General features: G+C 70.8%; 34 protein-coding genes, 1 tRNA gene, 3 rRNA genes and 2 pseudogenes (2 of these 40 only partly in view). 12 read left to right on the top strand and 28 right to left on the bottom strand.

Features of this window, described 5'->3' with window-relative positions; all coding sequences use genetic code 11:
- The 3 genes from SXIM_RS22475 to SXIM_RS22465 all read right to left on the bottom strand — a co-directional run.
- Nucleotides 1–1,148, bottom strand: partial view of an ABC transporter substrate-binding protein gene (locus tag SXIM_RS22475; protein ID WP_234306820.1) — the 5' portion only. 112 nt of this gene lie to the left of the window's left edge; only the first 1,148 of its 1,260 coding nucleotides appear in the window; the start codon lies at nt 1,146–1,148; its stop codon lies off the left edge, out of view.
- Between the two features lie 102 nt (nt 1,149–1,250).
- Nucleotides 1,251–2,855 (bottom strand): FAD-dependent oxidoreductase, encoded by a 1,605-nt coding sequence (locus tag SXIM_RS22470; protein WP_030730155.1) that lies wholly within the window; start codon nt 2,853–2,855, stop codon nt 1,251–1,253.
- Between the two features lie 78 nt (nt 2,856–2,933).
- Nucleotides 2,934–3,965 (bottom strand): LacI family DNA-binding transcriptional regulator, encoded by a 1,032-nt coding sequence (locus SXIM_RS22465; protein WP_078847005.1) that lies wholly within the window; start codon nt 3,963–3,965, stop codon nt 2,934–2,936.
- Between the two features lie 452 nt (nt 3,966–4,417).
- Between SXIM_RS22465 and SXIM_RS22460 the strand changes: the two genes are divergently transcribed.
- Complete coding sequence (locus SXIM_RS22460; protein WP_246156917.1) at nt 4,418–5,260, top strand: glycoside hydrolase family protein; 843 nt, start codon at nt 4,418–4,420, stop codon at nt 5,258–5,260.
- A 55-nt stretch (nt 5,261–5,315) separates the two neighbouring features.
- Here SXIM_RS22460 and hflX read toward each other — a convergent pair whose 3' ends face one another.
- The 5 genes from hflX to miaA form a co-directional block, all read right to left on the bottom strand.
- Complete coding sequence (gene hflX, locus SXIM_RS22455) at nt 5,316–6,791, bottom strand: GTPase HflX (protein WP_030730146.1); 1,476 nt, start codon at nt 6,789–6,791, stop codon at nt 5,316–5,318.
- 150 nt (nt 6,792–6,941) lie between these two features.
- Complete coding sequence (locus tag SXIM_RS22450) at nt 6,942–9,098, bottom strand: RelA/SpoT family protein (protein WP_046724986.1); 2,157 nt, start codon at nt 9,096–9,098, stop codon at nt 6,942–6,944.
- Nucleotides 9,099–9,420: 322 nt separating this feature from the next.
- The gene (gene dapF, locus SXIM_RS22445; RefSeq protein ID WP_046724985.1) at nt 9,421–10,293 is read right to left on the bottom strand and encodes a diaminopimelate epimerase; all 873 of its coding nucleotides are present in this window, start codon (nt 10,291–10,293) and stop codon (nt 9,421–9,423) included.
- A 55-nt stretch (nt 10,294–10,348) separates the two neighbouring features.
- The gene (locus SXIM_RS22440; protein WP_046724984.1) at nt 10,349–10,828 is read right to left on the bottom strand and encodes a hypothetical protein; all 480 of its coding nucleotides are present in this window, start codon (nt 10,826–10,828) and stop codon (nt 10,349–10,351) included.
- Nucleotides 10,829–10,938: 110 nt separating this feature from the next.
- Nucleotides 10,939–11,889 carry a tRNA (adenosine(37)-N6)-dimethylallyltransferase MiaA gene (gene miaA / locus SXIM_RS22435; protein ID WP_030730134.1) on the bottom strand — a complete coding sequence of 317 codons (951 nt, stop codon included), beginning with the start codon at nt 11,887–11,889 and terminating at the stop codon, nt 10,939–10,941.
- 119 nt (nt 11,890–12,008) lie between these two features.
- Here miaA and SXIM_RS28620 point away from each other — a divergent pair, with 119 nt between their 5' ends.
- Together SXIM_RS28620 and SXIM_RS22425 are read left to right on the top strand one after the other, a co-directional pair.
- A complete protein-coding gene (locus tag SXIM_RS28620) occupies nt 12,009–12,287 on the top strand; it encodes a hypothetical protein (RefSeq protein ID WP_046724983.1) in 279 nt (92 codons plus the stop codon).
- 38 nt (nt 12,288–12,325) lie between these two features.
- On the top strand, nt 12,326–12,550 hold the full coding sequence (locus tag SXIM_RS22425; RefSeq protein ID WP_324604814.1) for an antitoxin: 225 nt from the start codon (nt 12,326–12,328) through the stop codon (nt 12,548–12,550).
- A 68-nt stretch (nt 12,551–12,618) separates the two neighbouring features.
- Here SXIM_RS22425 and SXIM_RS22420 read toward each other — a convergent pair whose 3' ends face one another.
- Together SXIM_RS22420 and miaB are read right to left on the bottom strand one after the other, a co-directional pair.
- Entirely contained in the window at nt 12,619–13,338 is a 720-nt protein-coding gene (locus SXIM_RS22420; protein WP_046724982.1) for a class III extradiol dioxygenase subunit B-like domain-containing protein, read from the bottom strand.
- Between the two features lie 327 nt (nt 13,339–13,665).
- A complete protein-coding gene (gene miaB / locus SXIM_RS22415; protein WP_046724981.1) occupies nt 13,666–15,168 on the bottom strand; it encodes a tRNA (N6-isopentenyl adenosine(37)-C2)-methylthiotransferase MiaB in 1,503 nt (500 codons plus the stop codon).
- 117 nt (nt 15,169–15,285) lie between these two features.
- On the opposite strand from miaB, the gene SXIM_RS22410 reads away from it, so the two are divergent.
- Nucleotides 15,286–16,296 (top strand): TAXI family TRAP transporter solute-binding subunit, encoded by a 1,011-nt coding sequence (locus tag SXIM_RS22410; RefSeq protein WP_030730118.1) that lies wholly within the window; start codon nt 15,286–15,288, stop codon nt 16,294–16,296.
- Between the two features lie 147 nt (nt 16,297–16,443).
- Nucleotides 16,444–19,515 carry an alpha-mannosidase gene (locus SXIM_RS22405; RefSeq protein ID WP_046724980.1) on the top strand — a complete coding sequence of 1,024 codons (3,072 nt, stop codon included), beginning with the start codon at nt 16,444–16,446 and terminating at the stop codon, nt 19,513–19,515.
- On the opposite strand, the gene SXIM_RS22400 is transcribed toward SXIM_RS22405, so the two are convergent.
- Both SXIM_RS22400 and SXIM_RS22395 read right to left on the bottom strand, forming a co-directional pair.
- Entirely contained in the window at nt 19,478–20,917 is a 1,440-nt protein-coding gene (locus tag SXIM_RS22400) for a sensor histidine kinase (protein ID WP_046724979.1), read from the bottom strand. The two genes, SXIM_RS22405 and SXIM_RS22400, sit on opposite strands and share 38 nt — an antisense overlap.
- 15 nt (nt 20,918–20,932) lie before the next feature.
- Nucleotides 20,933–21,619 (bottom strand): response regulator transcription factor, encoded by a 687-nt coding sequence (locus SXIM_RS22395; RefSeq protein WP_030730111.1) that lies wholly within the window; start codon nt 21,617–21,619, stop codon nt 20,933–20,935.
- A 268-nt stretch (nt 21,620–21,887) separates the two neighbouring features.
- Here SXIM_RS22395 and SXIM_RS22390 point away from each other — a divergent pair, with 268 nt between their 5' ends.
- The 5 genes from SXIM_RS22390 to SXIM_RS22370 all read left to right on the top strand — a co-directional run bounded on the left by SXIM_RS22390 (nt 21,888) and on the right by SXIM_RS22370 (nt 26,906).
- A complete protein-coding gene (locus SXIM_RS22390) occupies nt 21,888–22,673 on the top strand; it encodes an amino acid ABC transporter ATP-binding protein (protein WP_030730108.1) in 786 nt (261 codons plus the stop codon).
- 61 nt (nt 22,674–22,734) lie between these two features.
- Nucleotides 22,735–23,571: a glutamate ABC transporter substrate-binding protein gene (locus SXIM_RS22385; RefSeq protein WP_030730105.1), complete on the top strand. Its 837-nt coding sequence runs from the start codon at nt 22,735–22,737 to the stop codon at nt 23,569–23,571.
- A 98-nt stretch (nt 23,572–23,669) separates the two neighbouring features.
- Entirely contained in the window at nt 23,670–24,344 is a 675-nt protein-coding gene (locus SXIM_RS22380) for an amino acid ABC transporter permease (protein WP_030730102.1), read from the top strand.
- On the top strand, nt 24,341–25,267 hold the full coding sequence (locus SXIM_RS22375) for an amino acid ABC transporter permease (RefSeq protein ID WP_030730099.1): 927 nt from the start codon (nt 24,341–24,343) through the stop codon (nt 25,265–25,267). The genes SXIM_RS22380 and SXIM_RS22375 overlap by 4 nt, the downstream gene beginning before the upstream one ends.
- Nucleotides 25,268–25,349: 82 nt before the next feature.
- Nucleotides 25,350–26,906, top strand: a complete 1,557-nt coding sequence (locus SXIM_RS22370; protein WP_246156916.1) for an FAD-dependent monooxygenase — start codon at nt 25,350–25,352, stop codon at nt 26,904–26,906.
- 35 nt (nt 26,907–26,941) lie between these two features.
- Here SXIM_RS22370 and recX read toward each other — a convergent pair.
- The 3 genes and pseudogenes from recX to SXIM_RS22355 form a co-directional block, all read right to left on the bottom strand.
- Nucleotides 26,942–27,634: pseudogene (gene recX / locus SXIM_RS22365) on the bottom strand (recombination regulator RecX); the annotation flags it as partial.
- Nucleotides 27,553–28,698: a recombinase RecA gene (gene recA / locus SXIM_RS22360; RefSeq protein ID WP_030730088.1), complete on the bottom strand. Its 1,146-nt coding sequence runs from the start codon at nt 28,696–28,698 to the stop codon at nt 27,553–27,555. The gene recA and the pseudogene recX, both read right to left, overlap by 82 nt.
- A gap of 176 nt (nt 28,699–28,874) precedes the next feature.
- Nucleotides 28,875–29,069 (bottom strand): DUF3046 domain-containing protein, encoded by a 195-nt coding sequence (locus tag SXIM_RS22355; protein ID WP_030730086.1) that lies wholly within the window; start codon nt 29,067–29,069, stop codon nt 28,875–28,877.
- 113 nt (nt 29,070–29,182) lie between these two features.
- Between SXIM_RS22355 and SXIM_RS22350 the strand changes: the two are divergent.
- A pseudogene (locus SXIM_RS22350) lies at nt 29,183–33,849 on the top strand (ATP-dependent helicase).
- A gap of 79 nt (nt 33,850–33,928) precedes the next feature.
- On the opposite strand, the gene SXIM_RS22345 reads toward SXIM_RS22350, so the two are convergent.
- The 8 genes from SXIM_RS22345 to SXIM_RS22310 all read right to left on the bottom strand — a co-directional run bounded on the left by SXIM_RS22345 (nt 33,929) and on the right by SXIM_RS22310 (nt 47,782).
- Nucleotides 33,929–34,309 carry a helix-turn-helix domain-containing protein gene (locus SXIM_RS22345; protein ID WP_026047653.1) on the bottom strand — a complete coding sequence of 127 codons (381 nt, stop codon included), beginning with the start codon at nt 34,307–34,309 and terminating at the stop codon, nt 33,929–33,931.
- 95 nt (nt 34,310–34,404) lie between these two features.
- Nucleotides 34,405–34,959, bottom strand: coding sequence for a CinA family protein (locus tag SXIM_RS22340; protein WP_030730080.1), 555 nt, complete (start codon nt 34,957–34,959; stop codon nt 34,405–34,407).
- Complete coding sequence (pgsA, locus tag SXIM_RS22335) at nt 34,956–35,630, bottom strand: CDP-diacylglycerol--glycerol-3-phosphate 3-phosphatidyltransferase (protein WP_046724977.1); 675 nt, start codon at nt 35,628–35,630, stop codon at nt 34,956–34,958. The genes SXIM_RS22340 and pgsA overlap by 4 nt, the downstream gene beginning before the upstream one ends.
- Nucleotides 35,627–37,144 carry a 30S ribosomal protein S12 methylthiotransferase RimO gene (gene rimO / locus SXIM_RS22330; RefSeq protein ID WP_046724976.1) on the bottom strand — a complete coding sequence of 506 codons (1,518 nt, stop codon included), beginning with the start codon at nt 37,142–37,144 and terminating at the stop codon, nt 35,627–35,629. The genes pgsA and rimO overlap by 4 nt, the downstream gene beginning before the upstream one ends.
- Nucleotides 37,145–37,247: 103 nt before the next feature.
- Nucleotides 37,248–38,069 (bottom strand): helix-turn-helix domain-containing protein, encoded by an 822-nt coding sequence (locus SXIM_RS22325; protein WP_046724975.1) that lies wholly within the window; start codon nt 38,067–38,069, stop codon nt 37,248–37,250.
- 154 nt (nt 38,070–38,223) lie between these two features.
- On the bottom strand, nt 38,224–40,905 hold the full coding sequence (locus SXIM_RS22320; RefSeq protein WP_046724974.1) for a DNA translocase FtsK: 2,682 nt from the start codon (nt 40,903–40,905) through the stop codon (nt 38,224–38,226).
- 213 nt (nt 40,906–41,118) lie between these two features.
- Complete coding sequence (locus SXIM_RS22315; protein ID WP_030730065.1) at nt 41,119–41,793, bottom strand: response regulator; 675 nt, start codon at nt 41,791–41,793, stop codon at nt 41,119–41,121.
- Between the two features lie 388 nt (nt 41,794–42,181).
- Nucleotides 42,182–47,782: a HAMP domain-containing protein gene (locus SXIM_RS22310; protein ID WP_107073952.1), complete on the bottom strand. Its 5,601-nt coding sequence runs from the start codon at nt 47,780–47,782 to the stop codon at nt 42,182–42,184.
- 238 nt (nt 47,783–48,020) lie between these two features.
- On the opposite strand from SXIM_RS22310, the gene SXIM_RS22305 reads away from it, so the two are divergent.
- Nucleotides 48,021–50,630, top strand: a complete 2,610-nt coding sequence (locus tag SXIM_RS22305; protein WP_046724972.1) for a SpoIIE family protein phosphatase — start codon at nt 48,021–48,023, stop codon at nt 50,628–50,630.
- Between the two features lie 130 nt (nt 50,631–50,760).
- Here the strand turns inward: SXIM_RS22305 and SXIM_RS22300 are convergent.
- The 5 genes from SXIM_RS22300 to SXIM_RS22280 form a co-directional block, all read right to left on the bottom strand.
- Nucleotides 50,761–50,833: transfer RNA gene (locus SXIM_RS22300), tRNA-Thr, on the bottom strand.
- Nucleotides 50,834–50,836: 3 nt separating this feature from the next.
- A 5S ribosomal RNA gene (gene rrf, locus SXIM_RS22295) occupies nt 50,837–50,953 on the bottom strand.
- A gap of 50 nt (nt 50,954–51,003) precedes the next feature.
- Nucleotides 51,004–54,126 (bottom strand): 23S ribosomal RNA (locus SXIM_RS22290).
- A 190-nt stretch (nt 54,127–54,316) separates the two neighbouring features.
- Nucleotides 54,317–55,846, bottom strand: a 16S ribosomal RNA gene (locus tag SXIM_RS22285).
- The 16S, 23S and 5S rRNA genes sit together here with 1 tRNA gene alongside, the layout of an rRNA operon.
- 370 nt (nt 55,847–56,216) lie before the next feature.
- A protein-coding gene (locus SXIM_RS22280) for a ribonuclease J (RefSeq protein ID WP_046724971.1) crosses the window boundary here: on the bottom strand, nt 56,217–57,671 show its 3' portion. The gene runs 231 nt beyond the window's last position; only the last 1,455 of its 1,686 coding nucleotides appear in the window; its start codon lies beyond the right edge, outside the window — the gene reads right to left on this strand; the stop codon is at nt 56,217–56,219.

Raw genomic sequence — 57,671 nt, 5'->3', positions numbered from 1 at the left:
TGCTCCTGCCCCAGGTGGCTGGGCTTGACCACGCCGCCGGCGATGCCGGCCACCACGGTGTCCTGCAACTGCTCGGCGCTGAGCAGCGGGTTGGTCTGCGCCAGGGTCTCGGCGGTCAGCTGGGACTCGCGGGGCGGCGGGAAGTACTCGGCGAGCCGGGCGGAGTTCTCCGGTGCGGTGAAGTGGGCCAGGAAGTCGGCGGCGATCTCGGGGTGGTCGCCGACCCGCAGCACGCCGAGCCCGGCCTGCCCGATCACCGCGTACTCGCCGGCCGGACCGGCGGGCAGCGGCACCATGTCCCAGGCGAAACCGGCCTCTTCCAGGAGCGAGGCGCGGGAGATCTGGGTGACGGTGTAGGCGGCCTCACCGGCGAAGAAGTCCGCGCTGGTCCCCGGCCCCGGCATCGCGCCGCGCTCGAAGACCGCCTCGTGCAGGAAGGTCATCGCCCCGACCATCTCCGGCCGGTCGAAGCCGCACTGGGAGGACTCGTCCCAGGCCTGGGCGTCCCAGCCGGTCCACAGGGTGGCGAGGTAGTCCCAGCCCGTGTAGTCGAAGTCGCGGATCACCATGCCGGAGGCGCCGGTCTGCCCGGCGACGGTGGACGCGGCGCCGATGACCTCGTCCCAGGTCCACTCCCCCGCCCCGGTCATCTCGCCGGGCGCGGGGACCCCGGCCTCGGCCAGCAGGTCGAGGTTGGCGAAGACCGCGAAGGGCGAGGTGGAGAACGGGTAGGCGAACAACTGGTCGTCCTCGCGCCAGAGTTCGGTGGTGGCGGGCAGCAGGTCCTCGAACGCGTACCCCTCGGTCCCGGTCAGCACCTCGTCCAGCGGCACCAGCGCGCCGGAGGAGACGAAGTCCGGGGCGGAGCTCTCGAAGATCCAGGCCAGATCGGGGGCGTTGCCGCCGGCGATCTGGGTGGTCAGCGCGGTGGTGTACCCGTCGAAGGGCAGCGGGTCGAAGGTGATCTTCTCGACCCGGGGGTGCTCCGCGATGTAGGCGTCGGCTATCTCGTCGAACAGCGCCAGGTGGTCGTCGTTCGCGGTCCACACGGCGACGCGCAGCGAGACCGGCGCGTCGGGGTCGCCCCCGCTGCCGGAGCCGCCGCAGGCGGTGAGGGTCAGCAGGCCGGCCAGCGTGGCCGCTGCCATGGGCCTGCTCATGGAAGGCTTCATTGCACTTCTCCTTGAGTCGTGCCTGGTGTCGTGATGTCCGGTAGGTCGGTGACGTCGCCCGTCGGCGGCGTCGCCGGGTCAGTAACCCGCGATGTCGGGCCAGCTCAGTTCGACGCCCTGGGCGGTCAGCCGGTCCTGGAAGGACGCCAGCTGCTCCGGGTCGTTGCGCACGGCGCGCGGGGTGGTGGACTGCTGGAGACAGTGGGCGGCCAGGGTTCCGGCGGCCTCACCGATGTTCCATTCGACCGGGTGCAGGCGGTAGCAGCCATTGGTGATGTGGGTGGTGCCGATGTTCTTCCCGGCCGGCAGCAGGTTCTCCATGCGGACCGGGATCAGCGCTCCGAGCGGGATGCGGAACGGACTGGCGGCGACGTCGATGTAGTTGTCGCCGCCGGTCGAGGGGTGCAGGTCGATGCGGTACATCCCGACACCGACGGTGTCGTGGTAGGGGACGGCGCCCTTGTCGCCGCGCAGCGCCACGGACAGGTCCTGTTCCACGACGGTGTACTCGGCGGCGATCCGCCGCGACTCGCGGTAGTAGGGCGCCTGTGCGAGGCCGTCCGCCGAACCGGTGATGTCGCCGCGCAGCCGCAGCCCGGGGAAGCCGGTGCCGCCGTCGGGGCGCGGTGCCTCGGTCTGCAGCCAGTACAGCACGCTGTACGACAGTTGCCGGGCGGCCGCCAGCCGGGCCGCCGCGTCGGGGACGTCGATGACGGGGGCCAGGAAGTAGTCGATCATCGGCCAGTTGACCAGGCAGATGTCGCTCTCGTAGGCGCCGGGGGTGAAGTTGCGGCGGGCCGCGATGCGGCGGAACGTCCACAGGTTGGCGTCGCCGCCGGACAGCCGCTGGTCGGCGACGACCGCGTCCGGGTCGTCGTCCGGGTTGGGGGTGAAGCTGCGCGTGCCCGTTTCCAGGGTGCGGGGGTTGGGGGTGTTCCAGCCGAGCAGGTTGCCGCCCCAGAAGTCGGTGCGGAACTCCCGCCAGAACCCGTAGTCGGCGGGCCGGTCGATGGTGTGGTCGCCGTCCACGTGGTCGACGGCGAAGCAGACCGAGACGGCCTGCATGTTCATGGGCTGGGCCTCGGCGGGGGCGCTGGGTTCGCCGGTCACCTCGCGCGACTCGAACCCGGTGACGTACTCGGTGCCGGTCAGCGGCAGCAGTTCGCCGCTCTCGGTGGCGTCGATGACGTACCGGCCGGTGACGGTGATCTCCTCGCCGCTGTCCCGGTGGGCGAGCCGGACGGCGCTCACCCGGTCGCCCTCGGTCTCCGCGCCGACGGGCCGGTAGGGCTGGAGCACCCGCAGCCGCCCGCTGCCGCGGTGGGGGGCGAGCATCTCCTCGATGACGGCGACGGCCACGCGCGGCTCGTGGCACAGCCGGCTGACGTGCCCGGCGCCGGGGTTCAGGTCGCGACGTGCCCTGGCCCGCGGCGTCAGCGGGTAGTTGCGGCGGTAGTACGCCCGGATGCCGTCCCGCAGCTGCCGGTAGGAGGCCGTGACGCCGAACTGCTCGACCCAGGAGTGCTCGTCCGGCGGTACGGCCTGGCTGGTCAGCTGGCCGCCGAGCCAGTCGTACTCCTCGGTCAGGATGACCCGTTGGCCGGCGCGCAGGGCGGCGAGGGCGGCGGCGACGCCGCCGAGGCCGCCGCCGACGACCACGAGGTCGGTGTCCAGTTCGGTCATGTCTCGCCTCTCATCAGGGGGTACGGGTGTGCGGGTGCAGCCGGGGTCCGCGGTACGGGCGCGGGCGCGGCGGCGGGGTCATCCGGGCGGCGGTGCGAGGCTCGCGCCCCGGTGGCTCGCGCAGCCGAGCAGGCGCTGCGTCGCGGTGCTCTCCTCCTCCAGCAGGGCACTGAGCACCTCCACGGCCTGCCGGCCCATCTCCCGGCGGGGGATGCGGAATCCGGTGAAGTCGATGTCGGCGGTGGCCGGCCGGGTCGGGTCGCCCAGCGCCACGATGGAGATCCCGGCCGGTACCGGATGCCCGAGTTCGCCCAGCCGGTCGGCCAGTTGCTGGCAGTCGGCGGGTTCCTCGACGAACAGGGCGGTCACGCCGTCGGCGAGCAGCTGTGGCAGCCGGGCGATCAGCTCGGCGGTCTCCCCCGCGAGCACGGTGCCCGTGGCGCCGGTGGCGGTGAGCGCGGCGGTGAAGCCGTCCCGCCGGTCGCCGCGCGACTCGGCCCGGCTGCCGCTGCCCAGGTAGGCCAGCCTCCGGTGTCCCCGGTCCACCGCCCCGGCCACGAGTGCGGCGACCGCGCCGGGGTAGTCGGCGCCGACGTAGGGCACCGGGCCACCGGCGTCCGCGCGGCGGCCGACCGAGACGAAGGGGTAGTCCTCGGCCACCAGCCGGGCCAGTTCGCCGGAGTCGGTCTCCCGGCCGAGCAGGATGCAGCCGTCGGCGAGCCGGAAGCGGTTGCCGTCGTGGAAGATGCGCCGCCGTCCGTCCACCACCGGGGCGCTGGTCAGCAGCAGCAGATCGCAGCCGAGTTGTTCGGCGCTCTCCTCGATGCCGGCCAGAAAGGGCTGGTAGAAGTCCCGGGTTCCGCTGGGGAAGACGGCCTCGTAGGTGAAGACGCCGATGATCCGGTTGCGCCGGGCGACCATGCGCCGGGCCACCGGGTCGGCCACGTAGCCGGTCTCGGCGATCGCCTCCAGCACCCGTTCCCTGGTCTCCGGCGCGATCCGTACCCCGGCGTCGAGCCGGTTGTTCAGCACCAGGGAGACCGTGGTCTGACTGACGCCGCTGATCCGGGCGATGTCCTGCTGGGTCACCCGGCGGCGGGGTCCGGTCACGGCCGCCTCCTCTCGACTGCCATCCATGGCGCCATGGTTGATCCACACGGCCTGCCCATCATCACTAATACGTATTAGTGGCCGGTGCGTTCCGCCATGCTGCATTCCCGGCCGAGGGCCGTCAAGAAGGTAATTCGTATTAGCACCTTGACGCTGCCGCGAGCGGCGCGGAAGCTGTGCTGCCATCGGCTCCCCGAGCGGGAGGACCGAGCACGACCGTCGCCAGCCGTCGGCAACCCCATGTCACGCAACCCCCCTCACTCTTCTCACTCTGGAGTCGTCATGACGGACGAAGTGAGCCCCTCCCCCACCACCCCCTGAGCCGCCGCTCCCTGCTGCGCGGCACCGCGGCGCTGGGCACCGCGACGGCGGCCGGCGGGCTGCTCTCCCTGACCGGGGCCTCATCCGCCCAGGCGGCCGTCCCCGGATTCCCCACCTTCAGCCACTACGGCGTGGTGCTCGACAAGAGCCGGCTGAAGTACAACCCGAGGAACGAGCTGATCTTCCCCTCCGTGCGGTACGTCGCGGGCCGGATCGCCAACCCGCTGGGCCGCTGGTACATGTACTACGCCCCGCACGACGCGCCCGGCGGGATCTGCCTGGCCTACGCCGACACGGTCACCGGCCCCTGGAAGGAGTACCCGAACAACCCCATCATTCCGCGCACCTGGGCGAGCTTCGACGTCTCCCACGTCTCCAGCCCGGACGCCTTCTACAACCCGGCCGACCGCAAGATCTACCTGTTCTTCCACGGCGAGAACCACACGACCCGGGTGGCGAGTTCGTCCGACGGACGCAGCTTCCAGTACCACAACAGGGTGGTGGGCACCTACATGCTCCCGGGCGTCAGCGAGACGTCGTACGCGCGGGTCTTCCCGCACCCGACCCAGTCCGGCGTCTACATCATGCTCTTCATGGGCAACCACGGCGGCACCCGCAAGATCTACATCGGCTGGTCCCATTCGCTGACCTCCGGCTGGCAGGTCAAGCAGGATCCGCTGATCTCGCCGCGGGCGGGCGAGGGTGGCCAGCTCTCCGGCGCGCACTACTGGTCGCGCAACGGCGGCGGGCACGTCGTGTACCACTCCGGCGCCGGGAACATCCATGTCGCCCGGGTCGGCACGGGCTTCGACCGCGAGGACCACCTCGGGGTGCTGTACGACTCCCGGTCGGCCGCCCCGGACAACGGACGGGCCGCCGCGCCCTCCTTCGTCGAGGCGGACGGACGGTTGCACATGTTCTACGAGGCAGGACAGCGAGGCGCGACCAACATCGCCCTGGCCCGCGCCAACTGATCTCACGCGTGTGGGGCTCCCCCGGCCGGGGGAGCCCCACACGTCAACGCGTCATTCAGCCCTGGGTCGCCAGCGCGTACGGCTCCAGCAGCGCCCCCAGCTCGGGGTGGACCCGCGCGGTCAGCAGCGTGCCTTCACCGGTGTGCTCCTCGCGGAGCACCTCACCCTCGGAGTGCACCCGCGAGACCAGCGCACCCTCGGTGTACGGCACCAGGGCCGCCACCTCCACGTCGGGGCGCGGCAACTCGTCGTCGATCCAGGCCAGCAGCTGCTCGATGCCGAGCCCGCTGTGCGCCGACACGGCGATCGCCCGCCGCTCCGCGCGCAGCAGCCGCTGAAGGGTCAGCTCGTCGGCGGCGTCGGCCTTGTTGATCACCACGATCTCCGGCACCTGGGTGGCACCGACCTCGCGGATCACCTCGCGCACGGCCGCCAGCTGCTCCTCGGGCACCGGATGCGAGCCGTCCACCACGTGCAGGATCAGATCGGCCTCGCCGACCTCCTCCATCGTGGAGCGGAACGCCTCCACCAGGTGATGCGGCAGATGCCGGACGAACCCCACCGTGTCCGCCAGGGTGTACAGCCGCCCGCTGGGCGTCTCGGCCCGGCGCACCGTCGGGTCCAGGGTGGCGAACAGCGCGTTCTCCACCAGCACCCCGGCGCCGGTCAGGCGGTTCAGCAGCGAGGACTTGCCGGCGTTCGTGTACCCGGCGATCGCCACCGACGGCACATGGTTGCGGCGACGCTCGCCCCGCTTGATCTCCCGGCCGGTCTTCATCTCGGCGATCTCCCGGCGCATCTTCGCCATCTTCTCGCGGATGCGCCGCCGGTCGGTCTCGATCTTGGTCTCACCGGGGCCACGGGTGGCCATGCCGCCACCGCCGCCGCCACCCATCTGCCGGGACAGGGACTGACCCCAGCCGCGCAGCCGGGGGAGCATGTACTGCATCTGGGCGAGCGAGACCTGCGCCTTGCCCTCCCGGGACTTGGCGTGCTGGGCGAAGATGTCCAGGATCAGCGCGGTGCGGTCGACCACCTTGACCTTGACGACGTCCTCCAGCTTGATCAGCTGGCCCGGGCTGAGCTCACCGTCGCACACGACGGTGTCGGCACCGGTCTCCAGCACCAGGTCACGCAGCTCCTGTGCCTTGCCGGAGCCGATGTAGGTGGCCGGGTCGGGCTTCGTGCGGCGCTGCGTGACGCCCTCGAGCACCTGCGCGCCCGCGGTCTCCGCCAGCGCCGCCAGCTCCGCGAGGGAGTTGTCCGCGTCCTGGGCGGTACCCGAGGTCCACACGCCCACCAGCACCACGCGCTCCAGGCGCAGCTGGCGGTACTCGACCTCGGTGACGTCCTCCAGCTCGGTGGACAGCCCGGCGACGCGGCGCAGCGCGGCGCGCTCCTCGCGGTCGAACTGCTCTCCGTCCCGCTCTTCGTCGAAGGTGCTCCAGTCCGCGTCCTCATCCATCAGGGCGTCGGCCCGGCGGCTCGCGGCGGGGCGTGAGTTTTCCTGAGGAAGGGATGAAAACGTCAATGCGATCCTTAGTCGTTTCGGCGAAGCGGCTGAGACAGCCGTCTGGATGTCAGCAAGAACGCCGGGGCACTTCGGAAGATTCCCGCTTTCCCGGACGGGTCCATAGTGGCACGGCGGGATCGGGCCGTCACCCGGTTTGCGGCGCGCCGCTCAGCGCCGCGGCCGGGCCGCCCGCGAGACGTCGTACACGCCGGGCACCTCGCGCATCGCGCGCATCAGCCGGGGCAGCCCCGAGGCATCGGGCAGTCGCAGCGTGTAGGTGTGCCGTACCCGCTGCTGGCGCGGCGGCTCCACCTCGGCCTGGAGGACGGCGGCGCCGTGCGCGGCGAGCGCCTCGGTCAGGTCGGCCAGCAGATGCGGACGGCCCAGTGACTCCGCGTACAGGGTGACGCGGCAGCCGACGGACGGTGACCGCCAGCCGACCTCCAGCGCCCCGCGGCCGGCACCGGTCATGCGTACCGCGGTCGGACAGCTCTCCCGGTGCACGGTGACGGCGCCCCCGCTGACCAGGAAGCCGCGCACCCGGTCCGGGGGGACCGGGGTGCAGCAGCGCGCCAGCCGCACCGGGGCGCCGGGGGCCTCCGCCACCAGCGCCACGGGCTCGGAGGCGGGCTCGGTACGCGCGGGGGCCGGGGCGGCCGGGGCGGCCGGGGACTGCGGGACGGCGGCGGCCGGCGCGGGGGGGTGCTCGGCCGTCCGCGGCGGCTGGGGCGGCTCCCCTTCCAGGCGGCGCCGGATCGGGATCCGGGCGGCGGGCGTGGTCGCGTACTCCAGCCATTCGGCGGCGGGCCCCGCGCCAGGACCCGGATCCGGGTCGAGCAGCAGCCGTACGGTGTCGCCGTCGCGCAGCACGGTGCGCAGCGTGGCGAGGCGGCCGTTGACGCGGGCGCCGATGCAGGTGTGGGCGAGCTGCCCGTGCCGGGCGTAGGCGGCGTCCACGCAGGTGGCTCCGGCGGGCAACTGGAGCGGGCCCCCGTCGTCGGCCTCGGCGAAGACGGTGATCTCGCGGTCCTGGGCCAGCTCGGCGCGCAGCGCGGTCCAGAAGGTGTCCGGGTCGGGCTCCTGCCGCTGCCAGTCCAGCAGCCGGGAGAGCCACCCGGGGCGGCCGGGACCGGCCCGCTCGCCGTCCTCGCCCGCGGCACCCGGCGCCTCCGGCTCGCCGGCGCGGTGCGGGTCGCCGAGCGCGATCACCCCGGCCTCGGCGATGCGGTGCATCGCGTGGGTCCGCACCAGGGCCTCGGCCACCAGCCCGTCGCGGTCGGCGAAGGCGGTGTGCAGCGAACGGTAGAGGTTGAACTTGGGGGCCGCGATGAAGTCCTTGAACTCCGAGACCACCGGCGTGAAGCAGGTGTGCAGCTCGCCCAGCACCCCGTAGCAGTCGGCGTCCTCGGCCACCAGGATCAGCAGCCGCCCGAAGCCGCCGGGGCCGAGTCCGCCGCGTTTGAGCAGCGCCCGGTGCAGCGAGACGACGTGGCGGGGCCGGATCATCACCTCGGCCGTGATCCCGGCGTCCCGCAGGATCTCGCGGACCTGGTCGGCGACCCCCTCCAGCGGCTCGGGGCCGGCGCGGTGGGCACGCAGCAGTTCCAGGGCGCGCGCGTGTTCGGCGGGGTGGAGGATGGCGAAGACCAGGTCCTCCAGCTCGGTCTTGAGCGCCTGCACGCCGAGACGCTCGGCCAGCGGGATCAGCACCTCGTCGGTGACGCGGGCGATGCGGGCCTGCTTCTCGGGGCGCATCACCCCGAGAGTGCGCATGTTGTGCAACCGGTCCGCGAGCTTGATCGACATCACCCGCACATCGGTGCCGGTGGCCACCAGCATCTTGCGGAAGGTCTCGGGCTCGGCGGCGGCGCCGTACTCCACCTTCTCCAGCTTGGTGACGCCGTCCACGAGCAGTTCCACCTCGGCGCCGAACCCTGCCCGCACCTGGGCGAGGGTCACCTCGGTGTCCTCGACGGTGTCGTGCAGCAGGGAGGCCGTCAGGGTGGTGGTCTCGGCGCCGAGTTCGGCGAGGATGAGCGTGACGGCGAGTGGGTGGGTGATGTACGGCTCGCCGCTCTTGCGCATCTGTCCGCGGTGGGCGGACTCGGCGAGCAGATAGGCGCGGCGCAGCGCGTCGATGTCGGCGCGCGGATGGTGGCGGCGGTGCACCTGGGCGATGTGCTCGATCGCGTCGGGCAGCCCGTGCCGGGGGGCCGAGGGCCCGAAGACGGCGGCACGCCCGAGCTGGCGCAGTCTCAGCACGTCGATCCGGTGGCCGCGCCGTGACCTGGCGGCCTTGCTCGGTCCGATCGCCTCTGCACTCAAGGGGCACCTCCCGGCTGCGTCACCGGGCCGCGTGGCTCCCGTGACAATCCCCTCAGCGGTGCCGGTGCTTGATGGTACCGAGCTGATCACCCCCACCCGCCCGCCCGTTGCCCCTTCCCGCCCGGATCACCCGTTCGAGCGACGAATGTCCCGGCCAACCTGTCCGAAATTCAGTCCCTTGCCGGGGAGTTGACGGGGCGTGCGGTGGCCGGGAGAGGCGGGTTCGAGGGCACGGAAGCCCCGCTTCGCAGCACGGCCCGCGCGGCGGGCGCACACGTCCCGTCGCACGCCGGGCCCATCGCACGCGGGGCCTGCGCCGCCGTCAGTGGCCGGGAAGGGCCAGCGTGCCCTCGGCCACGATCTCCGCCGGGCCCGTCATCGTGATGTCGCCGTCCGGGTGTTCGGTGATGTGCAGGGTGCCGCCGGGGACGTCCACCGTGTACGCGGCCGGCTCGCCGTCCACCACGGGGTTCAGTCCGTCGCGCCGGGCCGTCGCCACCATCACCGCGCAGGCGCCCGTTCCGCAGGAGCGGGTCTCGCCCGAGCCGCGCTCGTGCACCCGCAGCGCCACATGCCGGGGCCCGCGATCCACCACGAACTCCACGTTCGTCCCGTGCGGATACACCTCCGCCGGCCGTACCTGCGGCGGGCTCAGCAGCGGACCGGCATCCGCCAGCGCCGTCACGAACGCCACCGCGTGCGGATTGCCCATGTCCACGTGGCGCGCGGGCCACGACCGCTCCCCGACCCGTACCGTCACGGAGTCGCCGTCCCCGCCGGGCAGCCGGGCGGCGCCCATCGAGACGGTCAGCGGACCGTCCCCGGCGACCCGTACCCGCCGCACCCCGGCCCGGGTGGCGACCGGCACCTCGCCGTCCTTCACCAGCCCGGCCCGCTGCAGGTAGCGCACGAAGACCCGCACGCCGTTGCCGCACATCTCGGCGACGCTGCCGTCCGAGTTGCGGTAGTCCATGAACCACTCCGCCTCGCCCGCCAGCTCCCGCGCCTCCGGGTGGGCGGCGGAGCGCACCGCCCGCAGCAGCCCGTCGCCGCCGAGCCCGGCGCGCCGGTCGCACAAGCGGGCGACCTGGGCGGCGGACAGGTCCAGCACGCCGTCGGGGTCGGGAATGATCACGAAGTCGTTCTCCGTACCGTGGCCCTTGAGGAACGGTACGGACTGCCGTGCGGTGCTCATCTGCCCGATCGTATCGGCCGGGTACCGGCCCCGCGTTCCGGCTCGGCGGCGCCGCTCAGCGCAGCAGCGCCACGCGGCTGACCGCGAGCGCGGCGAGCAGGGCGAAGCCGAGCCCGTAGAGCGTGATCAGCCGCCAGTCGGGGCGGCGCCCGGAGCCCCGGCCCGGCAGCCCCGGCAGGGTGTAGCCGACCCGCAGGGCCGCCATCATGCCCAGGCCTGCGGCGCTGCATCCGATGAGCAGGCCGGTCATCGCGACGACGGCGCCGCCGTCGTCGAAGGTGAAGGCGAGCGGGAACGCGAACATCAGGGAACCCAGCAGGCCGAGCAGCACGATCGGCACGATCTGCAGGGCGCGCAGCCGCCGGGGCGGGCGCAGTTCGCCGTAGGACTCGGCGCGGTCGCCGCTCTCCTCCGGAATGTCCTGGGGCCGCTGCGGCGCCGCGGGTTCGCCGGCGCGGGCCGGTACCGGCTCACCCCGGTGCTGCCGGGGGATGTCTCCGGTGGTTCCGTTTGTCTCGCGAGGGCCGGCCTCCATTGCCACGTGCCCTCCTAGCTGAACGGTATTCACGGCTGCGGCATCGCTCGATGATGGCACGGGAGGCGGCCGGGACCGGCCTCATGGAGCGTCCCGATGCCATCACGTGATCAGGATGTGACCGTCCGTTCGAGCAGCTCCCAGGCCCGCTCCTCCAGGGGCGCGCCGGAGGCGTCCGGGGCGGCGCTCAACCAGCGCACCCGGGCGTCGCGGCGGAACCAGGTCTCCTGGCGCCGGGCGAAGCGGCGGGTGGCGCGTACCGTCTCGGCGCGCGCCTCCTCCTCGGTGCACTCGCCCGCGAGCGCCGCCAGCAGTTGCTGGTAACCGAGCGCGCGCGAGGCCGTACGCCCCTCGCGCAGGCCGGCCTGTTCCAGGGCGCGCACCTCGTCGACCAGGCCCGCCGCCCACATGCGGTCCACCCGGGTGGTGATCCGCTCGTCCAGGGCGGGGCGGTCGGTGGTGATGCCGATCTGGAGGGCCCGGTAGTGGCCCGTCTCCTCGTCCGGCCCGGGGAGGTTCGCGGTGAACGGGCGGCCGGTGATCTCGATGACCTCCAGCGCGCGCACGATCCGCCGGCCGTTGCCGGGCAGGATCGCGGCGGCGGCGGCCGGATCGGCGGCGGCGAGGCGGGTGTGCAGGACGCCGGTGCCCCGCTCGGCCAGCTCCGCCTCGAGCCGTGCCCGTACCGCCGGGTCGGTCCCCGGGAACTCCAGCTTGTCCAGCGCGCCCCTGACGTACAGGCCCGAGCCGCCCACCAGGACGGGGGTGCGGCCGGCCGCCAGCAGGCGGTCGATCTCGGCGCGGGCGAGCCGCTGGTACTCGGCGACGCTGGCGGTGACGGTGACGTCCCAGATGTCGAGCAGCCGGTGGGGCACTCCCCCGCGTTCGGCCTCGGACAGCTTGGCGGTGCCGATGTCCATGCCCTTGTACAGCTGCATCGAGTCGGCGTTGATCACCTCGCCGCCCAGCCGCCGGGCGAGGGCGGTGCCCAGGTCGGACTTGCCGGCGGCGGTCGGGCCGACCACGGCGATGACCTGGGGGGTTGGGGCTGCGGTGTTCATCCGGTGCAGTCTCGCAGACCACCGGGCGACACCACGAATGAGCGACGTGACGTGATGCGGCCGGGGTCGTTTGCACCTCGGGGGCATGCCAGGGACACACGGAAGATCAGGAGCAGCTCATGGGTGTGGTCAGCAAGGTTTTCGGCCGTTTCCGCCGCCCGACGGACGAGGCGGGGCAGGCGGCCGCGACCGCGCCGGACGCCGGGACGGCGGAGACGCAGGACGTGGCACAGGCCGTGGTGGACGCGGTGGCGAGCGCGGACACCACCGATGCCCCGGAGGCGGGCCGGGACGCCGGGCAGCCGGGCGCCGCGGACGCCGTCGACATCCCGAAGCAGACAGCGGCCGACGAGGCGGCGGATAATGAGGCGGACGAGGGCGCTCGTCAGCAGCAGTAGGCAGCACGTCGAGAAAGCAGGTGGCCGGGATGGGCTTCATGGACAAGCTCAATGTCGACAAGCTGAAGCAGACGCTCAGCCAGAACCGCGACAAGGTCGAGATGGGTCTGGACAAGGCCGCCGACGCCGTGGACTCCCTGACCAAGGGCAAGTACAGCGACAAGATCGACAGCGGCGCGGACAAGGCGAAGGACGCCCTCGGCAAGCTCGGGGACGGCGAGGACGGCAAGGACCAGGGCAAGGGCGCCAAGAGCGGCTCCTGATCACCGCCTTCGCGGTGCCGGTACGGAGCAGGCCCGGGACGGATGTCCCGGGCCTGCTCCGTACGCGTTCACGACCAGGTGGCGACGAAGTAGCCCACGCCGTACGGGGCCTCGTCGTACAGCAGGGCACCGCCGAGGCCCGCGCCCCGGCCCGCGCCCGCGAGCAGCTGCCAGCCCGAGCGGCCGGCGACCCGCAGTTCGCGGGCCAGCTCGGCGTCGAGCCCGTCCAGGGCCGCGATGTCGGCACGGCCCAGCGCGGCGGCGGCGTCCGCGTCGAACGCGGCGGCCCGCTCGTCGAAGGCGCCAGGAGCCTTGGGGGTACGGCACGCGCTGCCGTCGCCCATGATGAGCAGCGCGAGCCGTTCGGTGCGGGTGGCCAGCTCCGCGCCGGTGTCGGCGCAGGAACGCCGCTCCAGCGTCTCGCCGATGCCGAGCCCTTCGACGGGCGCGGCGTTCCAGCCCTGCTCGGCCAGCAGCCAGGCCGCCACGGCGAGGGAGGGCGGCAGTTCGCGGCCGTCCTCGGGTGCGGGGACGGCGGCCCGGCCGAGCCGGACGCCGAGATCCACACCGAAGCCGTGAAAGGAGCCGGGCGAGCCCTCCGGGTACGCCCCGCGCGCCTCGCTGAGCGCGGGCCCCACCACCACGAGCCGCGAGGGCCGGGCCGCGGCCAGCACCCCCAGCGCGTCGGCGCAGGCGGCCCGTGCGCCATCCAGCTCCCCGGCGGCACCCCCCGCCACCTCGGGAACGAGCAACGGCGGGCAGGGGCACACGGCGGCGGCGACAAGCATGCCGGTCAGCCTAGCGGCGCCGAGGAGCGCTCACCGGAGTCCCACACCAGCTCCCGCGCCACGAACCGGCACGGGTACGACATCCCCATGGCCCCCGTGAGCAGCGCAAGACAGCCGCTCTCCTCCCGGAAGACCTGGCGCCGTTCGATCCGGCGCGGGAACACCGGCTTGTGGCCGCGGACGAACGGCCACAGCGCCTGGATGGCTTCCTCTTGCGTTCCGTCGTGCTCGCCGACGAGCCGGGCGTCCCAGCAGCGGGCTGTGCCGGTCCGAACGTTCTCCTCGACGAGCAGCCCCCACCATCGTGGCCTGTCCGCGGTGTGCGGGTCAGCAGACGCTGCACCCGCCGCCGGGCTCCGCCGCCTGGGTGGGGGCCGGAGCCCCGATCGTCGGGAGGCCCAGCATCACGCCCTGCGGCTTCGCCGCGGCCGACGGGGCGGCGTTGCGCAGCTCCCAGGCGTCGCCCGCCCGGGTGCGCCGCACCGCGCTCGGCGGGGCCTCGGCGAGCAGGTGGTGCGGGGCGGCGTAGCTGATCTCCACGGTGACCATGTCGCCGGGCCGCACCGGCTGCCCGGGCCGCGCGAAGTGCACCAGCCGGTTGTCGGGGGCGCGCCCCGACAGGCGGCGGGTCGCGTCGTCCTTGCGGCCCTCGCCCTCCGCGACGAGCACCTCCACCGTGCGGCCGACCTGCCGCTTGTTCTCCTCCCAGGAGATCTCCTCCTGGAGCGCGACCAGCCGCTCGTACCGCTCCTGGACGACGGCCTTGGGCACCTGCCCGTCCATCTCGGCTGCCGGGGTGCCCGGGCGCTTGGAGTACTGGAAGGTGAACGCCTGCGCGAACCGCGCCTGGCGCACCACGTGCAGGGTCTCCTCGAAGTCCTCGTCCGTCTCCCCGGGGAAGCCGACGATGATGTCGGTGGAGATGGCGGCGTCCGGCATCGCGGCGCGCACCTTCTCGATGATGCCCAGATAGCGTTCCTGCCGGTACGAGCGGCGCATCGCCTTCAGCAGCCGCGAGGAGCCGGACTGCAGCGGCATGTGCAGCTGCGGCATCACGTTCGGGGTCTGGGCCATCGCCTCGATGACGTCGTCCGTGAAGTCGCGCGGATGCGGTGAGGTGAACCGCACCCGCTCCAGGCCCTCGATCCGGCCGCAGGCGCGCAACAGCTTGGAGAACGCCTCGCGGTCGCCCATGTCGGAGCCGTAGGCGTTGACGTTCTGCCCGAGCAGGGTGATCTCCAGGACGCCCTCGCCGACCAGGGCCTCCACCTCCGCCAGCACATCGCCCGGCCGCCGGTCCTTCTCCTTGCCACGCAGCGCCGGGACGATGCAGAAGGTGCAGGTGTTGTTGCAGCCGACCGACACCGACACCCACGCCGCGTACGGGCTCTCCCGCCGGGTGGGCAGGGTGGAGGGGAACGCCTCCAGCGACTCGGCGATCTCCACCTGCGCCTCGCGCTCCACGCGGGCGCGCTCCAGCAGCACCGGGAGCTTGCCGACGTTGTGCGTGCCGAAGACCACATCGACCCACGGCGCGCGGCGCGTGATGGTGTCCCGGTCCTTCTGGGCCAGGCAGCCGCCGACGGCGATCTGCATCCCGGGGCGGGCGGCCTTCTTGGGGGCCAGCTGGCCGAGGTTGCCGTACAGCCGGTTGTCGGCGTTCTCCCGGACGGCGCAGGTGTTGAAGACCACCACGTCGGCGGTCTCGGCGTCCTTCCCGGCGCGGACGTAGCCTGCCTGCTCCAGCAGCCCTGACATGCGCTCGGAGTCATGAACGTTCATCTGACAGCCGAACGTTCTGACTTCGTATGTGCGCGCGACTTCCGGCATGCGAGTGCTCAATCCAAAAGAGATCCGGGACCTGATATTGCGGATCACCCAGTTTACGTGCCCCCGCCGACAGCCCGCCCTTGCCTCCGGGGGCGGACAGCGCGCAGGATCTGCCGCATGGTCTCCCTGCGCCTCCCGCCCCCGCTGCGCCGCCGTCCGGTGCCGGTCCTGCTCGGTGTCGCCGTCGTGCTCGCGCTGCTGGGGGTGGTGCTGTGGGCACCGGCCACCCGGGGCCAGGAGAGGCTGAGCGGCTCGCTGACGCTGAGCACCGGGGCGCCGAGCGGGGTGTACGCGCGGTACGGGACGCTGCTGCAGAGCCAGCTGGCCCGGGAGGCCCCGGACCTGGACATCACGCTGCGCGGCAGCGCCGGGTCGGTGGAGAACATCGAGCGGCTGGTGTCGGGGGAGGCGGACTTCGCCATCGCGACGGCGGATTCGCTCGCCTCGTACCAGGCGGCGGGCGGCGAGGGCGCGGACACGCTGCTGGCGTGCGCCCGGCTGTACGACGACTACATCCAGCTGGTGGTGCGGGCCGACTCGCCGGTGGAGAGCGCCGCCGACCTGGCGGGGCTGCGGGTCGGGGTGGGGCAGGACCAGTCCGGGGTGCAGCTGGTGACGCGCGAGCTGCTGGCGGCGGCCGGGCTCGACATGGACCGGGACATCACGGCGGTGCGGCAGGGCATCAACACCACACCCACCATGCTGGAGGCGGGCCGGATCGACGCGTTCTTCTGGTCGGGCGGGCTGCCCACCTCGGCGGTGGAGCGGCTGGCGGGGCACTCGGACGTGCGCCTGGTGCCGCTGGGTGATCTGGTGCCGGCGCTGCGCGGCGAGGACGGCTCGTACCGCGACCACTACCGGGCCGCGGTGCTGCCGCCCGACGCCTATCCGGACATCGCCGGCAGCCAGGTGATCGACACGGTCGCGGTGGCGAATCTGCTGGTGACCACGGACCGGGTGGACGCCGCGCTGGCGGAGCAGATGACCCGGTCGGTGATCAACGGCCGGGACCGGATCGGTTCGCAGGTGCACGCGGCGCAACGCGTCGATCTGCGCACGGCGATCTACACGCAGCCGCTCCCGCTCCATCCGGGGGCGCGGGAGTACTACCGCTCGGCCAAGTCCTGAGCGCCGGCCGCTTCCCGGCCGCGTCCCCCGCCCCCTCGTGCGCGCGGCGGAAGTGATCTAGCCTCGATGGGCGCGCAGTCCTGGTAATCCCGGTAGTCCGGGAAATCCCGGTCATCCCGGTTCGACGACGAGCCTTCGGAGCCCGCCATGCATGACGACCGCAGCATTGTCGAAGACCGGCTGCGGCGCGTTCTCGATGAACGCGTCCGGCCCGCCGTCCACCGGGACCCGGTGCCGCTGACCGTGGAGCGCTGGGACGCTCCCGGCGAGCCCGTCCCCGTCGCCGAGGCGCTGGCCGCCCCGTACGCGCCGTGTGCCGGGGCCGGGGAGCGCTGGGGCCCGGCGTGGGGCACCACCTGGTTCAGGGTGACCGGCAGCGTTCCGCAGGGCTGGGCGGGGCGCAGCGTGGAGGCGGTGCTGGACCTGGGCTTCGACCGCGGCATGCCGGGCTTCCAGTGCGAGGGCCTGGTGCATCTGCCCGACGGCACCGTCGTGAAGGGCCTGAACCCCGACAACTCCTGGGTGCGGCTGGCGGACTCGGCGGCCGGCGGCGAGGAGGTGGTGCTGTACGTGGAGGCGGCGGCCAACCCGACCCTGAACGATCCGCGCCCCACCCGCCAGGGCGATGTCCGCACGGCGGGCGACGAGCCGCTGTACCGGCTGGCCGCGATGGACCTGGCCGTCTTCGAACCGCAGGTCTTCGAGCTGGTGGCGGATCTGGAGGTGCTGGGCGGGCTGATGACCCAGCTGCCGGTGGAGGACGCGCGGCGCTGGGAGCTGCTGCGCACCATCGAGTCGGCGCTGGATGTCCTGGACCTGGACAATGTGCCGGGCAGCGCGGGCGCCGCACGCACCCGCCTCGCGCCGGCGCTCGCCGCCCCCGCGCACGCCTCCGCACACCGGTTGAGCGCCGTGGGCCACGCGCACATCGACTCGGCGTGGCTGTGGCCGCTGCGCGAGACCGTGCGGAAGGTGGCGCGCACCACCGCCAACGTCGTCGCGCTGATGGACGAGCACCCGGAGTTCGTGTTCGCGATGTCCCAGGCGCAGCAGCTGGCCTGGCTCAAGGAGCACCGGCCCGAGCTGTTCGCGCGGGTGAAGAAGAAGATCGCGGCCGGCACCTTCGTCCCGGTGGGCGGGATGTGGGTGGAGTCGGACACCAACATGGTCGGCGGCGAGGCCATGGCCCGGCAGTTCCTGTACGGGAAGCGGTTCTTCCTGGACGAGTTCGGGATCGAGACCGACGGGGTGTGGCTGCCGGACTCGTTCGGCTTCACGGCGGCGATGCCGCAGCTGGTGAAGCTGTCCGGCTCCAGCTGGTTCCTGACCCAGAAGATCTCCTGGAGCCAGACCAACGCCTTCCCGCACCACACGTTCTGGTGGGAGGGCATCGACGGCACCCGGGTCTTCACCCACTTCCCGCCGATCGACACCTACAACTCCGACCTCGGGGGCGCCGAGCTGGCCCGCGCGGCGCGCAACTACCGCGAGAAGGGCCGCGGCACCCGTTCCCTGGCGCCCTTCGGGCACGGCGACGGCGGCGGCGGTCCCACCCGGCAGATGCTGGCCAGGGCCCGCCGGCTGGCCGACCTGGAGGGCTCGCCCCGGGTGCGGATCGAGGAGCCCAGCGCGTTCTTCGACGCGGCCCGGGCGGAGTACGAGGACGCCCCGGTGTGGGTGGGCGAGCTGTATCTGGAGCTGCACCGCGGCACGTACACCTCGCAGGCCAAGACCAAGCAGGGCAACCGGCGCGCCGAGTCGCTGCTGCGCGAGGCCGAGCTGTGGGCGGCCACCGCCGCATTGCGGGTACCCGGCTACGCGTACCCGTACGAGGATCTCGAACGGCTGTGGAAGACGGTGCTGCTGCACCAGTTCCACGACATCCTGCCCGGCTCGTCCATCGCCTGGGTGCACCGCGAGGCCCGCGCGACGTACGAGCGGGTGCACGGTGAGCTGGCAGCCCTCACCGGGGCCGCCCAGCGTGCGCTGGCCGCAGACGGCGCGGACGGCGGCGGCGACGCCGTGACGGTGTTCAACGGCGCCCCGCACGCCCGCGGCGGCATCCCCTCGGGCGGCGCCGCCCCGCGCCCGCCGCGCGCCACCCCGCCCGTCACCGTGGCCGAACGCGACGGGGGCGGTTTCGTCCTGGCCAACGGCTTGCTGCGGGTGGAGATCGACCACCGGGGCCTGCTGGTCTCGGTGCGTGACGGCGACGGGGAGGGCGTGGGCCGTGAGGCCATCGCCCCGGGCCGGGCCGGCAACCTCCTCCAGCTCCACCCGGACCTGCCCAACCACTGGGACGCCTGGGACATCGACGCCTTCTACCGCCACAACACCACCGATCTCACCGGCTTCGACGAGTTCGAGCTGGCCGAGGCGGACGAGGACGCCGCCACCGTGCGGGTGGTCCGCGGCTTCGGCGCCGGTTCGGCCGTGCGGCAGCGCATCACGCTGCGCTCCGGCGCCCGCCAGGTGGATCTCGACACCGAGATCGACTGGCAGGAGAGCGAGAAGATCCTCAAGGCCGCCTTCCCGCTGGATGTGAAGGCCGACCACTCGGCCGCCGAGACGCAGTTCGGGCACGTCTTCCGCCCCACCCACACCAACACCTCGTGGGAGGCGGCGAAGTTCGAGATCTGCGCCCATCGCTGGCTGCACGTCGGCGAGCCCGGCTGGGGCGCGGCGCTGCTGAACGACTCCACCTACGGCCACGACGTCACCCGCGAGGTACGGGCGGACGGCGGGCAGACCACGACCGTACGGCTGTCGCTGCTGCGCGCCCCGCGCTACCCCGACCCGGAGACCGACCAGGGCACCCACCGGCTGCGGTACGCGCTGGCGCCCGGTGCGACGCTCGCCGACGCGGTACGCGAGGGGCACGCCCTGAACCTGCCCGAGCGGTCCGTCCCCGGGAACGCCACCGTCACCCCGCTGGTGAGCGTGGCACCGGAGGCGCCCATCGTGGTCGAGGCCGTCAAACTGGCCGAGGACCGCAGCGGTGACGTGGTGGTGCGGCTGTACGAGTCGGGCGGCGGCCGGGCGAGCGGCCGGCTGCTGGCGGGCTTCCCGCTCGCCTCGGCGACCGCCACCGATCTGCTGGAGCGCCCCCTGACCGACGCCCCGGGCTACCCGGTGGGCCGGGACGGCGGGGTGGAGCTGACCCTGCGGCCCTTCGAGATCCTCACCCTGCGGCTGGTGCCGGCCGCCGCTGCGGGCTGACCTCGGGCGCGTGCCGGGGCACGGAGACCAGCACGCGCAGTCCGTGCGGCTGGTTGTGGGCGTAGGCGATGGTGGCGCCGCCCGCGGCCAGCAGCACGTGCACGATGGACAGGCCGAGGCCGGATCCGGCGACGTTCTGGTGGCGCCCGGCCCGCCAGAAGCGGTCGCCGATCCGTTCCAGTTCCTCGTCGTCCAGACCGCGCCCGGTGTCGGCGGTCTCGATGGTGACCCGGTCGCCCTCGGCGGTGACGGTGACGGTGACCTCGCCACCGAACGGCGTGAACTTCAGCGCGTTGTCGATCACCGCGTCCAGCGCGCTGGAGAGCGCCACCGGATCCGCCCAGCCGGTGACCGCGCCGGCTCCCGCCTGGCGCAGCACCACCCCGCCGCGGCCCGCCACCGGCCGCCAGGAGCCGATCCGCTCGGCGACCAGCGCCGCCACATCGGTCAGCCGCAGGTCCGCGGCGGTGTGCTCGGCCAGCGCCAGGTCCAGCAGGTCGTCCAGGACCCGCGCCAGCCGCTTGCCCTCGGCCTGCACGGAGGCGAACTCCGCGCTGCCCTCCGGGAGGTCGAGACCCAGCAGCTCGATGCGCAGCAGCAGGGCGGCGAGCGGGTTGCGCAGTTGGTGGGAGGCGTCGGCCACGAACGCCCGCTGCTGTTCGAGGATCTCCTCGACGTGGTCGGCCATCTCGTTGAAGGACCGCGCCAGCCGTTTGAGCTCGGGCGGCCCGCCGCCGGGCGCCACCCGGGCGGTCATCCGGCCGGTGGAGATCTCGTGGGTGGCCCGGTCCAGCACCCGCACCGGGCGCAGGATCCAGCCGGTGAGCTGGTGGGCGGCGGCCAGCGCCAGCAGCATCGCGGCGGCCAGGCCGTACCCGATGGGCAGCCAGCCGGACAGGATGCGCGAGCGCAGCGGGCCGGTCGGTGACTCGGTGACGACCACCGCGATCACATCGCCGTCGCGGATCACCGGGGAGGCCACCACCAGGGTGCGCTCGTCGTCCCAGGGCCACACCTGGCCGGGGCCGCGGCTGCGGCGCCCGGCCAGCGCCTCGGCGAAGGCGTCGCCGTCCTCCTCCCCGCGCGGCGCGGCCCAGCCGACGGGGGCCACCGCCATCGGCTCCCCGTCCCGCTGGAAGACGCCGGCCTTGATCCCGTACACCTCGTGGTAGCGCCGAAGCTCCTCCTGGAGGGTGCCCAGCGGGTCGGCGGCCCCGTCGCCGTCGGGCGAGAGGCCGGCGGCGAACTGGGCGAGCGAGGCGAAGCGGGCGGTGTCGTCGATGCGGTCGACGACGACGCGCTGCTGCTCGGTGCTGGCCTGGCTGGTGGCCAGCGGGATGCCGAGTGCCAGCAGCACCGTGGCGAGCAGCACGGTGAGCAGCAGGAGGAGGCGCGAGCGCATGTCGGGGCGGGTCTCTCAGCGGGGCGGCAGGGCGAGCCGGTAGCCGACGCCGCGCACCGTCTCGACGAGTTCGGGGCGGCGCAGCTTGGAGCGCAGCGAGGCGATGTGCACCTCCAGGGTGCGGCCGGTGCCCTCCCAGCTGGTCTGCCACACGTCGGAGATGATCTGCTCCCGGCGGAAGACCACCCCGGGCCGGTGGGCCAGCAGTGCCAGCAGGTCGAACTCCTTACGGGTCAGCGCGATCCGTTCACCGTCCACGGTCACCTGGCGGGAGGCGTGCTCCAGGGTGACCGGGCCCAGGGACAGGACGCCGCCGGGGCCCTCGGCGCGTTCGGGCTCCTCGGCGGCCTTGCGGCGGCTCACGGCGTGGATGCGGGCCAGCAGCTCGCCGGTGTCGTACGGCTTGACCACGTAGTCGTCGGCGCCGATGTTCAGGCCGTGGATGCGCGAGCGCACGTCGGCGCGCGCGGTCACCATGATCACCGGGATCGAGGTGAGGCGGCGGATCCGGCCGCACACCTCGAAACCGTCCAGGTCGGGCAGGGTGAGATCGAGCAGGACGACGTCGAAGGAGCCGTTCCGCAGCCGGGTCAGCGCGTCCTCGCCGCCCCGGGCGTGCGCCACGGAGATGCCGTGGCGGCCGAGCACCGCGATGAGGGCGGCGGCCACGTGTTCGTCGTCCTCGACCAGGAGGAGTCTCATCCCGCTCCGCGACCTCCCATCCGCTGCGCTGCCGGTGTGCTTCCTATCTGCATCCATCACGGGGGCGGACCCGGAGTCAAGGGGCTTCCGGAGAGCTGAACTGTTCCGTTATCCGGAAAACGGGGAACGCATACCGACAGCGACCGGGCGTCACCGTACGCATTCCGCGCGATCGGATCGTGATGCTCAATTTCCGCTCAACTCTGCTGACGCTGCCTCGCGTGCTGGCTAGTGTCCCTGCAACCGACGAGGACGGAGCAACCCCACGATGAGCGAGACGTCGCTGACCAAGGAACCCGAGGACGCGTCGCCTGCGACGGGAGACCTGGTCGTCCTGGACAGCGTGAACAAGCACTTCGGCGCGCTGCATGTGCTTCAGGACATCAACCTGACCATCAAGCGCGGCGAGGTCGTCGTCGTCATCGGTCCCTCCGGATCCGGCAAGTCCACGCTGTGCCGTTCCATCAACCGGCTGGAGACCATTGACGCCGGAACGATCACCATCGACGGCGACCCCCTTCCGCAGGAGGGCCGCGAGCTGGCCCGGCTGCGCGCCGATGTGGGCATGGTCTTCCAGTCCTTCAATCTGTTCGCGCACAAGACCGTGCTGCAGAACGTGATGCTCGGCCCGATCAAGGTGCGCCGCCAGGACAAGGCCGAGGTCGAGACCCGGGCCCGGGCCCTGCTCGACCGGGTGGGCGTCGGCAACCAGGCCGACAAGTACCCGGCCCAGCTCTCCGGCGGCCAGCAGCAGCGCGTGGCCATCGCGCGTGCCCTGGCGATGGAGCCGAAGGTGATGCTCTTCGACGAGCCCACCTCGGCCCTGGACCCGGAGATGATCAACGAGGTCCTCGAAGTCATGCAGCAGCTGGCTGCCGAGGGCATGACCATGGTCGTCGTCACCCATGAGATGGGCTTCGCCCGCTCCGCCGCCAACCGCGTGGTGTTCATGGCGGACGGCCGGATCGTCGAAGAGGCCGACCCCCACCAGTTCTTCGACAACCCGCGCAGCGACCGGGCCAAGGACTTCCTTTCGAAGATCCTCGCCCACTGAGCCCGGCACGCCGCACGCAACCGATACGCACAGCACGTTCGACGAAGAGGGAAGTACAACCATGAAGCTCCGCAAGGCAAGCGCGCTGGCCGCCTCCGTTCTCGCCCTGTCCCTGACCGCGACCGCCTGCGGCTCGAGTGACGACGACAACGGTGGCAGCGGTGACGGTGGGGGCGGGAAGATCACCGTCGGCATCAAGTTCGACCAGCCCGGTCTGGGCCTGAAGACCCCGGACGGCACGTTCGCCGGTTTCGACGTGGACGTGGCCACGTATATCGCCGGTGAGCTCGGGTACACCCCGGAGAACATCAACTTCGTCGAGTCCCCCAGCCCCGAGCGCGAGAACCTGCTCAAGCGCGGTGACGTCGACTTCATCGTCGCCACCTACTCCATCACCGACACCCGCAAGCAGGAGGTCGACTTCGCCGGCCCGTACTTCGTGGCCCACCAGGATCTGCTGATCCGTGCCGACGAGGACGTCACCAGCGAGGACGACATCAACAACCTCACGCTGTGTTCGGTCGCCGGCTCCACCCCGGCGCAGCGCATCAAGGACGAGATCGCCCCCGACGCCGGGCTGTTCGAGCAGGCCACCTACTCCGAGTGCCTGGCGGGCCTGGAGAACGGCCAGGTCGACGCGATCACCACGGACGACGTCATCCTGGCCGGTTACGCCGCGCAGGACCAGCACCAGGGCAAGTTCAAGCTGGCCGGCCTGAACCTGTCCGACGAGTTCTACGGCATCGGTGTCCAGAAGGGCTCCGACCTGCGCGCCGACATCAACACCGCCATCCAGAAGATGATCGACGACGGCGAGTGGGACGCGGCCATCGAGAAGAACGTCGGCCCCTCGGGCTACGCCGCCGAGGGCGCCCCGGAGATCACGGAGACCAACTGAGCGTCCGGGCCACGGGGAGGGAGCGCCGCCGCTGACATCCGGCGGCGGCGCTCCGCCCCACCTCCTCATCCCACTCTCCGCCGAGACTGCGAGTTTCCGTGTTCGAATTCCTTGATCTCGAACGGTATGACCTGTTCGGGGCGTTCTGGGTAACGGTGCAGCTCACCTTCTACTCAGCCGTCGGCTCCCTCATCTGGGGAACCATCCTGGCCGGCATGCGCGTCAGCCCGGTCCCGATCATGCGTGCCTTCGGTACCGCCTACGTGCACATCTTCCGTAACACCCCTCTGACCCTGATCATCCTGGCGTGCTCCCAGGGCCTGTACTTCACCCTGAACTTCGACATGGGGGCGGGCAAAGACCTGGAGGCGCTGGGCTTCCGGCTGGCCGTCCTGGGCTTCGTCGCTTATACCGCCACCTTCGTCTGCGAGGCAGTGCGCTCCGGCATCAACACCGTTCCGGTGGGCCAGGCGGAAGCCGCCCGCGCACTGGGGCTGAACTTCTTCCAGGTGCTGCGGCTCATCGTGCTCCCCCAGGCGTACCGCTCCGTGGTGGCGCCGCTGGCCAACGTGCTGATCGCGCTGACCAAGAACACCACGATCGCCTCCGCCATCGGGGTGGCCGAGGCCTCCGCCCTGATGAAGGCGATGATCGAGAACGAAGCCCAACTGATTCCGATCGCGGCGATCTTCGCCCTGGGATTCATCATTCTCACTCTTCCCATGGGGCTGTTCCTCGGCTGGGTGAGCAAGCGCGTGGCGGTGAAACGATGAGCGACCTCTCCGTTCTGTACGATGCCCCGGGCCCCCGCGCCCGCCGGCGCAACGTCCTGATCGCCACCCTCTTCGTGATCCTGCTCGCGGCCGGGGCCTGGTGGCTCTACGGGACCCTGGACGACAACGGCGAACTGGACGCACGCAAGTGGGATCCTTTCGTCACCGACTCCCGGGTGTGGACGACCTATCTGCTGCCCGGCCTGCAGGCCACGCTGACGGCGGCGGCGCTCGCCATGGTGATCGCCCTTCCGCTGGGCGCGATCCTGGGCATCGGCCGGCTGTCGGACCACTGGTGGATCAGCAAGCCGGTCGGCGCGATCGTGGAGTTCTTCCGCGCCATCCCTGTTCTGCTGCTGATGCTGTTCGCCAACGAGGCGTACGCGATGTGGACGGACGTGGACCGGTCCGACCGGCCGATGTACGCGGTGGTCACGGGCCTGGTGCTGTACAACGCCTCGGTCCTCGCCGAGGTGGTCAAGGCCGGCATCCTGTCCCTGCCCAAGGGCCAGCGTGACGCCGCCCAGGCGATCGGCATGCGCAAGAGCCAGATGATGACCTTCGTCCTGCTGCCGCAGGCGGTCACAGTGATGCTGCCGGCGATCGTCAGCCAGCTGGTCGTCATCGTCAAGGACACCGCCCTCGGTGGCGCCCTGCTCGGCTACAGCGAGCTGATGCGCAGCGTCGGCCTGGTCAGCGCGAACTACGGCAACGTCATCGCCAGCTTCGTGGTAGTCGCCGTGATCTTCATCGTGGTGAACTTCCTGATCACCAGCTTCGCGAGCTGGCTGGAGGGCAAGCTGCGGCGCGGCAAGCGCAGCACGGGGGTGACCGTGACCGTGGATCCGGGCGCCCAGGTCGGCGGCGTCGGCGGGGGGATGGCGGTCGCTGCCCCACCGTCCGGGGACGGCGAGAAGGCCTGATCCGGCCAACCGCCGACTCCCGTACGTCAAGGCCGACTTGACGCAAGAACAACCGCTGGGTTGCATACATGATGTGCTGCCCGTGATCATTGCCGGCGCGGGCCCGATCGGGCTCGCGCTGGCGCTTGCCCTGGCCGGGCACCGTGTCCCCACCATCGTGCTCGATGGTGCCGACGGCCCCCCGCCGCCCCGCCTCGCCCGTACCTGCGTCCTCTTCCCGGACCTCGCCCACTGGGCCAGGCTGCCGGGTCTGGGCCGGGAGACCGCCACCCTCAGCGGCTGGCACACCCGGCAGCGCGGCCGCACGGTCGCGCACCGTGCCTTCGCCGCCGGTGAGGCGCCGTTCCACCTCCCGCAGCACGCCCTGGAGGGTGCGCTGCGCGCGGCGGTCGCCGGCCAGGAACTGATCCGTGTCCTGGCCGGCACCCGCGTCACCGCCGTGGAACAGAGCGACACCGAGGTCGTCGTCCGCAGCACCGAACTCACCGAGCAGACACTGCGCGGCAGTTATCTGGTCGGCTGCGACGGCGCCCGTTCCACCGTGCGCAAGCTGCTGGGCATCGGTTTCCCCGGCCGCACCGCCGTCGAGCGCCACGCCGTGGCGGCGCTGCGCACCGAACTGCCGTGGCCCGGCGAGGGCGGAGTGCACCGGGGCGGCCCCGGCGGCGAGGTGACCGTCCGGCCGCTGCCGGGCCACCGCTGGCGGCTGGATTGGCCGCTGCCCGAGGAGGACGGGCTCATCACCCCGGACGCGATGCTGGAACGGGTGCACACCACCCTCGGCGGCTGGCACGACGGCGACCTGCCGCGGTACGAGCTGCTGGACGCCGGCGTCCAGGTCTGTCATCAGCGCCTGGCCCTGCGCTGGCGCTCGGGGCGGGTCTTTCTCGCCGGGGACGCCGCCCGCCTGCTGGGCGCGCTCGGCACCCAGCAGATCGCCGAGGGCCTGCGGGACGTCGAGAATCTGTCCTGGAAGCTGGCCGCCGCCTGTCACCACGCGCCGGCCGCGCATCTGCTGGACAGCTATGAGATCGAGCGTCGCACCGCGGTCGCCGACCGGCTGCGGGCCGTGGACCAGGCGCTGCCCCTGGTACGCGGCCGGCGCGGATTGCTCACCCGGCTCGTGCGCGGCCGGGGCAAGGGGCGACTGCGGCTGCTCACCGACGGCCACACCGGCGACGGGGCGCTGGGCGCGCCCGGCCGTTACCCGGACTCGCCCCTGACCTTCGTCTCCCACCGGGCCGCCAGCGCCACCCCGCCCGGGTCCACGGTGCTCGATGTGCCGGTGACCGCGCTGGACGGCACGCGCACCCGACTGCGGCACTGCCTGGGCGGGCCGCTGCTGCTGGTGCTGACCGCCCCCGGTTCGCGGGTGTGGGACGCCAAGCACTGGCTGTCGGCGGGGCTGATGCCCCGGCTGGCGGTGGCCGCCCGGGCGCTGCCGGTGCCCACCGAGCTGCTGGTCACCGAGGACTATCCGGGCGCGGCGGCGCACACCCTGCTGGTGATCCGCCCCGACGGCCATCTGGCGGCGACCCTGCCCGGCGCGGACCGGGAGGAGTTGCTGGCCTTCATAGCGCGCTGGCGTGCGGAGACGGAGGCGGGGCCGGACGCCCGCGCGGGCACCACGGCTGTCTGAGGCTCCGTGCGGTCAGTGACCGGGCCGCGGCCCGGTCACTGACCGGTGGCGGGCGGCGGCCAGGCCGTGGAGTCCTCCCACCCGTCCTCCTCCTGGTGGCCCTCCGCCTCCAGTGCCTGCCGGACCACCCGCAGGGCCATCCCCTCCGGGTAGCCCTTGCGGGCCAGCATCCCGGCCAGCCGGCGCAGCCGTTTGTCCCGCTCCAGCCCCCGGGTGGCGCGCAGCTTGCGCTGCACCAGGTCGCGGGCGGTGGCCTCCTCGCGCTCACTGTCCAGCGTGCCCACGGCCTCCTCGATGACGGCCGGGTCCACCCCCTTGGTGCGCAGCTCCCGCGCCAGCGCCCGGCGGGCCAGGCCCCTGCCGTGGTGCCGGGACTCGACCCAGGCGCCGGCGAACGCGGCGTCGTCGATGAACCGCAGTTCCTCGAAGCGGTCCAGCACCTCGTCGATCACCGGGTCGGGGATCTCCCGCTTGCGCAGCGCCTCCGTCAGCTGCTGCCGGGTGCGCGGGGCCCCGGTGAGCAGCCGCAGGCAGATCGCCCGTGCCCGCTCCGCCGGATCCCGCGGCTCCCGCTCCTTCTGCGACGCCCCCGCCCCGGCCCTCGACAGGGAGGGGGCGTCGCCGCTCTCGGTGCGCCGGGTCACCGTCAGCTCTTGGCCGCGGCGGCCGCGGTCTTGGCCGTCTTGGTGGCCTTGGCCGCCGGCGCGGGCACGGTCTTCGCGGCGGCGGTGGCGGACGCCCCGGTGGCAGGCGTCTTCGCCGCGTCCTTGGCCGGCTCGGCCTCGCTCGTCCCGGTCTTCGGGCCGATGCCCAGCTTCTCCTTGATCCGCCGCTCGATCTCGTTGGCGAGATCGGGGTTGTCGCGCAGGAAGTTGCGGGAGTTCTCCTTGCCCTGCCCCAGCTGGTCGCCCTCGTAGGTGTACCAGGCGCCGGACTTGCGGACGATGCCGTGCTCCACACCCATGTCCAGCAGCCCGCCCTCGCGGCTGATGCCCATGCCGTACAGGATGTCGAACTCGGCCTGCTTGAACGGCGGGGCCACCTTGTTCTTGACGACCTTGACGCGGGTGCGGTTGCCGACCGCGTCGGTGCCGTCCTTGAGGGTCTCGATCCGCCGGATGTCCAGGCGCACCGAGGCGTAGAACTTCAGCGCCCGGCCACCCGTGGTGGTCTCCGGCGAGCCGAACATCACCCCGACCTTCTCCCGGAGCTGGTTGATGAAGATCGCGGTGGTCTTCGACTGGTGGAGCGCACCGGTGATCTTCCGCAGGGCCTGGCTCATCAGCCGGGCCTGGAGACCCACGTGCGAGTCGCCCATCTCGCCCTCGATCTCGGCGCGCGGCACCAGGGCGGCCACCGAGTCGATGACGATCAGGTCCAGGGCGCCGGAGCGGATCAGCATGTCCACGATCTCCAGCGCCTGCTCGCCGTTGTCCGGCTGGGAGAGGATCAGCTGATCCACGTCCACGCCCAGACGCTTGGCGTACTCCGGGTCCAGCGCGTGCTCGGCGTCCACGAACGCGACCGTGCCGCCCGCCTTCTGGGCGTTGGCCACCGCGTGCAGCGTGAGGGTGGTCTTGCCTGAGGACTCGGGGCCGTAGACCTCCACCACCCGCCCGCGCGGGAGACCGCCGACGCCCAGGGCCACGTCCAGGGCCGTGGAGCCGGTGGGGATGATCTCGATGGGCTCGTCAGGGCGCTCCCCCAGGCGCATCACCGCGCCCTTGCCGAACTGTCGTTCAATCTGTGCGAGAGCGGCGTCGAGCGCCTTCTCGCGGTCCGTACCTGCCATGGGAGCCACCCGGTCCGTCTGATTCGATCGCTTCACACTCACGGACGCTAGTGCCTGCCACTGACAATCGACGCCGACACCCGGCCGGGGCACCGCTCCGCACCCCCATAAGAATGGATGTTCGATTTTTGTGTCAAGCGCCCCCGCCCGCCTGTGGAAAACCTCATTTCCGCAGTTCAGCGCAGGTGTGCGGGCACCTCGACCGCCGCACAGACCCCGCGCCAGACGTCTTTGACCGCCCATCCGGCGTCCAGCGCCTCGTGCACCGTCCGCCCACCCAGCTCGGACATCACATGGTCCCGGGCGAACGATTCCGCGTACGCGGGCCCGAAGTTTTCCCGCATCCGCGCCCAGAATTCCGTCAACCGCATGGTTCCAGTATCCCGCCCCGCGCGGCCGGTACCGGCGGCCCTCGCCACGGCCCCAGCCCGCCGCCCCCGCCGCCACCCGGCCGTTTGTCAGTGGCCGGGTGCACGATGGTCGGGTGAGCACTTCCAGCGCCCTGAGCGGATTCTCCCCGGCCACCCGCGCGTGGTTCACCGGGGCCTTCTCCGCGCCCACCCCCGCCCAGGAGGGCGCCTGGCACGCGATCGCCGCGGAATCCGACGCGCTGGTGGTCGCCCCCACCGGCTCCGGCAAGACCCTGGCCGCCTTCCTCGCCTCCCTGGACCGGCTGGCCGCCACCCCGCCCCCGCCGACCCCCTCAAGCGCTGCCGGGTGCTGTACGTCTCCCCGCTCAAGGCCCTGGCCGTCGACGTCGAACGCAACCTGCGCAGCCCGCTGACCGGCATCCGGCAGGAATCCGTACGCCTCGGTCTGCCGGAGCCGGAGATCACAGTCGGCATCCGCTCCGGGGACACCCCGCCCACCGAACGCCGCGCCATGTCCCGCCGCCCCCCGGACATCCTGATCACCACCCCCGAGTCGCTGTTCCTGATGCTGACCTCCGCCGCCCGCGAGGCGCTCGCCGGCGTGGAGACGGTGATCCTGGACGAGGTGCACGCAGTCGCCGGCACCAAGCGCGGCGCCCACCTCGCGCTCTCCCTGGAACGGCTCGACGCCCTGCTGGAGCGCCCCGCCCGCCGCATCGGGCTGTCCGCCACCGTGCGCCCCGTCGACGAGGTGGCCCGCTTCCTGTCCCCGCGCCGCCGCGCCACCATCGTGCAGCCGCCCAGCGGCAAACAGTTCCAGCTGTCCGTGGTCGTCCCCGTCCCCGACCTCGGCGAGCTCGGCGGCTCCCCCGTCCCTGACGCCCCCGGCTCCGGCGAGAAGCCCTCCATCTGGCCCTCCGTCGAGGAGCGCATCGTCGACCTGGTGCGGGCGCACCGTTCCACCATCGTCTTCGCCAACTCCCGGCGGCTGGCCGAGCGGCTGTGCAACCGGATGAACGAGATCGCCCACGAGCGCGACACCGGCACCCCGCTCCCCGAGGAACACTCCCCCGCCGACCTGATGGGCGGCTCGGGCGCCGCGAAGGGCGCCCCCGCCGTCCTCGCCCGCGCGCACCACGGCTCGGTCTCCAAGGAGCAGCGCTCCCAGATCGAGGAGGACCTCAAGGCCGGCCGGCTGCCCGCGGTCGTCGCCACCTCCTCGCTGGAACTGGGCATCGACATGGGCGCCGTCGACCTGGTCATCCAGGTGGAGTCCCCGCCCTCGGTGGCCTCCGGGCTCCAGCGCGTGGGCCGCGCGGGACACCAGGTGGGGGCGGTCTCCTCCGGCGTGGTCTTCCCCAAGTACCGGGGTGACCTGGTGCAGTCGGCGGTGGTCACCGAACGGATGCGGGCCGGTGCCATCGAGGCCCTGCGTGTCCCGGCCAACCCGCTCGACGTCCTGGCCCAGCAGCTGGTCGCGATGACCGCCCTGGACACCTGGGACGTGGACGAACTGCTCGCGCTGGTCCGCGGCGCCGCCCCGTTCGCCGCGCTGCCCGAATCGGCCTTCCACTCGGTCCTCGACATGCTCGCCGGCCGCTACCCCTCGGACGCCTTCGCCGAGCTGCGGCCCCGCCTGGTGTGGGACCGGGTGGCGCACACGGTCACCGGCCGCCCCGGCGCCCAGCGGCTGGCCGTGACCTCCGGCGGCACCATCCCCGACCGCGGCCTGTTCGGGGTGTTCCTGGCGGGCTCCGATCCGCGCAAGGGCGGCGGCCGGGTCGGGGAGCTGGACGAGGAGATGGTGTACGAGTCGCGGGTCGGCGACGTGTTCACCCTCGGCACCACCTCCTGGCGGATCGAGGACATCACCCGGGACCGGGTGCTGGTCACCCCGGCGCCCGGGGTGCCGGGGCGGCTGCCGTTCTGGAAGGGTGACCAGCTGGGCCGCCCGCTGGAGCTCGGCCGCGCCCTCGGCGCGTTCCTGCGCGAGGTCGGCGCCCTGGAGCCCGCCGCGGCCAGGGAACGGCTGACCGCGGCCGGCCTGGACACCTGGGCGGTGGACAACGTCCTCGGCTACCTGGACGAGCAGCGCCGGGCGTGCGGGCACGTCCCCGACGACCGCACCATCGTGGTGGAGCGGTTCCGCGACGAACTGGGCGACTGGCGGGTGGTGGTGCACTCCCCCTTCGGCGCGCAGGTGCACGCCCCCTGGGCCCTGGCTCTCGGCGCCCGGCTCACCGAACGCTTCGGCGTGGACGCCCAGGTGCTGCACGCGGACGACGGCATCGTGCTGCGGCTGCCCGACATCGATCTGCTGGGCTTCGACCCGGACGGGGCCGCACCCGACACCGGTCTCGACCCCGCGCGGTACGCGGCGGACGACGGACAGCCCCCGGTCACCGCCGCCGATGTGCTCTTCGAGGCGGGCGAGGTCGATGACCTCGTCACCGAACAGGTCGGCGGCTCCGCACTGTTCGCCGCCCGGTTCCGCGAGTGCGCGGCCCGCGCCCTGCTGCTGCCGCGCCGCGATCCCGGCCGCCGTACCCCGCTGTGGCAGCAGCGCCAGCGCGCCGCCCATCTGCTCTCGGTCGCCAGCGAGTTCGGCTCGTTCCCGATCGTCCTGGAAGCCGTGCGCGAATGCCTGCAGGATGTCTTCGACGTGCCGGGGCTCGCCGAGCTGATGCGCGACATCGCCGGCCGCCGGGTCCGCCTGGTGGAGGTCACCACCCGCGAACCCTCGCCCTTCGCCCGCTCCCTGCTGTTCGGGTACGTGGCGCAGTACCTGTACGAGGGCGACTCGCCGCTGGCCGAACGCCGCGCCGCCGCCCTCTCGCTGGACTCCCGGCTGCTGTCCGAACTGCTCGGCAAGGCGGAGCTGCGCGAGCTGATCGACCCCGGCGTCCTGGAGGAGCTGGAGCGCGAACTGCGCTGGCTGACCCCGGAACGGCGGCTGAAGGACGCCGAGGCCGTCGCCGACGCGCTGCGCGTCCTGGGCCCGCTGACCGACGCCGAGCTGACCGAACGCGGCGCGGAACCGCACTGGGCCGAGCAGTTGGAGCACGCCCGCCGCGCCCTGCGAGTACGCATCGGCGGCCGGGAGCACTGGGCGGCCGTCGAGGACGCCGGACGGCTGCGGGACGCCCTGGGTGCGGCCCTCCCGGTGGGGGTGCCCGAGGCGTTCACCGATCCGGTGCGCGATCCGCTGGGTGACCTGCTGGCCCGCCACGCCCGTACCCACGGCCCCTTCACCTCCGCGCACGCCGCCGAACGGTTCGGGCTGGGCACCGCCGTAGCCGACGGCGCCCTGCACCGGCTGGCGGCCGAGGGGCGGCTGGTCCAGGGCGAGTTCCACCCCCAGGGGCGGGGCCAGGAGTGGTGCGACGCGACGGTGCTGCGCCGGCTGCGGCGCCGCTCGCTGGCCGTGCTGCGCCAGGAGCTGGAGCCCGTGCCGCCGACCGCGCTGGCCGCCTTCCTGCCGCGCTGGCAGCACGTCGGCGACCCGTCGGGCGGCGGGGGCGGACTGCGCGGCATCGACGGACTGCTGCGCGCCGTGGAACAGCTGCAGGGCGCGCCGGTGCCGGCCTCCGCCCTGGAACGGCTGGTACTGCCCTCCCGGGTACCCGGGTACGGCCCGCAGCTGCTCGACGAGCTGACCACCTCCGGCGAGGTGGTCTGGGCGGGCGCCGGGGCGCTGCCCGGCAAGGACGGCTGGGTGGCGCTGTACCCGGCCGACAGCGCCCCGCTGCTGCTGCCTCCCGCGCACCCGCTGGAGCTGACCCCGGTTCACCAGGCGGTGCTGTCGGCCCTGGAGGGCGGCTACGGGCTGTTCTTCCGGCAGATCGCCGACCGGGTCCACCAGCAGTGGCCCGACACACCGGAACCCGCGCTGGCCGAGGCCGTGTGGGAGCTGGCCTGGTCCGGGCGGCTGACCAATGACTCGCTGGCCCCGCTGCGGTCACTGCTGGGTTCGGGGCGCACGGCGGGATCCACCGCCCACCGGGCCCGGCGCAGCACCCCGCGTGGCCGGTACGGCTCCCTGGCGGTGGCGGCCGGCCCCGGCCGCAGACCGCCGGCCTCCCGTGGCGGACCACCCACCGTGGCGGGCCGCTGGTCGCTGCTGCCGCCCCGGGAGAGCGATCCGACGGTCCGCGCGCACGCCCTGGCCCGTACGCTGCTCGACCGGCACGGGGTGGTGACCCGGGGCGCGGTGTCCGCCGAAGGGGTGACGGGCGGCTTCGCGGCCGCCTACCGGGTGCTGTCGGTGTTCGAGGAGAGCGGGCAGGCGCGGCGCGGCTACGTGGTGGAGGGACTGGGCGCCGCCCAGTTCGCGATGGAGGGGGCGGTGGACCGGCTGCGGGCGATCGCCACCTCCGGGGAACACCCGGGCCCCGGTACGGCGGGCAAGGCGGTGGTGCTGGCCGCGGCCGACCCTGCCAACGCCTACGGCGCCGCGCTGCCGTGGCCTGAGCCCCCGCAGGACGCCGGCCACAAGCCGGGCCGCAAGGCGGGCGCCCTGGTCGTCCTCGTCGACGGCGCCCTGGTGTGCTACCTGGAGCGCGGCGGCCGCTCCCTGCTCGCCTGGCGGGACGCGGACGATACGGAGGCCCTGCGGGCGGCGGCCGGGGCGCTGGCTGCGGCGGCCGGGCACGGCGCGCTGGGCACCATCACGGTGGAACGGGTCAACGGCACGGCCGTGCTGTCGGACCCCACCTGGGTGCGGCTGCTGGAGGAGGCGGGCTTCCACGCCACCCCGCGCGGATTGCGGCTGCGCGGTTGAGCCGGCCACAGGCGTGCTCCGGAAAGACCGACCGGGAAGGGCCCTGACGGCTCTCCCCGGCGGTGTGGTGCCTGTGTGCTCAGGCCGCTACGACGTCCACGGCCTCGGCCGGCGCCTTGATCGTCACATGCTCGTCCGGACGGTGCGTGACCGAGGTCACGCGGACCGGGTTGAGCATCGGGCGCATCGGGGCCGGCACCGCGTCGCTCGCCGCGGACGCGGCCAGCTCGGCGAGTGCCAGCTCATCGCTGACCTCGCGCATCAGTTCCGACATCCGCAGCTCAAGAGCGTCGCAGATGGCAGCCAGCAGCTCCGAGGACGCTTCCTTCTGCCCGCGCTCCACCTCGGAGAGGTAACCGAGCGAGACCCGGGCTGACGAGGACACTTCGCGCAGAGTGCGGCCCTGTCGTTGGCGCTGCCGACGCAGCACGTCACCCAGTAGGCGACGGAGCAGGATCATCGGTGGCTCCCTCCTCGGACCGTTGGCCTCGCTTGCTTCATGCCCCACCGTACCGCCTCGGACTCCACCCGTGCGGGGAGCGATGTCTTGTTCACTCAGGGCTGCAAACATCCATCCTCTCCGTTCTGTTCCGTGTTTCGACCCGCCGCTCGGGCGGTTTGGACGAGTTCTTCGCGCAGCAGAGCGAGCACCGCCCGTACGCTCCCGGCCCGGATCGCGGCCCGGTCCCCACTGAGCTGAATCCGCTGAGCGACGACTCCCCCGGATCCGGGGGGCGAAACCGCTACGTAGACGGTGCCCACCGGCTGACCGTCCTGCGGGTCAGGACCGGCCACCCCGGTGGTGGCCACGCCCCAGTCGGCGCCGAGCCGCTCGCGCACCCCGGTGGCCAGCTGTCTGGCGACCTCGGCGTCGACCGCGCCGCGCTCCGCGAGGAGCGCGGCGTCCACGCCGAGCGTCCCGCGCTTCACATCGGTGGCGTACGCGGTGACCGAGCCCCGGAAGACCCGCGAGGCCCCGGGGATGTCCGTGAGCGCCGCGGCCACCAGACCGCCGGTGAGGGATTCGGCCACCGCGAGAGTCTGTCCGCGCCCGGCCAGCAGGGTCAGTACCTGGGCCGCGGGGTTCCCCGCCGTGCCGCCGTCACTCACCGTTCGCTCTCCTCCCGCTCCGCCGTACGCCGCCCACCGCGCTCGCGCGCCAGTCCGGCCCGGCGCAGCACGATCGCCTGCCGTATGTAGTCGAGAGCGGTGCCCACCGTGAGCACCACCGCCGCCGCCATCACCCACCAGCGGGCGGTGGCCAGCAGTCCGGGCAGCACCAGGATGTACATGCCGACCGCGACGCCCTGGGCGAGGGTCTTCGCCTTGCCGCCCCGGCTGGCCGGGATCACCCCGTGCCGGATGACCCAGAAGCGCAGTGCGGTGATGCCCAGCTCACGGGCGAGGATCACCGCGGTCACCCACCAGGGCAGCTCGGCCAGCAGCGACAGACAGATCAGCGCGGCGCCCATGATCGCCTTGTCCGCGATGGGGTCGGCGATCTTGCCGAAGTCGGTGACCAGGTTGTAGCGCCTGGCCAGCTCCCCGTCGAAGAGGTCGGTGATCATGGCGATGGTGAACGCGGCCCACGCCCAGGCCCGCCAGACCGGGTCGTGGCCCCCGTCGGCGAGCATCAGCAGCACGAAGCCGGGCACCAGCAGCAGCCGGATCATGGTCAGCACATTGGCGATGTTCCACAGTCCAGGCCCGGCCGCCGTCGCCGCGGCCCGCCCGCCGGCCGGCCGTCCCTTCCCGGCCGCCGCGGCCGGCACATCGCTCATCTGTCGGCCCCGGCGGGTACGGGGACGGTGGCCGGGCGCGGTGCGGCGAACAGGTCCACTCCCTCGGCGCCGGTGATCTCGGTGTCGATGAACTCCCCGACGCCCGGCACCGGGGCGTCCGGGGAGCCGGTGATCAGCATCTGGCCGTCGGTCTCGGGCGCCTGGTGGGCGGCGCGGCCCACCGCGACGACCCCGTCCTCGGCGCCGTCCTCGGCCGCGACGGACTCGATCAGTACCCGGGCCGGCTCACCGATCCGGTCCTCGGCGCGCTGCGCGGTCAGCTGTTCCGCCAGCTGGGTGATCCGGTCCAGCCGCTCGGCGATCACCTCCGAAGCGTTCTTCCGCTCGTAGGAGGCCGCCTCGGTGCCGTCCTCGTCCGAGTATCCGAAGACACCGATCGCGTCCAAGTCGGCCCCGATCAGGAAGCGCTCCAGTTCCGCCACGTCGGCCTCGGTCTCACCGGGGAAACCGACGATGAAGTTGGAGCGCACCCCGGCCAGCGGCGCCTTTCCCCGGATAGTGGCGAGCAGTTCGAGGAAGCGGTCGGTGTCCCCGAACCGCCGCATGGCACGCAGCACCGCGGGCGCCGAGTGCTGGAAGGAGAGATCGAAGTAGGGGGCGACCTTCTCGGTGCCGGTCAGCACGTCGATCAGTCCGGGGCGCATCTCGGCGGGCTGCAGGTAGCTGACCCGGATCCGCTCCAGGCCGTCCACGGCGGCGAGTTCGGGCAGCAGGGTCTCCAGCAGCCGGATGTCGCCGAGGTCCTTGCCGTAGGAGGTGTTGTTCTCGGAGACCAGCATGATCTCCTTGACGCCCTGCTCGGCCAGCCAGCGCGCCTCTCCCAGCACGTCGGAGGGCCGCCGGGAGATGAATGAGCCCCGGAAGGACGGGATCGCGCAGAACGAGCAGCGCCGGTCGCAGCCGGAGGCCAGCTTCACCGACGCCACCGGACCGTCGCCCAGCCGGCGCCGCAGCGGCGCCCGCGGCCCGGAGGCCGGCGCCAGACCGGCCGGCAGGTCCGCCGGGACGCTCTCCCCGTGCCCGGGCAGCGCCACCTCGGCGCCCTGCCGCTCCACGGGGCTGATCGGCAGCAGCTTGCGCCGGTCGCGCGGGGTGTGCGGCACGTGGCCGCCGCCGGACAGGATGCTGCCGAGCCGCTCGGAGATGTCCGCGTAGTCGTCGAAGCCGAGCACGCCGTCCGCCTCCGGCAGGGCCTCGGCCAGTTCCTTGCCGTACCGCTCGGCCATACAGCCGACCGCCACCACCGCCTGGGTGCGGCCCCGGCCCTGGCCGGCCGCCGCCTTCAGGTCGCCGGCCTCCAGCAGCGCGTCGACCGAGTCCTTCTTGGCGGCCTCGACGAAGCCGCAGGTGTTGACCACGGCGACGTCGGCGTCCGCCGCGTCGTCGACCAGATCCCAGCCGTCTGCGGCCAGCCGCCCCGCCAGCTCTTCCGAATCCACCTCATTACGGGCGCATCCAAGGGTGACCAGGGCAACGGTACGGCGATCGGACATGGGCTCAGCCTACTTCGTCCCCACCGACCCGCCCGCCCCCGGCCCGGCAACAGAGCCCGCACGCACGGTCGTGCGACCGTGCGGCGGCTCCGCCGGGCGCCGCTCAGCCTTCCTCGGGGTCGCCCTTGGTGTACGTCAGCCGCTGCACCTGACCCGAGTCGCCCACGCTGTCCAGGGGCTTCCCGTTGACATGCAGCTGCACCGCGCCGGCGTTGCCCAGCACCAGGTCGATCTGCTCGTCGTCCACGAAGGTCTGGGAGTCGCCGTCGCTCAGCACCCCTTCGAACAGAAGTCGGCCACTGCTGTCCTTGGCGGAGATCCAGCTCGATCCGCCCTCCACCGTGGCCATCACCGTGACCTTGTCGGCCGGCACCCCGGCCACCGCCTCGTCCGACGGGTCGGGCTCCGGGTCGGCGGGCGGCAGCGGCTCGCTCTCCTTGTCCGCACCCTCCGGGCCGCCCTCGGCGGTGGGTGAGGGCGAAGGGCTGTCCTTGGCCACCGAACCGGCCGGGGTGCCGCCGCCGGACAGGAAGCTGAAGCCCACGAAGGCGATCACCGCGACGATCGCGGCGACCATCGCGGCCGTCCAGTTGGGGCGCCGGGGCTCGGGCCGGATGCGCTCCGCCTCGAAGACGGGCGCGGCGGGCGACGGCGGCGGCGCGGCGCCCTCCTGATCCGCGTACAGCTCGATCACCTCGGCCGGGTCGAGCCCGACCGCGCGCGCGACCATCCGGATGTGCCCGCGCGCGTAGACGTCACCGCCGCAGCGGGAGAAATCGTCCGCCTCGATGGCATGAATGATCGGAGCCCGTACCCGAGTGGCGGAACTGACCTCATCCACGGTCAGGCGCGCATAGATCCGGGCCTGCTGAAGGGTGCGACCGACGGAAGGCCGGTCCTTGGCGGGGGAATTGCCGTTGGACACGGGCGGGCCTTTCGAGCGTGATACCGCGTGCTGTGCGGACAAGTCTAGGGGGGACGCCGAAGGAACGGGCAAGCGGGCCGGTGAACTTTGTCCGCCAACCGAATGGTCCCGCCCACGCCCCCTCCCGGCCGCACACGGCGCACCGGATTACGCCTTACGGGTGAGGTTCACCCCGGATCACCGCCAGCACCCCCGGCAGTTCGTCCGGCTTCACCAGCACGTCCCGCGCCTTGGATCCCTCGCTCGGCCCCACCACGCCCCGCGACTCCATCAGGTCCATCAGCCGCCCGGCCTTGGCGAAGCCCACCCGCAGCTTGCGCTGGAGCATCGACGTCGAACCGAACTGGGTGGTCACCACCAGCTCGGCCGCCTGGCACAGCAGATCCAGATCGTCACCGATCTCCTCGTCGATCTCCTTCTTGCGCCCGCCGCCGCCGACCGTGACGTCGTCCCGGAAGACCGGGTCCATCTGCTCCTTGCAGTGCCGCACCACGGCGGCGACCTCGGCCTCGGTGATGAAGGCGCCCTGCATGCGGGTGGCCTTGCTGTCGCCCATCGGCAGGAAGAGCCCGTCCCCCTTGCCGATCAGCTTCTCCGCGCCCGCCTGGTCCAGGATCACCCGGCTGTCGGCGAGCGAGGACGTCGCGAACGCGAGCCGCGAGGGCACATTCGCCTTGATCAGCCCGGTCACCACGTCCACGCTGGGCCGCTGGGTGGCGAGCACCAGATGGATCCCCGCGGCCCGCGCCAGCTGCGTGATGCGGACGATCGCGTCCTCCACGTCCCGCGGCGCCACCATCATCAGATCCGCCAACTCGTCGACGATCACCAGCAGATACGGGTACGGGGCCGGCTCGCGCTCGCTGCCGGGCGGCGCGGTGACCTTGCCCGCCCGCACCGCCGCGTTGAAGTCGTCGATGTGCCGAAAACCGTACGCGGCCAGGTCGTCGTAGCGCAGGTCCATTTCGCGCACCACCCACTGGAGCGCCTCGGCGGCCCGCTTGGGATTGGTGATGATCGGGGTGATCAGGTGTGGGATGCCCTCGTACGCCGTCAGCTCCACCCGCTTGGGGTCCACCAGCACCAGCCGGACCTCCTCCGGGGTGGCGCGCAGCATGATCGAGGTGATGAGGCAGTTGATGCACGAGGACTTGCCGGATCCGGTGGCACCGGCCACCAGCAGATGCGGCATCTTCGCCAGGTTCGCCGCCACATAGCCGCCCTCGACATCCTTGCCGAGCCCGACCAGCAGCGGATGGGTGTCCCCCACCGAGTCGGCGGTGCGCAGCACGTCCCCGAGGTTGACCATCTCCCGGTCGCTGTTGGGGATCTCGATACCGACCGCCGACTTGCCGGGGATCGGGCTGATGATCCGCACATCGGGACTGGCCACCGCGTACGCGATGTTCTTGGTCAGGGCGGTGATCTTCTCCACCTTGACCGCCGGGCCCAGCTCCACCTCGTACCGGGTGACGGTCGGCCCCCGGGTGAAACCGGTGACCGCCGCGTCCACCTTGAACTCGGTGAACACCGTGGTCAGCGACTCCACCACCGCGTCGTTGGCGGCGCTGCGGGTCCGTCCGGGGCCGCCGCGCTCCAGCAGGTCCAGAGAGGGCAGCGCGTAGGTGATGTCCCCCGCCAGCTGGAGCTGTTCGGCGCGCCGCGGCAGCGACTCCACCGGCTCGGGGGCGGCCTTGGTCAGGTCGGGCACACCCCCGCTCGCAGCGCGCTGCGCGGGCGGCGCGGCGGCCCCGCTGTCGGCGGCGGAGGCGGTACGGGAGCGGCCGGTGGACACCCGGCTGCTGAGATCGGCGACCAGCGGCGAGGGCTGCACCCCGTGCAGCACGGCGCCGTCCAGGGCGGCGGCGGTCGCCGCGGCCACGTCGATGGGGTCACCGTCCCGCTCACGCGTCCCCTTGCGGCCGCGCGGCGCCCGGCGGCGCTCCAGCGCCTCCTGCTCAAGGCCCTCGGCGTCCTCGCCCCGCTCGGCGCCCTCGCCACGGCGCGGCCGGCGAGGGCGCACCGGACGCTCGGTGCCGCCGTACGGGGTGTCGGAGGCGTACGGATCTCCGTCGTCCTCCTCGGCGTAGACCCGTAGCCGGACGGCGGCCTGCCGCACCCGGCGCGGGATGGCGTTGACCGGGGTGGCGGTCACCACCAGCAGTCCGAAGACCGTCAGCAGCACCAGCAGCGCCACGGCCAGCATCTCACCGAGCGTCAGGATCAGCGGGCGGGAGGCCGCCCAGCCGATGTAGCCGCCCGCGTCGCGCAGCGCCTGGGCACCGTCGCTGCGACCGGGCGCGCCGGTGGCGACGTGCACCAGGCCGAGCACGCCGATCACCAGCGCGGTCAGCCCGACCACGATCCGGCCGTTCGCCTCGCGTTTCTCGGGGTGCGCGAACAGACGCACCGCCATGAAGCCGAGCAGCAGCGGGAAGACCAGATCCAGGCGGCCCAGCGCTCCGGTGATGACCAGGGTGATCAGATCGCCGACCGGGCCCTGGAGATTGGCCCAGGTGCCGGCCATCACGATCAGCGCGAGACCGAGCAGCAGCAGGGCGAGCCCGTCCTGGCGCAGATCGGGGTCGAGCCCCTTGGTGCCGCTCCGTATGCCGCGCATCATGGCACCCACCGAGTGCGCGACGCCCAGCCACAGCCGGCGGGCGACCCGGACCACGATGTTGCGTTTGGGCGCGGCCTTCTTCTTGGCCGGCGGCTTGCGGGCCGCCGTCTTCTTCGCGGGCGCTCTCCGGGCGGGCGCCGTCTTCCTGGCTCCCCCGCCGCTGCGCCCGGCGCCTGCGCTGTGGGAACTCCTGCCGGACGTACCTGAAGCCATGAGGGGCAGATTACCGGGGACTTCGCGCCGGAGCACGGACACCGCTCCCGGGCGCCGCCACCGGGCCGGCGCCGAACGGGTCGCAGCGGGCGCCGCAGGACCGCGAGGGCACCCGGGCCGCCGCCACGGCGGGCGGCGGGCGGCGGCCGTCCACAGCCGGAACGGGCCCGGCACGTCGCACGCTCCGCCACCGGGCCCGGCCCCTGTCTCTCACTACGGCGACTCGTCCGCCTGGCCCGTGTCGCCCGACCCCGGCTCCAGGGCGTCCAGCGCCCTGCGCAGCCCGGACAGCTTCCGCTCCAGATGCGCCGCCGTGGACACCGCCGCCGAGCCGCCCGATTCGGCCAGCTCCTTGGACAGTGCCTCCGCCTGCTCCTCGACGGCCGCCAGCCGCGCCGACAGCTCCGGCAGCAGACCGCCGGGGCCGCGCTCGGTGTCGGCGGGCGAGGTGCCGCCCTCCAGCTCGCGGCGCAGCAGCGCCGCCTGCTCCCGCAGCTGCACGTTCTTCATGTGCAGCTCGACGAACACCGAGACCTTCGCCCGCAGCACCCACGGGTCGAAGGGCTTGGAGATGTAGTCCACCGCTCCCGCCGCGTAGCCGCGGAAGGTGTGGTGCGGGCCGTGATTGATCGCGGTGAGGAAGATGATGGGGATGTCCCGGGTGCGCTCCCGCCGCTTGATGTGCGCGGCGGTCTCGAAGCCGTCCATCCCCGGCATCTGGACGTCCAGCAGGATCACCGCGAAATCGTCTGTGAGCAGCGCTTTGAGCGCTTCCTCCCCTGACGATGCCCGGACCAGTGTCTGATCGAGCGCGGAGAGGATCGCCTCCAGCGCCAGCAGATTCTCGGGTCGGTCATCGACCAGGAGGATCTTGGCCTTCTGCACCATGGCCCGTCCTCCTCGCCCCTTGCGGCGTCGCCGTGGCGCGCCGCTGTCCAGGACGGCTGTTGTGCACGCCGCCCACTCCTGTGCCGGACATGTTGGCACCCACGCGCGCGGGACCGCCAGCGATCCCGGTCACCAGCCCAGGGGGTGGCGGCCTACGGTGGGCCCCGCTTCGTCACGGGAAGCCGAAATCACTTTCGGCCAGCTCCCCGCTCCACGGGCGATTACCCTGCCCGCCGTTCAGCAACCGACCGCGCACGGCGCCCGGTGATCAGCGCATTGCGCTGCGTCACCATACCATGTGCGCACGGGAGCGGCGAACAGAGTGAACCGCACACCGTCAACGCCCGCAACCCCTGGATGGTTCCGTCAACACCGGCCGTGGGAAAGGTCACTTCCTCTCGATCCACTCCTCCATCACGGCCACCAGATGATCGGTGTCCACCGGCTTGGTCACATAGTCCGAGGCGCCCGACTCGATGCTCTTCTCGCGGTCGCCCTGCATCGCCTTCGCGGTGAGCGCGATGATCGGCAGCCCGGCGAACTGCGGCATCCGGCGGATCGCCGCCGTCGTCGCGTACCCGTCCATCTCCGGCATCATGATGTCCATCAGCACGAGCACCACGTCCTCGTTGGACTCCAGGACCTCGATGCCCTCCCGCCCGTTCTCCGCGTAGAGCACTGAGAGTCCGTGCTGCTCCAGCACGCTGGTCAGCGCGAACACATTGCGCACGTCGTCGTCGACGATCAGCACCTTGCGGCCCCGGAAGTCGTGGAACTCCCGCCGCCTGCGCACCGCCTCACGGCCCCGCTCAGCCTCGCGCTCCCCACCGCCGGACGGCACCTCCGGCTCCCGGAAGCGCCGTGTCATGGTGGCCGCGGCCCGCTCGGCCGCGGAGGACGCCGCCGTACGGTTCCCGGACCCGTTCTGCGCGTGGTCCTCGCTCTCCCGCGCCCGCGGCAGCGCCGGCGGCGCGGCGGGCACGGAGCCGGCCTCCGGAACGGGGCCCTCCCCGTTCCGTACGGCACCGGACGCCCCGGCGTCCGGCTCGGGCAGGCGCGCCGCCTCCAGGGCCCGGCGCTCGGCCGCCTTGCGCGCGATCGCCTCGCGGGTCTGCGCGCTGTCCAGCACCGGGGCGGCGCCCTCCGTCAGCTGCCGGTATCCGGGCGGCGGCAGCTCGGTGGGGTGCAGCGGCAGGAACAGCGTGAACGTCGATCCGCGCCCCGGCTCGCTCGCCGCGTGGATCTCACCGCCCAGCAGCCGCGCGATCTCCCGGCTGATCGACAGACCCAGACCCGTACCCCCGTACTTGCGGCTGGTCGTGCCGTCCGCCTGTTTGAACGCCTCGAAGATCACCCGCATCTTGCTCGCCGCGATCCCGATCCCGGTGTCCGAGACCGAGAACGCCACCAGCGGCGCGTCCGCGTTCTCGATCGACCCGTTCGCCAGCATCTGCTCCCGGATCTCGTACGGCGCCTCGGTGCCGGCCGCCCGGATCACCAGCTCCACCGAACCCGTGTCGGTGAACTTCACCGCGTTCGACAGCAGGTTCCGCAGCACCTGCAGCAGCCGCTGCTCATCGGTGTGCAGTGTGGCCGGCAGCTCGGGCGAGACCCGCACCGACAGCTCCAGGTTCTTCTCCGCCGTCAGCGGCCGGAAGGACGCCTCCACGTAGTCCACCAGCTGCACCAGCGCGATCCTGGCAGGCGAGACGTCCATCTTGCCCGCCTCGACCTTCGACAGGTCCAGGATGTCGTTGATCAGCTGCAGCAGGTCCGAACCCGCCCCGTGGATCGTCTCGGCGAACTCCACCTGCTTGCGCGAGAGATTGCCCTCGGCGTTGTCCGCCAGCAGCTTCGCCAGGATGAGCAGCGAGTTCAGCGGCGTGCGCAGCTCGTGCGACATGTTCGCCAGGAACTCCGACTTGTACTTCATCGACAGCGCCAGCTGCTCGGCCCGCTCCTCCAGGACCTGCCGGGCGTCCTCGATCTCCGAGTTCTTCACCTCGATGTCGCGGTTGGTGCGCGCCAGCTGATCCGCCTTGAGGACGAGCTCCTCGTTGGAGTTCTTGAGGGCCCGCTGCTGCTCCTCCAGCTCGTTGCGGGTCACCCGCAGCTTGTCCGCGGTCTCCTGCGTCTGGTCCAGCAGCATCTTGGTCCGCGTGTTGACGCTGATCGTGTTGACGCTGCCGGCGATCATCTCCGCCATCTGGTTGAGGAAGTCCCGTTCGATGACGGTGAACTCACCGAACGTCGCCAGCTCCAGCACACCGAGCACCCGGTCCTCGAACACCACCGGCAGCACGATCACCTGCGCCGGCGGGGCCTGCCCCAGACCGGAGGAGATCGCCAGATAGCCCTCGGGCGTCGGCCCGAACATGATCGTCCGGCGCTCGGCCGCGGCCGTGCCGATGAGCGAGTCACCCGGCCGGAACGAGGTCGGATGCGCCCCCGCCGCGTAGCCGTACGAGCCGATCAGCCGCAGCTCGAACCCGTCCCCGTCATCGGGCCCCGCCACCACCGGCGACTCCGCGTCGGCGGGCATCGACAGGAAGAACGCGCCGTGCTGCGCGGAGACCGCCGGCGCCAGCTCGCTCATGATCAGCCCCGCCACGTCCTTCAGATCGCGACGGCCCTGCATCAGCGCCGAGATCCTGGCCAGATTGCTCTTGAGCCAGTTCTGCTCGTCGTTCGCCTTGGTGGTGTCCCGCAGGTTGGTGATCATCGTGTTGACGCTCTCCTGGAGCGCGAGGATCTCGCCCTCCGCGTCGGTCTCGATCCGCACCGTGTGATCCCCGCGGGTCACCGCCGTCGCCACCCGGGCGATCGTGCGCACCTGCTGGGTCAGGTTCCCCGCCATCTCGTTGACGGAGTCCGTCAGGTCCTTCCAGGACCCGGCCACATCACGCACCACCGCCTGACCGCCCAGCTGTCCGTCCGTGCCCACCTCACGGGCCACCCGGATCACCTGATCCGCGAACATCGACAGCTGATCGACCATCGTGTTGATCGTGCTCTTCAGCTCCAGGATCTCGCCCTGGGCATTGATGTCGATCTTCTTCGTCAGATCGCCGCGCGCGATCGCGGTGGTCACATCCGCGATGTTGCGCACCTGGAGCGTCAGATTGGTGGCCATCTGGTTCACCGACTCGGTCAGGTCCCGCCAGGTCCCCGACACCCCCGGCACGCTGGCCTGGCCGCCCAGCTGCCCCTCGGTGCCCACCTCGCGCGCCACGCGCGTGACCTCGTCGGCGAACGACGACAGCGTCGTCACCATCTTGTTGACGGTGTCGGCGAGCTGCGCCACCTCGCCGCTGGCCTCGATCGTCACCTTCTTCGACAGATCACCGTTGGCCACCGCCGTGGCCACGTCGGAGATGCCGCGCACCTGCATGGTCAGGTTGCTGGCCATCACGTTGACGTTGTCGGTGAGGTCCTTCCAGGTGCCCGACACTCCGCGCACCCGCGCCTGACCGCCGAGCTGCCCCTCCGTACCCACCTCGCGGGCCACGCCGCTCACCTGGTCGGCGAAGGAGGACAGCTGGTCGACCATCGTGTTGACCGTGGTGACCAGCTCCAGGATCTCGCCCCGGGCGTCCACCGTGATCTTCTTGGTCAGATCGCCGTCCGCGACCGCCTTCATCACCTCGGCGATGCCCCGCACCTGATCGGTCAGGTTGTTGGCCATGCTGTTGACGGACCGGGTGAGGTCCTTCCAGGTGCCGGAGACCCCGTCCACCCGGGCCTGCCCGCCCAGACGGCCCTCCGTACCCACTTCCTGGGCGACGCGTGTCACCTGGTCGGCGAAGGACGAGAGCTGGTCCACCATCTGGTTCAGGGTGTCCTTGAGCTCAAGGATCTCGCCCTGCGCGTCGACGGTGATCTTCCGCGACAGATCGCCCCGGGCCACCGCCGTGGCGACCTCCGAGATGCCCCGCACCTGGCTGGTCAGGTTGGTGGCCATGTCATTGACCGAGTCGGTCAGATCCCGCCACACGCCGCCGACCCCGGCGACCATCGCCTGACCGCCCAGGCGGCCCTCCGTACCCACCTCACGGGCCACCCTGGTCACCTGGGCGGCGAACATCGACAGCTGATCCACCATCGTGTTCATGCTGTTCTTCAGCTCGAGGATCTCGCCGCGGGCGTCCACGGTGATCTTCCGCGACAGATCGCCCCCGGCCACCGCCATCGTGACCTGCGCGATGCCCCGCACCTGATCGGTCAGATTCGTCGCCATGTCGTTGACGGAGTCCGTCAGCTGCCGCCAGGTGCCCGAGACGCCGTCCACCCGCGCCTGACCGCCCAGCCGGCCCTCGATGCCCACCTCGGTGGCCACCCGCGTGACCTGCTCGGCGAACGAGGACAGCTGGTCCACCATGGTGTTCACGGTGTTCTTCAGCTCGGCCATCTCGCCCGAGACATCGACCGTGACCTTCTGCGACAGATCACCGTCCGCCACCGCCTTGGTCACCGTGGAGATGTCCCGCACCTGCGCGGTGAGGTTGCGGAACGCCGTGTTGACCGAGTCGGTCAGGTCCCGCCACTCCCCGGCCACACCCAGCACGGACGCCTGGCCGCCCAGCGCGCCCTCGTGGCCGATCTCCCGGGCCACCCGGGTCACCTCGGACTGGAACGACGACAGCTGGTCCACCATCGTGTTCACCGTGGTCTTCAGCTCCAGCATCTCGCCGGAGACATCCACGGTCACCTTCTTCGACAGGTCACCGTTGGCCACCGAGGTCGTCACCTCGGCGATGTCACGCACCTGCGCCGTCAGATTCCGGAAGGCGTCGTTGACCGTGTCGGTCAGCTCCTTCCACGTACCGGCCACCCCATGCACCCGGGCCTGCGCGTCGAGGCGGCCCTCCGTACCGATCTCCGAGGCCGCCCGCGTCACCTCGTCCGCGAAGTTGCGCAGCGTGCCGTTCATCTCCGTGACGGTGCGCGCCAGCTGCGCCACCTCGCCCCGCGCGCTGACCCGGATCGTCTGCGACAGATCACCGTTGGCCACCGCCGTCGTCACCCGGGCGATGTCCCGCACCTGGGCCGTGAGGTTGGTGGCCATCGTGTTGACGTTGTCGGTCAGGTCCTTCCAGACACCGGCCACGCCCTCCACCCGCGCCTGGCCGCCGAGCTGGCCCTCGGTGCCCACCTCGCGGGCCACCCGCGTCACCTCGGACTGGAAGGAGGAGAGCTGATCCACCATGGAGTTCACGGTGTTCTTCAGCTCCTGCATCTCCCCTTCCACATGGACGGTGACCTTCTGCGACAGATCACCGTCCGCCACCGCCTTGGTCACCGTGGAGATGTCCCGCACCTGCGCGGTCAGCCGCAGCACCATCTGGTTGACCGAGTCCGTCAGGTCCTTCCAGGTGCCCGCGACCCCCGGCACATGCGCCTGACCGCCCAGCTTGCCCTCGGTGCCCACCTGGCTGGCCACCCGGGTCACCTCGTCGGTGAACTCCGACAGCTGATCCACCAGGGCGTTGACGGTGCGCCCCACCTTCAGGAACTCGCCGCGCAGCGGACGCGCCGAGCCGTTGCCGCCCGGGGCCCGCAGCTCCATGCGCTGGTCCAGGTCACCGACGGCGACCGCCGACAGCACACGCCCCACCTCGGCCATCGGCCGCGCGAGATCGTCCACCAGCTCGTTGGCGTCGTCGATCGCCTTGGCCCAGGCGCCGTCGCTGACCCCGCTCTCCATCCGTTCCGTGAGTTTTCCCTCACGGCCCACGACCCGGCGCACCCGCGACAACTGCCCGGTGAGATGCAGATTACGGTCCGCGACCTCGTTGTAGACGGCGGCGAGCTCGGCCATCGGCCCCTCGCCGGCCACGGTCAGCCGCCGCCGGAAGTTCCCGTCCCGCATCGACTCCAGCGCAGAGAGCAGCCGGCCCAGCGCCACGGCGTCCACTTCGACCGTGCCGCTTCCCCGAGACTTCCCGCCGCGCCCACGTGTTCCGGTGCGCGCCACTGCTCCCTCAGACACCACTGTGTCCCTCCTGCGGTTGGACCATTTCGCCCGGGCTTACCTCAACGAGCCTTCCCAGTGTTTCACTCTCGAAGAACCGGGCGATAACAGTTCGGCAGCATCGCACACCCCGGTATCCCGGTCGGGGGGAAATCACCGGATCCGACGCCCGCGCGGGCGGTCAACGTCAGTAATCTGGCTTCCGGCCGTCGATGAGGCGTCCGGAAGCGACGAGAGACCTTTTTGGGGGAGTGACGTGATCACCGCGCGAGCCGCTGCCACCTTCGAGCCGGTTGGGCGCTCCGTCGCCACGGCACGCGGCTTCGTCCGGGACACACTCCAGGGCTGGGGACTGGCGGAGCTGATCGAGGACGCGGTCGTGCTGACCAGCGAGCTGGTCACCAACGCCGTCATCCACGCGGGGACCGCCGCCGAGGTCCGCTGCCTGCGCGACGACACCGGCGTCCGCTTCGAGATCATCGACCGGCACCCCGAACGCGAACTCCCGATCGGCGACGTCAGCCGGGGCCGGGACCTGAACAGCGAGGGCGGCCGCGGGCTCATGCTCTGCGCGGCCCTCGCCTCCCGCTGGGGCGTCGACTACACCACCGCCGACAAATGCGTGTGGTTCCGCCTCGAACAGCAGACCTTCCCGGCCGGCACCCGCTCCGCCGGGCCCCCGCTGCCCAGCGAGGCGCTGCCGCTGGCCGAGAACCGGGTCAAGGTCGCCGTCATCCAGGTCGACCGCGCCGACGCCGTCACCTCCTGGAACGCCGACGCCCAGGCCCTTTTCGGCTACCCGCCCGAGCAGGTCATCGGCAAGCCGCTGGCCGACCTCGCCGCCTGGCCGCAGACGCCCGGCACCGGCACCGGCATCGCCGAGGCGCTGTCCCTGTCCCGCTGGGAGGGCAGCTACGGGCTGCGCGACTCCGAGGGCCGTACGGTCCCGGTCTACGCCTGCCACCTGCGGGTCCGCGACGCCCGCGGCGAGCCCTCCACGGTCTGCCTGATCGTGCACGACCGCGAGCGCGCCATCCTGCAGACCCCCACCCGCGGCTCCGCACGGACCACCGCGGGCCCCGAGGGCAACGAGCGGCCGCAGAGCGACCCGCTGGACGCCCTCATCGGCTCTCCCCCGCCCGATGACCTGGACGGCCTCCTCCAGCGCACCGTGGAGCGCGCACGCGACCTCCTGGACGGCGACGCGGCCTTCCTGCTGCTGGCCACGGACGACGAGACCGAGCTGGAGGTACGCGCCTCCACCGGGCTGCCCTCCGCCCGCCAGCGGTTCGCCCGCGTCCCGGTGGAGGCCGGCAGCGGACGGTACGGCTCGGCCCGGATGCCGTCCGTCCACGAGGACCTGTCGGCCTCCCCCGGCGCGGTGCCCCTGCTGTCCGGCACCGGCATGCACGCCGTGGTCACCGTGCCCCTCAAGGTCGAGGGCCGGCTCACCGGCTCCCTGGGCGTCGCCTCCGAGACCCCGGGCCGGTTCTCCAACGAGGAGGCGCTGCGCCTCCAGTTCGCCGCCGACCGCATCGCGCTGGCCGTCGAATCCGCCCGCCTGACGGAGCTGGAGCGGCTGCGCCGCAATTCGCTGTCCTTCCTGGTGGAGGCGTCCGAGCTGCTGGCCGGCACCCTGGACCGCGATCAGACGCTGGCCCTGATGGCACAGATGATCGTGCCCACCCTGGCCACCTGGTGCGGCGTCTACACGATCCCGGAGGCGGGCTCCGAGCCCGTGCTGTCCTATGTGCTGCACGAGGACGAGGACCGCATCGACGGCATCAAGGACCTGCTGGCCCGCGTCGATCCCCCGGACCCCGACATCCGGCTCGGCGTCCGTGCCTGGACCGCCCCGGCCGACGCCGCCCACAACACCGCGCTGCGCAGTTCGCTGCGCAGTCTGGCCATGGGCCGGCTGCCCGCGCCCCGTACCCCGGGGCCCAGCCTGGCGACGGCCTCCGCGGTGGGCGGCGAGACGGTGCTGCTGCCGCTGATCGCCCGCAACCGGGTCATCGGGCTGCTGGCGCTGGGCCAGCCGGCCGACGAACGCTTCCGCCAGGACATTCTGGAGCTCGCCGAGGACCTCTCCCGGCGGGCCGCCCTGGCTCTGGACAACGCCCGCCTCTACAGCGAGCGCACGGCCACCAGCCAGTCCCTGCAGCGCAGTCTGCTGCCGCCGGAGCTGCCGGAGATCGACGGCGTCGACGTGGAGGTCATCTACCGCGCGGCGGGCGAGGGCAACGAGGTCGGCGGCGACTTCTACGACGTCTTCCCGATCCGCGAGGGCGCCTACGGCTTCGCCATAGGAGACGTGTGCGGCACGGGCCCGCTGGCCGCGGCGGTCACCGGTCTCGCCCGGCACGCGCTGCGGCTGCTGGCCCGTGAGGGCCTGGGCGGCCCGGCGGTCCTGGAGCGGCTCAACGCCGCCATTCTGGACGAAGGTTCCCGCTCGCGTTTCCTGACGCTGCTGTACGGCGAGCTGTGGCCGCAGCCCGGCGGCGGCGCGCTGCTGAAGATGGTGTGCGCCGGCCACCCGCTGCCGCTGCGTCTGACCCCGGACGGCCGGGTGGAGGCCGCCGCGGACCCGCAGCCGCTGCTCGGTGTGATGGAGGACCTGGAGCTGTACGAGCAGCACACCACGCTCAACCCGGGCGACGTCCTGCTGTGTGTGACGGACGGCGTCACCGAACGCCGTGAGGGCACTCGCATGTTGGGCGACGACGGCCTGGCCGAGGTGCTGAGCAACTGTACGGGGCTGACCGCCGGCGCCGTCGCGGCCCGCGTGCTGCGCGCCGTGGAACGCTTCGCCTCCGACGCCCCGTCCGACGACATGGCGATTCTGACCCTGCGCATCCCGGAGTGAGACAAAGCGGCCGGGCGGCGTGTGTCCGCCCGGCCGGCCCGCCCCGGAGCCGGGCAGCGTGCGTCCACACAGGGCAATGCAAAAAGGCCCCCACCATCAGGCGGGAGCCTTTCCTATTGTCTTGCTTCGGAGCCCCAAAACGGAATCGAACCGTTGACCTTCTCCTTACCATGGAGACGCTCTGCCGACTGAGCTATTGGGGCATTGTTCGGCGGCGACCTACTCTCCCACACGGTCCCCCATGCAGTACCATCGGCGCTGAAAGGCTTAGCTTCCGGGTTCGGAATGTAACCGGGCGTTTCCCTTTCGCCATGACCACCGAAACTCTAAATGGTCGTCATTCGAAAAAAAATCACAGTGGACGCGAGCATCTGAGGACAAGCCCTCGGCCTATTAGTACCAGTCAACTCCACCTCTCACGAGGCTTCCATATCTGGCCTATCAACCCTGTCGTCTACAGGGAGCCTTACCCCATCAAGTGGGTGGGAGTCCTCATCTCGAAGCAGGCTTCCCGCTTAGATGCTTTCAGCGGTTATCCTTTCCGAACGTAGCCAACCAGCCATGCCCTTGGCAGAACAACTGGCACACCAGAGGTTCGTCCGTCCCGGTCCTCTCGTACTAGGGACAGCCCTTCTCAAGACTCCAACGCGCACAGCGGATAGGGACCGAACTGTCTCACGACGTTCTAAACCCAGCTCGCGTACCGCTTTAATGGGCGAACAGCCCAACCCTTGGGACCAACTCCAGCCCCAGGATGCGACGAGCCGACATCGAGGTGCCAAACCATCCCGTCGATACGGACTCTTGGGGAAGATCAGCCTGTTATCCCCGGGGTACCTTTTATCCGTTGAGCGACGGCGCTTCCACAAACCACCGCCGGATCACTAGTCCCTGCTTTCGCACCTGCTCGACCTGCCAGTCTCACAGTCAAGCTCCCTTGTGCACTTACACTCACCACCTGATGACCAACCAGGCTGAGGGAACCTTTGGGCGCCTCCGTTACTCTTTAGGAGGCAACCGCCCCAGTTAAACTACCCACCAGACACTGTCCCCGATCCGGATCACGGACCCAGGTTAGACATCCAGCACGATCAGAGTGGTATTTCAACAACGACTCCACCTGAACTAGCGTCCAGGCTTCACAGTCTCCCACCTATCCTACACAAACCGAACCGAACACCAATATCAAGCTATAGTAAAGGTCCCGGGGTCTTTCCGTCCTGCTGCGCGAAACGAGCATCTTTACTCGTAGTGCAATTTCACCGGGCCTATGGTTGAGACAGTCAAGAAGTCGTTACGCCATTCGTGCAGGTCGGAACTTACCCGACAAGGAATTTCGCTACCTTAGGATGGTTATAGTTACCACCGCCGTTTACTGGCGCTTAAGTTCTCAGCTTCGCCACACCGAAATGTGACTAACCGGTCCCCTTAACGTTCCAGCACCGGGCAGGCGTCAGTCCGTATACATCGCCTTACAGCTTCGCACGGACCTGTGTTTTTAGTAAACAGTCGCTTCTCGCTGGTCTCTGCGGCCACCCCCAGCTCAGAGAGCAAGTCTCATCACCAGAAATGGCCCCCCTTCTCCCGAAGTTACGGGGGCATTTTGCCGAGTTCCTTAACCATAGTTCACCCGAACGCCTCGGTATACTCTACCTGACCACCTGAGTCGGTTTAGGGTACGGGCCATTGTGAAACTCGCTAGAGGCTTTTCTCGACAGCATAGGATCATCCACTTCACCACAATCGGCTCGGCATCAGGTCTCACCCTCGTGTGGAACGGATTTACCTGCTCCACGGGCCACACCCTTACCCCGGGACAACCACCGCCCGGGCTGGACTACCTTCCTGCGTCACCCCATCACTCACCTACTACAGGTCTGGACCACCGACTCCACCACTCCACCCACCCCCGAAGGGACAGATGGCGGCTTCGCGGGCTTAGCATCGCCTGATTCAGCGTTGGCGCTCCACAACGGGTACCGGAATATCAACCGGTTATCCATCGACTACGCCTGTCGGCCTCGCCTTAGGCCCCGACTTACCCTGGGCAGATCAACTTGACCCAGGAACCCTTAGTCAATCGGCGCAAGAGTTTCCCACTCTTGTATCGCTACTCATGCCTGCATTCTCACTCGCATACCGTCCACAACTCGTTTCCACGGCTGCTTCACCCGGCACACGACGCTCCCCTACCCACCACAACCTTCGTTAGAAGTATTGTTGCAGTGACACGACTTCGGCGGTGTACTTGAGCCCCGCTACATTGTCGGCGCAGAATCACTCGACCAGTGAGCTATTACGCACTCTTTCAAGGGTGGCTGCTTCTAAGCCAACCTCCTGGTTGTCTCTGCGACTCCACATCCTTTCCCACTTAGCACACGCTTAGGGGCCTTAGTCGATGCTCTGGGCTGTTTCCCTCTCGACCATGGAGCTTATCCCCCACAGTCTCACTGCCGCGCTCTCACTTACCGGCATTCGGAGTTTGGCTAAGGTCAGTAACCCGGTAAGGCCCATCACCTATCCAGTGCTCTACCTCCGGCAAGAAACACACGACGCTGCACCTAAATGCATTTCGGGGAGAACCAGCTATCACGGAGTTTGATTGGCCTTTCACCCCTAACCACAGGTCATCCCCCAGATTTTCAACTCTGGTGGGTTCGGGCCTCCACGAGGTCTTACCCTCGCTTCACCCTGCCCATGGCTAGATCACTCCGCTTCGGGTCTAGGGCATGCTACTGAGTCGCCCTGTTCGGACTCGCTTTCGCTACGGCTACCCCACACGGGTTAACCTCGCAACACACCGCAAACTCGCAGGCTCATTCTTCAAAAGGCACGCAGTCACGGCACACAGAGCAAGCTCTGTGCACGACGCTCCCACGGCTTGTAGGCACACGGTTTCAGGAACTATTTCACTCCGCTCCCGCGGTACTTTTCACCATTCCCTCACGGTACTATCCACTATCGGTCACCAGGGAATATTTAGGCTTAACGGGTGGTCCCGCCAGATTCACACAGGATTTCTCGGGCCCCATGCTACTTGGGAAACCTTTAAGTGAGCCATGCAGATTTCAGCTACGGGGGTCTTACCCTCTACGCCGGGCCTTTCGCATGCCCTTCGCCTATCCACACAGTTTCTTACTCACCGACCGTCCGGCAGAACGATCAAAAAAGCTCCCACAACCCCGCATGCGCAACCCCTGCCGGGTATCACACACATACGGTTTAGCCTCCTCCGGTTTCGCTCACCACTACTCCCGGAATCACGGTTGTTTTCTCTTCCTGCGGGTACTGAGATGTTTCACTTCCCCGCGTTCCCTCCACACCGCCTATACATTCAGCAGTGGGTGACAGCCCATAACGACTGCCGGGTTTCCCCATTCGGAAACCCCCGGATCACAGCTAGGTTGACAACTCCCCGGGGACTATCGCGGCCTCCCACGTCCTTCATCGGTTCCTGGTACCAAGGCATCCACCGTGCGCCCTTAAAAACTTGGCCACAGATGCTCGCGTCCACTGTGCAATTCTCAAACAACAACCGAAGATTCGACCTTTCACAGCCGTACCTTCAGACACCCAACAGCGTGCACAAATAAAGCGTCAATGTTCCACCCATGAGCAAACCACCGCCGGACACTCGCCGGCGTAGTGGCTCTGGACTACCAAAAGGCAGCCTAGAAGCTCCTTAGAAAGGAGGTGATCCAGCCGCACCTTCCGGTACGGCTACCTTGTTACGACTTCGTCCCAATCGCCAGTCCCACCTTCGACAGCTCCCTCCCACAAGGGGTTAGGCCACCGGCTTCGGGTGTTACCGACTTTCATGACGTGACGGGCGGTGTGTACAAGGCCCGGGAACGTATTCACCGCAGCAATGCTGATCTGCGATTACTAGCGACTCCGACTTCATGGGGTCGAGTTGCAGACCCCAATCCGAACTGAGACCGGCTTTTTGAGATTCGCTCCACCTCGCGGTATCGCAGCTCATTGTACCGGCCATTGTAGCACGTGTGCAGCCCAAGACATAAGGGGCATGATGACTTGACGTCGTCCCCACCTTCCTCCGAGTTGACCCCGGCAGTCTCCCGTGAGTCCCCGGCACCCCCGAAGGGATCCGCTGGCAACACAGGATAAGGGTTGCGCTCGTTGCGGGACTTAACCCAACATCTCACGACACGAGCTGACGACAGCCATGCACCACCTGTACACCGACCACAAGGGGGCGACCATCTCTGGCCGTTTCCGGTGTATGTCAAGCCTTGGTAAGGTTCTTCGCGTTGCGTCGAATTAAGCCACATGCTCCGCCGCTTGTGCGGGCCCCCGTCAATTCCTTTGAGTTTTAGCCTTGCGGCCGTACTCCCCAGGCGGGGCACTTAATGCGTTAGCTGCGGCACGGACAACGTGGAATGTTGCCCACACCTAGTGCCCACCGTTTACGGCGTGGACTACCAGGGTATCTAATCCTGTTCGCTCCCCACGCTTTCGCTCCTCAGCGTCAGTATCGGCCCAGAGATCCGCCTTCGCCACCGGTGTTCCTCCTGATATCTGCGCATTTCACCGCTACACCAGGAATTCCGATCTCCCCTACCGAACTCTAGCCTGCCCGTATCGACTGCAGACCCAGGGTTAAGCCCTGGGCTTTCACAATCGACGCGACAGGCCGCCTACGAGCTCTTTACGCCCAATAATTCCGGACAACGCTTGCACCCTACGTATTACCGCGGCTGCTGGCACGTAGTTAGCCGGTGCTTCTTCTGCAGGTACCGTCACTTTCGCTTCTTCCCTGCTGAAAGAGGTTTACAACCCGAAGGCCGTCATCCCTCACGCGGCGTCGCTGCATCAGGCTTTCGCCCATTGTGCAATATTCCCCACTGCTGCCTCCCGTAGGAGTCTGGGCCGTGTCTCAGTCCCAGTGTGGCCGGTCACCCTCTCAGGCCGGCTACCCGTCGTCGTCTTGGTAGGCCACTACCCCACCAACAAACTGATAGGCCGCGGGCTCATCCTGCACCGCCGGAACTTTCCACACACGAGCATGCGCTCATGTGTCGTATCCGGTATTAGACCCAGTTTCCCGGGCTTATCCCAGAGTGCAGGGCAGATTGCCCACGTGTTACTCACCCGTTCGCCACTAATCCCCGGCCGAAACCGGTTCATCGTTCGACTTGCATGTGTTAAGCACGCCGCCAGCGTTCGTCCTGAGCCAGGATCAAACTCTCCATGAATGCTTCATGTAAGAGCAAGGAAAATCCTCGCTTAAATGCTGCACCTCAGACGAGGTCGAGATGCAGACTCAGTAAATCATCTGGCATTGACTATTTGGCACGCTGTTGAGTTCTCAAGGAACGGATGCTTCCTTTGGTTCCCTCTCGGGCCCCTCCGGGCTTTCCCTTCGTGTTTCTCACCTTATCAGAGGTAACTTCCGTGCCTTTCCCGGCACTTGAGTCTGCTCTCCGACGTCCCGGTTTCCCCGGCCAGTTGGACTGTCCGGCGTTCCCGTTGCGGCGATGACGTAAACGTACTGGAGCGGGGCGCCCGGATGCAAATCCTGGCGCCCCGCAGGCAGATGACGGGGTCCTCGCGGACCCGTCCGCCTCAGACCTCGACCACGACCGGCATGATCATCGGGCGCCGGCGGTACACGTCGGAGACCCACTTGCCCACCGTGCGGCGCACCAGCTGCTGCAACTGGTGAGCCTCGACCACGCCGTCCTGGGCGGACTTGGCGAGCACCTCGTCGATCTTCGGGATGACCTCGGCGAAGGCCGCGTCGTCGATGCCCGAGCCCCGCGCATGGATGCTCGGGCCGCTGACGATCTTGCCCGTGCTGCTGTCGACCACCACGAACACGGAGATGAAGCCCTCGTCCCCCAGGATCCGCCGGTCCTTCAGGCTGGACTCGGTGACGCCGCCGACCGACAGGCCGTCCACGTACACATAGCCGGCCTGGACCTTGCCGACGATCTTCGCCTTGCCCTTGACCAGGTCGACGACCACGCCGTCCTCGGCGATCACGATCCGGTCGGCCGGTACCCCGGTGAGCGCGCCGAGTTCGGCGTTGGCGCGCAGATGGCGCCATTCGCCGTGCACCGGCATCAGGTTCCGCGGCTTGCAGATGTTGTAGAAGTACAACAGCTCGCCGGCCGAGGCGTGCCCGGACACATGGACCTTGGCGTTGCCCTTGTGGACGACGTTGGCGCCCCAGCGGGTCAGTCCGTTGATCACCCGGTAGACCGCGTTCTCGTTCCCGGGGATCAGGGAGGAGGCCAGGATGACCGTGTCGCCCTCGACGATGCGGATCTGGTGGTCGCGGTTGGCCATCCGGGACAGGGCTGCCATGGGCTCGCCCTGGGAGCCGGTGCACACCAGCACGACGTCCCGGTCCGGGAGATCGTCCAGCGCCCGCACATCCACCACCAGGCCCGGCGGGACCCGCAGATAGCCCAGGTCCCGCGCGATGCCCATGTTGCGGACCATGGAACGGCCCACGAAGGCGATCTTGCGGCCGTGTTCCTGGGCGGCGTCCACGATCTGCTGGATGCGGTGCACATGACTGGCGAAGCTCGCCACGATGATCCGCTTGTCGGCCCGTGCGAAGACCTGGCGCAGCACCCCGGAGATCTCCCGCTCGGGGGAGACGAAGCCGGGGACCTCGGCGTTGGTGGAGTCCGACAGCAGCAGGTCGATGCCCTCCTCGCCGAGCCGGGCGAAGGCCCGCAGGTCGGTGAGGCGGCCGTCCAGCGGCAGCTGGTCCATCTTGAAGTCGCCGGTGTGCACGACCATGCCGGCCGGGGTACGGATGGCGACCGCGAGCGCGTCCGGGATCGAGTGGTTGACCGCCACGAATTCGCAGTCGAAGGGGCCGATCCGCTCGCTGGTGCCCTCCGCCACCTCCAGGGTGTAGGGGCGGATGCGGTGCTCCTGGAGCTTGGCCTCGATCAGGGCGAGGGTCAGCTTGGAGCCGATCAGCGGGATGTCCGGCTTCTCACGGAGCAGGTACGGCACGCCACCGATGTGGTCCTCGTGGCCGTGAGTGAGGACGATGCCCTC

It is taken from the genome of Streptomyces xiamenensis (assembly GCF_000993785.3).
Taxonomy (GTDB): Bacteria; Actinomycetota; Actinomycetes; order Streptomycetales; family Streptomycetaceae; genus Streptomyces; species Streptomyces xiamenensis.
This window is presented reverse-complemented; position numbering and strand designations above follow the sequence as displayed.

Coding starts and splice junctions, on each gene's coding strand:
- SXIM_RS22470 (WP_030730155.1), bottom strand. CDS start 2,855: ATGACCGAACTGGACACCGACCTCGTGGTCGTCGGCGGCGGCCTCGGC.
- dapF (WP_046724985.1), bottom strand. CDS start 10,293: ATGAGCACCGCACGGCAGTCCGTACCGTTCCTCAAGGGCCACGGTACG.
- SXIM_RS22440 (WP_046724984.1), bottom strand. CDS start 10,828: ATGGAGGCCGGCCCTCGCGAGACAAACGGAACCACCGGAGACATCCCC.
- miaA (WP_030730134.1), bottom strand. CDS start 11,889: ATGAACACCGCAGCCCCAACCCCCCAGGTCATCGCCGTGGTCGGCCCG.
- SXIM_RS28620 (WP_046724983.1), top strand. CDS start 12,009: ATGGGTGTGGTCAGCAAGGTTTTCGGCCGTTTCCGCCGCCCGACGGAC.
- SXIM_RS22425 (WP_324604814.1), top strand. CDS start 12,326: ATGGACAAGCTCAATGTCGACAAGCTGAAGCAGACGCTCAGCCAGAAC.
- SXIM_RS22420 (WP_046724982.1), bottom strand. CDS start 13,338: ATGCTTGTCGCCGCCGCCGTGTGCCCCTGCCCGCCGTTGCTCGTTCCC.
- miaB (WP_046724981.1), bottom strand. CDS start 15,168: ATGCCGGAAGTCGCGCGCACATACGAAGTCAGAACGTTCGGCTGTCAG.
- SXIM_RS22410 (WP_030730118.1), top strand. CDS start 15,286: ATGGTCTCCCTGCGCCTCCCGCCCCCGCTGCGCCGCCGTCCGGTGCCG.
- SXIM_RS22405 (WP_046724980.1), top strand. CDS start 16,444: ATGCATGACGACCGCAGCATTGTCGAAGACCGGCTGCGGCGCGTTCTC.
- SXIM_RS22400 (WP_046724979.1), bottom strand. CDS start 20,917: ATGCGCTCGCGCCTCCTCCTGCTGCTCACCGTGCTGCTCGCCACGGTG.
- SXIM_RS22395 (WP_030730111.1), bottom strand. CDS start 21,619: ATGAGACTCCTCCTGGTCGAGGACGACGAACACGTGGCCGCCGCCCTC.
- SXIM_RS22390 (WP_030730108.1), top strand. CDS start 21,888: ATGAGCGAGACGTCGCTGACCAAGGAACCCGAGGACGCGTCGCCTGCG.
- SXIM_RS22385 (WP_030730105.1), top strand. CDS start 22,735: ATGAAGCTCCGCAAGGCAAGCGCGCTGGCCGCCTCCGTTCTCGCCCTG.
- SXIM_RS22375 (WP_030730099.1), top strand. CDS start 24,341: ATGAGCGACCTCTCCGTTCTGTACGATGCCCCGGGCCCCCGCGCCCGC.
- recA (WP_030730088.1), bottom strand. CDS start 28,698: ATGGCAGGTACGGACCGCGAGAAGGCGCTCGACGCCGCTCTCGCACAG.
- SXIM_RS22355 (WP_030730086.1), bottom strand. CDS start 29,069: ATGCGGTTGACGGAATTCTGGGCGCGGATGCGGGAAAACTTCGGGCCC.
- SXIM_RS22345 (WP_026047653.1), bottom strand. CDS start 34,309: ATGATCCTGCTCCGTCGCCTACTGGGTGACGTGCTGCGTCGGCAGCGC.
- pgsA (WP_046724977.1), bottom strand. CDS start 35,630: ATGAGCGATGTGCCGGCCGCGGCGGCCGGGAAGGGACGGCCGGCCGGC.
- rimO (WP_046724976.1), bottom strand. CDS start 37,144: ATGTCCGATCGCCGTACCGTTGCCCTGGTCACCCTTGGATGCGCCCGT.
- SXIM_RS22320 (WP_046724974.1), bottom strand. CDS start 40,905: ATGGCTTCAGGTACGTCCGGCAGGAGTTCCCACAGCGCAGGCGCCGGG.
- SXIM_RS22315 (WP_030730065.1), bottom strand. CDS start 41,793: ATGGTGCAGAAGGCCAAGATCCTCCTGGTCGATGACCGACCCGAGAAT.